The 57671-nt window shown below is 51.6% G+C and carries 58 protein-coding genes and 1 pseudogene (2 of these 59 cut by a window edge); 56 read left to right on the top strand and 3 right to left on the bottom strand.

Going from position 1 to position 57671, the window contains the following annotated elements; translation table 11 throughout:
* Positions 1 to 1552, top strand: the end of a protein-coding gene (locus AC0YN4_RS20995) for a carbohydrate binding domain-containing protein (RefSeq protein WP_475836672.1). Its footprint begins 4112 nt before the window's first position; only the last 1552 of its 5664 coding nucleotides appear in the window; its start codon lies beyond the left edge, outside the window; the stop codon is at positions 1550 to 1552.
* Positions 1553 to 2045: 493 nt separating this feature from the next.
* Here AC0YN4_RS20995 and AC0YN4_RS21000 read toward each other — a convergent pair whose 3' ends face one another.
* Positions 2046 to 3626 carry a methyl-accepting chemotaxis protein gene (locus AC0YN4_RS21000; protein ID WP_475836673.1) on the bottom strand — a complete coding sequence of 527 codons (1581 nt, stop codon included), beginning with the start codon at positions 3624 to 3626 and terminating at the stop codon, positions 2046 to 2048.
* Positions 3627 to 4021: 395 nt separating this feature from the next.
* Between AC0YN4_RS21000 and AC0YN4_RS21005 the strand changes: the two genes are divergently transcribed.
* The 5 genes and pseudogenes from AC0YN4_RS21005 to AC0YN4_RS21025 all read left to right on the top strand — a co-directional run bounded on the left by AC0YN4_RS21005 (position 4022) and on the right by AC0YN4_RS21025 (position 8046).
* The gene (locus tag AC0YN4_RS21005) at positions 4022 to 5296 is read left to right on the top strand and encodes an ABC transporter substrate-binding protein (RefSeq protein WP_475836674.1); all 1275 of its coding nucleotides are present in this window, start codon (positions 4022 to 4024) and stop codon (positions 5294 to 5296) included.
* Between the two features lie 4 nt (positions 5297 to 5300).
* On the top strand, positions 5301 to 6329 hold the full coding sequence (locus tag AC0YN4_RS21010; RefSeq protein WP_475784134.1) for a FecCD family ABC transporter permease: 1029 nt from the start codon (positions 5301 to 5303) through the stop codon (positions 6327 to 6329).
* On the top strand, positions 6326 to 7135 hold the full coding sequence (locus tag AC0YN4_RS21015; protein WP_475836675.1) for an ABC transporter ATP-binding protein: 810 nt from the start codon (positions 6326 to 6328) through the stop codon (positions 7133 to 7135). Before AC0YN4_RS21010 ends, AC0YN4_RS21015 begins: the two co-directional genes overlap by 4 nt.
* A gap of 29 nt (positions 7136 to 7164) precedes the next feature.
* Positions 7165 to 7551 (top strand): annotated as a pseudogene (locus AC0YN4_RS21020) (ankyrin repeat domain-containing protein); the annotation flags it as partial.
* Between the two features lie 30 nt (positions 7552 to 7581).
* On the top strand, positions 7582 to 8046 hold the full coding sequence (locus AC0YN4_RS21025) for an antibiotic biosynthesis monooxygenase (protein WP_475836708.1): 465 nt from the start codon (positions 7582 to 7584) through the stop codon (positions 8044 to 8046).
* A gap of 1058 nt (positions 8047 to 9104) precedes the next feature.
* Here the strand turns inward: AC0YN4_RS21025 and AC0YN4_RS21030 are convergent.
* Complete coding sequence (locus AC0YN4_RS21030) at positions 9105 to 10580, bottom strand: esterase-like activity of phytase family protein (protein WP_475836676.1); 1476 nt, start codon at positions 10578 to 10580, stop codon at positions 9105 to 9107.
* A 287-nt stretch (positions 10581 to 10867) separates the two neighbouring features.
* Between AC0YN4_RS21030 and AC0YN4_RS21035 the strand changes: the two genes are divergently transcribed.
* From AC0YN4_RS21035 to AC0YN4_RS21250, 44 genes are all read left to right on the top strand, one after another.
* Positions 10868 to 12040: a DUF4367 domain-containing protein gene (locus tag AC0YN4_RS21035; protein WP_475784137.1), complete on the top strand. Its 1173-nt coding sequence runs from the start codon at positions 10868 to 10870 to the stop codon at positions 12038 to 12040.
* Between the two features lie 170 nt (positions 12041 to 12210).
* Positions 12211 to 13386 carry an alanine racemase gene (gene alr / locus AC0YN4_RS21040; RefSeq protein ID WP_475784188.1) on the top strand — a complete coding sequence of 392 codons (1176 nt, stop codon included), beginning with the start codon at positions 12211 to 12213 and terminating at the stop codon, positions 13384 to 13386.
* A 237-nt stretch (positions 13387 to 13623) separates the two neighbouring features.
* Positions 13624 to 13905 (top strand): CopG family ribbon-helix-helix protein, encoded by a 282-nt coding sequence (locus tag AC0YN4_RS21045; RefSeq protein ID WP_090644307.1) that lies wholly within the window; start codon positions 13624 to 13626, stop codon positions 13903 to 13905.
* A 3-nt stretch (positions 13906 to 13908) separates the two neighbouring features.
* Entirely contained in the window at positions 13909 to 14259 is a 351-nt protein-coding gene (locus tag AC0YN4_RS21050; RefSeq protein ID WP_090581240.1) for a type II toxin-antitoxin system PemK/MazF family toxin, read from the top strand.
* A gap of 175 nt (positions 14260 to 14434) precedes the next feature.
* Entirely contained in the window at positions 14435 to 15127 is a 693-nt protein-coding gene (locus AC0YN4_RS21055) for a hypothetical protein (protein ID WP_475784138.1), read from the top strand.
* A 14-nt stretch (positions 15128 to 15141) separates the two neighbouring features.
* Entirely contained in the window at positions 15142 to 15819 is a 678-nt protein-coding gene (locus tag AC0YN4_RS21060) for a hypothetical protein (RefSeq protein ID WP_475836677.1), read from the top strand.
* Positions 15820 to 16004: 185 nt separating this feature from the next.
* Positions 16005 to 16727, top strand: a complete 723-nt coding sequence (locus tag AC0YN4_RS21065; protein WP_475784140.1) for a CpaB family protein — start codon at positions 16005 to 16007, stop codon at positions 16725 to 16727.
* The gene (locus AC0YN4_RS21070) at positions 16724 to 17596 is read left to right on the top strand and encodes a CpaE/TadZ family protein (RefSeq protein ID WP_475836678.1); all 873 of its coding nucleotides are present in this window, start codon (positions 16724 to 16726) and stop codon (positions 17594 to 17596) included. Before AC0YN4_RS21065 ends, AC0YN4_RS21070 begins: the two co-directional genes overlap by 4 nt.
* Positions 17596 to 19011, top strand: a complete 1416-nt coding sequence (locus tag AC0YN4_RS21075) for an ATPase, T2SS/T4P/T4SS family (RefSeq protein ID WP_475784142.1) — start codon at positions 17596 to 17598, stop codon at positions 19009 to 19011. Before AC0YN4_RS21070 ends, AC0YN4_RS21075 begins: the two co-directional genes overlap by 1 nt.
* On the top strand, positions 19008 to 19946 hold the full coding sequence (locus tag AC0YN4_RS21080; protein WP_475784143.1) for a type II secretion system F family protein: 939 nt from the start codon (positions 19008 to 19010) through the stop codon (positions 19944 to 19946). The genes AC0YN4_RS21075 and AC0YN4_RS21080 overlap by 4 nt, the downstream gene beginning before the upstream one ends.
* A 19-nt stretch (positions 19947 to 19965) precedes the next feature.
* Positions 19966 to 20856: a hypothetical protein gene (locus AC0YN4_RS21085; protein ID WP_475784144.1), complete on the top strand. Its 891-nt coding sequence runs from the start codon at positions 19966 to 19968 to the stop codon at positions 20854 to 20856.
* Positions 20857 to 20885: 29 nt separating this feature from the next.
* Positions 20886 to 21038, top strand: a complete 153-nt coding sequence (locus AC0YN4_RS21090) for a hypothetical protein (protein WP_475784145.1) — start codon at positions 20886 to 20888, stop codon at positions 21036 to 21038.
* 12 nt (positions 21039 to 21050) lie between these two features.
* Complete coding sequence (locus AC0YN4_RS21095) at positions 21051 to 21197, top strand: hypothetical protein (RefSeq protein WP_475784146.1); 147 nt, start codon at positions 21051 to 21053, stop codon at positions 21195 to 21197.
* Positions 21194 to 21619: a hypothetical protein gene (locus tag AC0YN4_RS21100; protein WP_475784147.1), complete on the top strand. Its 426-nt coding sequence runs from the start codon at positions 21194 to 21196 to the stop codon at positions 21617 to 21619. The genes AC0YN4_RS21095 and AC0YN4_RS21100 overlap by 4 nt, the downstream gene beginning before the upstream one ends.
* 26 nt (positions 21620 to 21645) lie before the next feature.
* Positions 21646 to 22134, top strand: coding sequence for a hypothetical protein (locus AC0YN4_RS21105; protein WP_475784148.1), 489 nt, complete (start codon positions 21646 to 21648; stop codon positions 22132 to 22134).
* A 162-nt stretch (positions 22135 to 22296) separates the two neighbouring features.
* Positions 22297 to 23268 (top strand): ABC transporter permease, encoded by a 972-nt coding sequence (locus AC0YN4_RS21110; protein WP_475784149.1) that lies wholly within the window; start codon positions 22297 to 22299, stop codon positions 23266 to 23268.
* A 36-nt stretch (positions 23269 to 23304) separates the two neighbouring features.
* Entirely contained in the window at positions 23305 to 24162 is an 858-nt protein-coding gene (locus tag AC0YN4_RS21115) for a carbohydrate ABC transporter permease (protein ID WP_475836679.1), read from the top strand.
* A 90-nt stretch (positions 24163 to 24252) separates the two neighbouring features.
* Complete coding sequence (locus AC0YN4_RS21120) at positions 24253 to 25968, top strand: type 2 periplasmic-binding domain-containing protein (protein WP_475836680.1); 1716 nt, start codon at positions 24253 to 24255, stop codon at positions 25966 to 25968.
* A gap of 74 nt (positions 25969 to 26042) precedes the next feature.
* Entirely contained in the window at positions 26043 to 27842 is a 1800-nt protein-coding gene (locus AC0YN4_RS21125) for a sensor histidine kinase (RefSeq protein WP_475836681.1), read from the top strand.
* Between the two features lie 42 nt (positions 27843 to 27884).
* Entirely contained in the window at positions 27885 to 29432 is a 1548-nt protein-coding gene (locus tag AC0YN4_RS21130) for a response regulator transcription factor (RefSeq protein ID WP_475836682.1), read from the top strand.
* Between the two features lie 129 nt (positions 29433 to 29561).
* Complete coding sequence (locus AC0YN4_RS21135; protein ID WP_475836683.1) at positions 29562 to 30809, top strand: M24 family metallopeptidase; 1248 nt, start codon at positions 29562 to 29564, stop codon at positions 30807 to 30809.
* Between the two features lie 230 nt (positions 30810 to 31039).
* Positions 31040 to 32086: a mannonate dehydratase gene (gene uxuA / locus AC0YN4_RS21140; protein ID WP_475836684.1), complete on the top strand. Its 1047-nt coding sequence runs from the start codon at positions 31040 to 31042 to the stop codon at positions 32084 to 32086.
* 14 nt (positions 32087 to 32100) lie between these two features.
* Complete coding sequence (locus AC0YN4_RS21145) at positions 32101 to 32973, top strand: sugar phosphate isomerase/epimerase family protein (RefSeq protein ID WP_475836709.1); 873 nt, start codon at positions 32101 to 32103, stop codon at positions 32971 to 32973.
* Positions 32970 to 34142: a Gfo/Idh/MocA family protein gene (locus tag AC0YN4_RS21150; RefSeq protein ID WP_475836685.1), complete on the top strand. Its 1173-nt coding sequence runs from the start codon at positions 32970 to 32972 to the stop codon at positions 34140 to 34142. The genes AC0YN4_RS21145 and AC0YN4_RS21150 overlap by 4 nt, the downstream gene beginning before the upstream one ends.
* Positions 34143 to 34179: 37 nt before the next feature.
* Positions 34180 to 34983 (top strand): sugar phosphate isomerase/epimerase family protein, encoded by an 804-nt coding sequence (locus AC0YN4_RS21155; protein WP_475784157.1) that lies wholly within the window; start codon positions 34180 to 34182, stop codon positions 34981 to 34983.
* Positions 34970 to 36055, top strand: a complete 1086-nt coding sequence (locus AC0YN4_RS21160) for a Gfo/Idh/MocA family protein (RefSeq protein ID WP_475784158.1) — start codon at positions 34970 to 34972, stop codon at positions 36053 to 36055. Before AC0YN4_RS21155 ends, AC0YN4_RS21160 begins: the two co-directional genes overlap by 14 nt.
* Positions 36056 to 36144: 89 nt before the next feature.
* Positions 36145 to 37014 (top strand): helix-turn-helix domain-containing protein, encoded by an 870-nt coding sequence (locus AC0YN4_RS21165; RefSeq protein ID WP_475784159.1) that lies wholly within the window; start codon positions 36145 to 36147, stop codon positions 37012 to 37014.
* A 39-nt stretch (positions 37015 to 37053) separates the two neighbouring features.
* Positions 37054 to 37830: an SDR family oxidoreductase gene (locus tag AC0YN4_RS21170; RefSeq protein ID WP_475784190.1), complete on the top strand. Its 777-nt coding sequence runs from the start codon at positions 37054 to 37056 to the stop codon at positions 37828 to 37830.
* Between the two features lie 93 nt (positions 37831 to 37923).
* Positions 37924 to 38850 (top strand): LysR family transcriptional regulator, encoded by a 927-nt coding sequence (locus AC0YN4_RS21175; RefSeq protein WP_475784160.1) that lies wholly within the window; start codon positions 37924 to 37926, stop codon positions 38848 to 38850.
* A 221-nt stretch (positions 38851 to 39071) separates the two neighbouring features.
* On the top strand, positions 39072 to 39938 hold the full coding sequence (locus AC0YN4_RS21180; protein WP_475836686.1) for a transporter substrate-binding domain-containing protein: 867 nt from the start codon (positions 39072 to 39074) through the stop codon (positions 39936 to 39938).
* Positions 39939 to 39968: 30 nt separating this feature from the next.
* Positions 39969 to 40751 (top strand): amino acid ABC transporter permease, encoded by a 783-nt coding sequence (locus tag AC0YN4_RS21185; RefSeq protein WP_475784162.1) that lies wholly within the window; start codon positions 39969 to 39971, stop codon positions 40749 to 40751.
* Positions 40748 to 41458, top strand: a complete 711-nt coding sequence (locus AC0YN4_RS21190) for an amino acid ABC transporter permease (RefSeq protein ID WP_475836687.1) — start codon at positions 40748 to 40750, stop codon at positions 41456 to 41458. The genes AC0YN4_RS21185 and AC0YN4_RS21190 overlap by 4 nt, the downstream gene beginning before the upstream one ends.
* Positions 41455 to 42207, top strand: a complete 753-nt coding sequence (locus AC0YN4_RS21195; protein WP_475836688.1) for an amino acid ABC transporter ATP-binding protein — start codon at positions 41455 to 41457, stop codon at positions 42205 to 42207. The genes AC0YN4_RS21190 and AC0YN4_RS21195 overlap by 4 nt, the downstream gene beginning before the upstream one ends.
* Before the next feature lie 21 nt (positions 42208 to 42228).
* Positions 42229 to 43242 carry an LLM class flavin-dependent oxidoreductase gene (locus tag AC0YN4_RS21200; RefSeq protein WP_475836689.1) on the top strand — a complete coding sequence of 338 codons (1014 nt, stop codon included), beginning with the start codon at positions 42229 to 42231 and terminating at the stop codon, positions 43240 to 43242.
* Positions 43239 to 44411: an amidohydrolase gene (locus tag AC0YN4_RS21205; protein ID WP_475836690.1), complete on the top strand. Its 1173-nt coding sequence runs from the start codon at positions 43239 to 43241 to the stop codon at positions 44409 to 44411. Before AC0YN4_RS21200 ends, AC0YN4_RS21205 begins: the two co-directional genes overlap by 4 nt.
* Complete coding sequence (locus AC0YN4_RS21210; RefSeq protein WP_475784167.1) at positions 44408 to 45418, top strand: GNAT family N-acetyltransferase; 1011 nt, start codon at positions 44408 to 44410, stop codon at positions 45416 to 45418. Before AC0YN4_RS21205 ends, AC0YN4_RS21210 begins: the two co-directional genes overlap by 4 nt.
* A 19-nt stretch (positions 45419 to 45437) precedes the next feature.
* Complete coding sequence (locus tag AC0YN4_RS21215) at positions 45438 to 46766, top strand: LLM class flavin-dependent oxidoreductase (RefSeq protein ID WP_475784168.1); 1329 nt, start codon at positions 45438 to 45440, stop codon at positions 46764 to 46766.
* Positions 46767 to 46875: 109 nt separating this feature from the next.
* On the top strand, positions 46876 to 47505 hold the full coding sequence (gene sigY / locus AC0YN4_RS21220) for an RNA polymerase sigma factor SigY (protein WP_475836691.1): 630 nt from the start codon (positions 46876 to 46878) through the stop codon (positions 47503 to 47505).
* Positions 47498 to 47857 carry a YxlC family protein gene (locus tag AC0YN4_RS21225; protein ID WP_475836692.1) on the top strand — a complete coding sequence of 120 codons (360 nt, stop codon included), beginning with the start codon at positions 47498 to 47500 and terminating at the stop codon, positions 47855 to 47857. The genes sigY and AC0YN4_RS21225 overlap by 8 nt, the downstream gene beginning before the upstream one ends.
* Positions 47857 to 48057 (top strand): sigmaY antisigma factor component, encoded by a 201-nt coding sequence (locus tag AC0YN4_RS21230; protein ID WP_475784171.1) that lies wholly within the window; start codon positions 47857 to 47859, stop codon positions 48055 to 48057. The genes AC0YN4_RS21225 and AC0YN4_RS21230 overlap by 1 nt, the downstream gene beginning before the upstream one ends.
* Positions 48058 to 48075: 18 nt before the next feature.
* Positions 48076 to 48282: a PLDc N-terminal domain-containing protein gene (locus AC0YN4_RS21235; protein ID WP_475784172.1), complete on the top strand. Its 207-nt coding sequence runs from the start codon at positions 48076 to 48078 to the stop codon at positions 48280 to 48282.
* Positions 48279 to 49226, top strand: coding sequence for an ABC transporter ATP-binding protein (locus tag AC0YN4_RS21240; RefSeq protein ID WP_475836693.1), 948 nt, complete (start codon positions 48279 to 48281; stop codon positions 49224 to 49226). The genes AC0YN4_RS21235 and AC0YN4_RS21240 overlap by 4 nt, the downstream gene beginning before the upstream one ends.
* A complete protein-coding gene (locus AC0YN4_RS21245) occupies positions 49223 to 50008 on the top strand; it encodes an ABC transporter permease subunit (protein ID WP_475836694.1) in 786 nt (261 codons plus the stop codon). The genes AC0YN4_RS21240 and AC0YN4_RS21245 overlap by 4 nt, the downstream gene beginning before the upstream one ends.
* A 101-nt stretch (positions 50009 to 50109) precedes the next feature.
* Positions 50110 to 50490, top strand: coding sequence for an ATPase (locus tag AC0YN4_RS21250; protein WP_475836695.1), 381 nt, complete (start codon positions 50110 to 50112; stop codon positions 50488 to 50490).
* A 494-nt stretch (positions 50491 to 50984) separates the two neighbouring features.
* On the opposite strand, the gene AC0YN4_RS21255 is transcribed toward AC0YN4_RS21250, so the two are convergent.
* Entirely contained in the window at positions 50985 to 51854 is an 870-nt protein-coding gene (locus AC0YN4_RS21255) for a hypothetical protein (RefSeq protein WP_475836696.1), read from the bottom strand.
* A 314-nt stretch (positions 51855 to 52168) separates the two neighbouring features.
* Between AC0YN4_RS21255 and AC0YN4_RS21260 the strand changes: the two genes are divergently transcribed.
* From AC0YN4_RS21260 to gatB, 6 genes are all read left to right on the top strand, one after another.
* On the top strand, positions 52169 to 52933 hold the full coding sequence (locus tag AC0YN4_RS21260) for an ABC transporter permease (protein WP_475836697.1): 765 nt from the start codon (positions 52169 to 52171) through the stop codon (positions 52931 to 52933).
* Between the two features lie 6 nt (positions 52934 to 52939).
* A complete protein-coding gene (locus AC0YN4_RS21265) occupies positions 52940 to 53755 on the top strand; it encodes an ABC transporter permease (protein WP_475784178.1) in 816 nt (271 codons plus the stop codon).
* A 37-nt stretch (positions 53756 to 53792) separates the two neighbouring features.
* Positions 53793 to 54779, top strand: a complete 987-nt coding sequence (locus AC0YN4_RS21270; RefSeq protein ID WP_475836698.1) for an ABC transporter ATP-binding protein — start codon at positions 53793 to 53795, stop codon at positions 54777 to 54779.
* 99 nt (positions 54780 to 54878) lie between these two features.
* On the top strand, positions 54879 to 55166 hold the full coding sequence (gatC, locus tag AC0YN4_RS21275) for an Asp-tRNA(Asn)/Glu-tRNA(Gln) amidotransferase subunit GatC (RefSeq protein WP_091223885.1): 288 nt from the start codon (positions 54879 to 54881) through the stop codon (positions 55164 to 55166).
* 36 nt (positions 55167 to 55202) lie between these two features.
* The gene (gene gatA, locus AC0YN4_RS21280) at positions 55203 to 56660 is read left to right on the top strand and encodes an Asp-tRNA(Asn)/Glu-tRNA(Gln) amidotransferase subunit GatA (RefSeq protein WP_475836699.1); all 1458 of its coding nucleotides are present in this window, start codon (positions 55203 to 55205) and stop codon (positions 56658 to 56660) included.
* Positions 56661 to 56694: 34 nt separating this feature from the next.
* Positions 56695 to 57671 carry the 5' portion of an Asp-tRNA(Asn)/Glu-tRNA(Gln) amidotransferase subunit GatB gene (gene gatB / locus AC0YN4_RS21285; RefSeq protein ID WP_090983214.1) on the top strand. 466 nt of this gene lie beyond the right edge of the window, so only the first 977 of its 1443 coding nucleotides appear in the window; its start codon is at positions 56695 to 56697; its stop codon lies off the right edge, out of view.

Raw genomic sequence — 57671 nt, forward strand, 5'->3', positions numbered from 1 at the left:
AGCTACGAACTTCGCAGGTATGACCAAGAACCTGAGTGGCATGTCATGGGCAGGCTATGATGGTGTCTCCTTCTGGCTGACACCGGATGGATCGGGCCGCAAGCTAACCATTCAATTTATTGAACCGGACGGCGAAGCGTGGGAGGCTTACCGCGTTCTATCCGGCACGGAGGCAGGTGTCCTGAAACTTCCGTTCTCCGAATTCCGGCATGCACCATGGAATACCAAGGGCAATGGCATTATTGATCTTGGTTCACTCGCAGAGTTCTCGCTGTACATTAATCAAGGGGATGGACCGGTAGGCGATGGTACGCTTTATGTGGATTCGATTGGCGTCTATCAAGGCGCGGTGGATCCAGAAGATCCGGATGACGGTGATGGGAGCGGATCGGGTTACGTTTATGTACCGGACCAGCTGCTGCAGAACCAGCAGAATATCAGTGAGGCTGATGTGAAGAGCGGCATCAAGGATGGCAAGGTTTCGGTTACGCTGCAAGGCGGTAAGAATGAATTGCTGATTCCAGCGGCCCTGGCGAGTACTATTGGGGACAACATCCTTGTTGTAGACGCTCAAGGAGTGAAGGCGGAAATCGCTCCGGAAGTGCTGCAAGCATTACTTGCGCTGGTTGAACCGAACGTACGGGGAGATGCGAAGATATCTCTTCAACTGGCTGCTAAGGAGAATCAGGGTACGGGAGAGGGAGCTCCCCTGCAAGCAGGGTACCAGCTAGAAGGTAAAGTCTATCAACTGGAGCTTGCTATCGTAACGAAGGACGGGAAGCAGCATAAGCTGACGAAGTTTGAGAAGCCTGTTATACTTACCATCCCGTTTGACGTTGGAGCAGCCGGACATCCGGAGCTCATGGGAATTTACTACTACAACCCTATATCTGGCGCTTGGGAGTATGTAGGCGGACAGGTCGATGAGCGAGCAGGCAGTATCTCTGCACCGCTCACTCATTTCAGCACTTATGCGGTTATGACGTATAAGAAGACGTTTAAAGATTTACCTTCAACACACTGGGCTTTTGCAGCAGTTACAGAGGCTTCGGCACATCATCTTGTGAAAGGTGTAAGCGACGACAGCTTCGCACCGACGCAAGCGAGCAGCCGTGCGGAATTCGTTCAGTTGATGGTGAATGCTCTGCAGCTTTCGGCAGGTGAAGATGCGAAACAGGTCTTCACAGATGTTGCTGCTGATAGCTGGTATGCGGATGCTGTAAAGGCTGCCTACGAGCATGGATTGATCCAAGGCAGAAGCGCCGCATTGTTTGCTCCACAAGCGACTATCAGCCGTCAGGAAATGGCGGTTCTGATGAACCGAATGCTGGCTTTCGGCGGCAAGAAACAAGCTGCTGGCACGCCTTCGGCAGCCGAAGCACAGCCATTCACGGACGTGGAGCAGATTGCTTCGTGGGCGAAGGAAGACGTGAATCAAGCTGTAGCTTCCGGCCTGATGAAAGGAACCGGAGCTCAGCAATTCTCACCGCTTAGCACCGCAACTCGCGCAGAAGCCGTGCAGGCGATTATCAATTTCATGCATCGCCATTAAATTAAGAAGGTCGGCTGCGAGATGCAGCCGGCCTCTTTACTATATTGCCGTGACTACGCGTAAATGTACTCTAGTAATGCTTCGAGAATAGCTGCCTAATTATTCTAACGAACCGTAGAGGCGCTATTGATGCGAAAATAGCTGCCTATTATTTCTAACGAACCGTAGGGGTCTTAATTTGGCAAACCGGCTCCAAATCACAACTAAATCGTGAAATAAGGCCTTCGCGGTTCGTTAGCGTTTTTTGGAGCTATTATGAGGCAAATAAGACCTCCACGGTTCGTTAGCGTTTCCCGCTTCCTCTGAGGGGTTCGTTAGATTTTGAAAAATTTATATTGGCACCAATAATAAGCCTATACGGTTTCAGTTCGTTTACGCGAAAATCCTGTTCGGCGATTGCTGGGCTGGCAACGGGAAACAGGCATGGATTCACAAAAAAGCGGTACGGCCAAGGGCTAGAACAAGCCCCGAACCGTACCGCTTCTTAATATGTTTAAACTTTGAAGAAATTGATGTTCTTGTTGAGTTCTTCCGACAGATGCGCAAGCGTCTGCGACGAGCTTGCTGTTTCTTCGGCTGCCGCAGCGGATTCTTCGCTTGCTGCTGCAATTGTTTCTACTGCGCGCATGACTTCTTCGGACTGCGCGGCTTGCTCTTCGCTTGCTGCTGCAATTTCAGTCACTTGGTCGGCAGTTTCGCTTACCATGCGTACGATGCTCTCGAAGGTTTGTCCGGTTTTGGAGGTTTGCAGGGTTGCATGCTCCATAGCTCTTAAGCTTTGATCGGTATTATGCTGCATGCCTTTGATGATCTCGGCGATTTGCTGTGTAGCTTCGCTGCTGCGCTCTGCCAGCTTGCGAACTTCATCGGCTACAACGGCAAACCCGCGTCCTTGGTCACCGGCACGTGCCGCTTCAATAGCTGCATTAAGGGCAAGCAAATTCGTTTGTTCGGAAATTTCGTCGATAACCTCAATAATTTGACCAATCTTCTGTGAGTCTTTCTCCAGCAATTGCATTTGAGAGGAGAGCTTCTCCATACTTTGCACCGATGCACTAACCGTATCGCTGCCATCCTCTGCACCGCGTTTTGTTTTATCCGACAGCTCGGCTACAACAGAGGCTTTATTCGCAACATCGTTAACGGCAATCGACATTTCACGTACAAGCTCGCTAATCACCTGAGCTGATTCTGCTTGCTCGGTGCTTCCTTTAGCTATCTCTTCCGTCGTAGCGGAGATTTCCTCGGATGCCGCGGCAACACTCTGTGCTGAAGTTACGGTGTGGCTGATAAGCTTGCGTAAATTATCCATCATATCGTTGAACGCAGTGGCAAGCGTGCCCAGCTCGTCCTTGCTCTTCGATACAGCTTGATCACGCAAATCTCCTTTCGCCGCTTTGGTTGCTACGTTCAGAATGGAGCGGATTGACTTCACCATCGACTCGGAAATCAGAAGTGCAAGCCCAATACCGACAGCTATGGCGAAAATACCAAAGCCAATGATCAGTGATTTGCCGACTTTATTCGTTTGCGCAGCACCGTCTACTTCCGCTTTAACGCCGTCATTATTGAACACAATCCAGCGGTTGAAGTCATCTTGTACCTTTTTACGCTGTGAAGACAAATCATTGAGAAGTGCATACCCTTGTTCAGGTTTATTTTCTTTTCTCGCTTGGATAACAGGAGCTAGCCCTTCTGAGTAAGCTTGCATATTAGCAAGAAGTGAATTGAAAATTTCCGTTTCCTCATCGGAGATAAGAAGATGCTCATACGCCTTAAGTTCTTGTAATGCTTTGCCCATGCTTTCGTTAATCGTTTGTTCAATAATCGCGATTTGGGCTGGATCGCTTTCCAAGTTGATTTTATTGACATTAACGCGTGCTTCCATGAAGTCATCCTTAATGACTCCGATATTATTTAAACTCGGCAACCAGTTGGTTTGAACGATGGAACTGGATTTCTGAAGCGATCCCATTTGTACAATAGCAAGTACCCCGATCCCGGTCAACAGTGCAAGAATGGCAAGAAAGCTAGACATTAGTTTTACGCGTATGGACAATTTCACATGGTTCACTCCTGTTTCATAGGATTAGGTTCTTCTTTGATACTAAAGATACATGGAAAGTGTTAAAACAAATGGGTAAAAACTATTTGATTTCTGTATGGAATTGGGTAGAAGCAGGTTCTTTTTACGTCCAAATGCTAGAAAAGTGCGAGGTAAAGTCGGACGGAGAAATATGGCTTGCTCGCAGGATAACATAGGTTCGAATGTTCCTCGTTCTGAAGCGAATCCATTGCAGTTTCTATGAAAATGCACCTTATAGTAGAAGGGGAAATACGAACTGCAGGCATCTTCTAGATTATAAATAACACATTAAAAATTATCATTGACAATGAGAATCATTATCGACTATCATTGTTTGTATTGATTGAGAGTGATTATCATTATTAATTATCGGGAGAGTGGTCATGTTGTTTTCCAAAGTTTTAACTCGTTCATTATTAGCTGCATCGGTGCTTGCAGCTCCTTTAGCTGCAGGGTCAGGTCAAGCAGCACAAGCAGCAAGTTCTTCTATTAGTGTTTCTCTTGATGGGAAATCCGTTTCGCTCGATGCCGCTCCTAAAGTGATTAACGGCAGAACGCTTGTACCATACAGCAGCCTCGTTAATGCGCTTGGCGGTCGTGCAACATGGGATGCGAAGAATAAAACAGTGTCCGCTGTACAAGGCGGCGTTACGGTTAAACTGACAGTTGGTTCTACCTCTGCATACATAAACGGTGACTTTAAAGCTCTGGAGTCGGCACCTGTGATTTCAGACGGTAAAACTTATGTTCCGCTTCGCCTGATCTCTGAGGCATTCGGCAAATGGGTTACATACAATAAGAACTTCAATTCCGTTGCGATCAACAGCACGATGACAGTGACGACAAGCACAGGTACGTTTACCCTGAAGAAGAAACCAAGCCGCATCGTAACGCTGTCTTCCTCCGATACCGAAATCATTTATGCGCTTGGCAGCAAAGTTGTCGGCCGTTCCACTGCAATCGGCAAAGTATTCCCTTCTGAAGCGACGTCCGTTCCGGAAGTGGGAAGCTCTCACGGTCTTAATTTCGAGATACTGGCGACATTGAAACCGGATCTCGTCATTGCAAGCCCTGCACTGAAGACACAACAAGCGACGATTGAGAAGCTTGGCGCACAAGTGATGTTCAACTCGCACAACTCCTTTACCGAAATTCAAGCTTCGATTAAACTCTATGGCCGCATTCTTGGTCAAGAAACGAAAGCCGCACAGTTGATTGCGAAGATGAACAGCGATGTTGCAGGTTTGAAGAAACCGGCTACAGCTCCGAAAACACTGATCGTTTACGGCGCACCGGGAAGTTTCGTTATTGCGCTTCCTACAAGCTACCCTGGCAACTTCTTGGAGCTTGCAGGCGGTAAGAACGTGGCTTCTTCGTTCAAAGGAATGGATGGCATGCCGCAATACGCGGAGCTGAGCCTTGAGCGGATCGTAGCTGCGAATCCGGACATTATTCTTTTCATTACGCATGGCGATGCTGCAGATGTCAAAGCAAGCTTCAAGAAAGAATTCGAATCCAATGCGGCTTGGAAGAGCTTGCCTGCCGTGAAGAATGACAAGTTTGAAGTGCTGCCATCTGATCTGTTCGCGGCAAACCCAGGCATCAGAGCGCCGCAAGCGATCGAAACCATCAACAAATTGCTTCTAACGGTGGATTAATCCGATGGCGACAATCGTAACCGGACAAAGAGCGCAAGAGGTGCGGACCTCGAGAAGTATTCGCAGAGGCAGTGTACTAATTATTAGTCTTGTCCTGCTGCTGCTTGCAGGGTTGTATGGCTTGATGTCAGGCTCAATTCCGATTCCGGCGCGCGAGGTGTGGAGCTCATTGCTTCACGCCTCCGACTCGGAATCGAGACAAATTGTTTGGAATCTCAGGCTTCCGCGTGTATTGACCGGCATGCTGGCAGGCATCTGCCTGGCGATCTCAGGCACCTTCTTGCAAGGTGTATTCCGTAATCCGCTTGCTGATCCCGGCATTATCGGCGTTTCCTCCGGCGGCGGGCTTGCGGCTGTTGTTATTATGATTTTGTTCCCCGAGAAGATCGCCTATTTGCCCATTGCGGCTTTCCTTGGTGCACTTGCTGCAGCAGCGGTTGTGTATGCCCTCTCGTGGAAAGGCGGCGCTTCTCCGCTTCGATTGATTTTGGCTGGAGTTGCGGTCAATTCGCTGCTCGGCGCGGCGATGACGGCGCTGATGATTTTGAATAGTGAGAAGGTTCAATCCGTTCTGCCATGGATGTCGGGCAGCTTGAACGGACGGAGCTGGCCGCACTTTCAAACGCTGCTGCCCTATGCCGTTATTGGCATCATCGCTTCGATCTTCTTGATTAAGACAGCTAACCTGCTTGTCCTTGGTGACGATGCCGCTAAGCTGCTCGGAAGCCGAGTGGAAATCGGAAGATTGCTTATTATTTTGCTATCTACCTTCCTGGCAGGCGCTTCGATCAGCATCGTTGGGATGGTCGGCTTCGTCGGTCTTGTTGTCCCGCATATCGTCCGGCTGTTAGTCGGCAATGATTATCGAATTCTGCTGCCTATTTCAGCAATGGGCGGGGGAACGTTAGTCATGGCTGCGGATACCGCTGCACGAAGCTGGTTTGATCCGATTGAGTTCCCAGTAGGTATTTTACTTGCGCTTCTCGGTGCGCCTTTCTTCCTCTATTTGCTTAGGAAAGGGGTCAAACGATGAATCCTGCAATAGCTGCCGATCAATTAAAGTATGGCTATGAGCGTTCTGCTCCGATCGTGAACGGCTTCAATCTTAAAGTCGCTGCCGGTGAATGGCTCGGTATCGTCGGTCCTAACGGCTCGGGCAAATCGACTGTTCTGCGCATGCTGGCAAGACTTGCTGCTCCTCAATTAGGTAAGATTGAACTGGAGGGCCGGGATCTTGCAGGCATGGATAACAAATCCGTTGCGAGAACGATGACGATGCTTGCGCAAACCCAGGAAGGTGCCTTAGATATTACGGTGCGTGACTTGGTTCGCAGAGGGCGTAATCCTCATTTGAAATGGTATGAAGAATGCAGAGGCTCACATGAGGAAGTGGTCGATTGGGCACTGCAGGTTACCAGCATGACGAGGCTGCAGCATCGTTCCCTGTTGGAATTATCAGGCGGAGAGCGTCAGCGTGCATGGCTTGCCATGTGTATGGCACAGACGCCGCGGGTGCTGCTGTTGGATGAACCGACGACGTATTTGGATATCGCGCATCAATTGGAATTGATGGAGCTGATCCGCAGCTTGAATCAGGATCAAGGCATCACGGTTGTGATGGTCCTGCATGATTTGAATCAAGCGGCTCGTTTCTGCGACCGGATTGTGGCGATGAAGAGCGGGTCGATCGTGAAGCAAGGGACGCCTGGCGAAGTATTCCGCGTGGAGTTCTTCCGCGAGGTGTTCGGCATCGAAGCAAAAGTTTATTACGATGATGGTGTTCCGGTTTATTTGCCAAGCGGTATTGTAAACAAACAGCCTCATGAAGCGACAGCATAAATTAGAGTTATAATGAGGAGGAGATTCGATTGGCTAAAGCAGCATTGAGCACCGAATTGGTACGGGAATTCGTAGGCGCAGCACACGCGGATTTGAATAAGGTTCAAACCCTGCTTGCGCAAGAGCCTGCTTTATTGCACGCATCCATGAACTGGGGCGGCGATGACTGGGAGACAGCGCTCGGAGCGGCATCTCATGTTGGACGCCGTGACATTGCAGAGTGGCTGTTGTCCAAAGGTGCACGAATCGACTTATTTGCTGCCGCTATGCTTGGTGACCTAGAAGTGATCCAATCGACACTTACCCGGTATCCGGAATCGATTCATGCGCGTGGACCGCACGGCATAACGCTGCTGCAGCATGCGATGATCGGCGGCGAGCAAGCGAAAGAGGTTGTCTCGTATTTGAAGTCGCTCTTGAATATCGATGAGAAGGGGACTAAGACGATGATTGTAGTAGAAAATCGAATTGAGGTTCGTGCCGGCTTTGCAGAGGCGGTATTGGAACGCTTCAAGACGCCTAAGAGCGTACATACATTCCCTGGATTTGTCCGGATGGATGTTCTGCATGCGGTCGTTTCGGAAGAAACAGAAGAGATTCGCGTATGCACAACTTGGGAGAAGGAAGAAGATTTCCAAGCTTGGGCGAACAGCGATTCTTTCCGTCATGCACATACACGCCGCGAGGGAGCGCAAGGTTCCCCTCATGGTCAAGGACAAGGACAAGGACACGGCGGTCAAGCACATGGTCACGGTCAAGCGCATGGTCAGAGTCAAGCGCATGGTCAAGGCCACGGCCAGCCGGCTGCGGAAGCAGCAGCAGGTCCAATCGTCGGCAACAAAGTGACCATCTATCAAGTCGTGGTCTCGCATTTGCCAGAGTCCGCGCCGGTTGAGTCCGCCGCTAACTAATGTGAAGATCCAGAGAAGAAGCCTCCATTATGGGGGCTTCTTTTTTGTCGAGAACCTGCCGAGAACCCCACCGAGAACCCCACTACCGAGAACCCTATTGAGCCCTCATCGAGCCACTACCGAGAAACCCATCGAGCCACTACCGAGCCCACTACCGAGCCCACTACCGAGAAACCCATTGAGCTCGCACCGAGCCACTACCGAGAAACCCATTGAGCCCTCATCGAGCCCATACCGAGAAACCCATTGAGCCCTCATCGAGCCCACTACCGAGAAACCCATTGAGCTCGCACCGAGCCACTACCCGAGAAACCCATGGGCCCGCACCGAGCCACTACCGAGAAACCCATCGAGGCCCACCGAGCCACTACCGAGAAACCCATCGAGAACCCTGCCAGCCTCCCGCTCAATTACCCCGCCTCCCGCCTCGGCGGGGCGAAAGATACAATCCCCCGCCGAGGCGGGGGGCGCTGAATTCTAACGGTTGAAATAGCGCTTATTTGGTCTTTTTTTGCTCTCTATTTTCTCTAACGGTTGCCAGAGGCCTTATTTGTCCTTTTTCAGCTGGAATCCATACCTAAATCGCGAAATAGCCTCTCTGGCAACCGTTAAAATTGTGGGACGCCGAAAAAGGGGAGATTAAGCGCTCGGGCAACCGTTAGACTTCGGGAGCGACTTTCGAAAACAGCCAGAAGCCTCTATTATGGAGGCTTTTTTGGTTGCACCATATTTTAACGTGAGTGAGAGTAGGAAAACCTGTCTCTCGGAGTCCAAACCGAGGCGAAAAAAGAAACTGAAAGTCGTGAAAACCGACTCTCAGCCATTGAACCGACCATATTGCCACGGATTACGATGGTGAGAGTAGGAAAACCCGTCTCTCGGAGTCCAAACCGAGGCGAAAAAAGAAACTGAAAGTCGTGAAAACCGATTCTCAGCCATTGAACCGACCATATTGCCACGGATGATGATGATAAGCCCTCGAAGCACGGCATTTCCATATCAAACTAAAACAAGGGCTGCCCTAGTCATCGAAAGATGACCGGGACAGCCCTTGCGTATTACCACATCTCTTTTACTTTAATTACCCACACTTGAGTTTGCTTGTCTGTTAACTTGAGAACGCCGTTAGCATCGTATTCGCCAACGCCGAAGTCGTTGTCATTGGCGATAACCAGCGTGTTCTTGTTCAGTACGGTCAAACCTTCGAATTTCTCGAACGGATAGTCAAGCGCCGTCAGATCCACAACCAGCTCTTTCGGCGCAGTTGTTACGTTCAGCGCTTTCCAATCCGATGTACCTTCAACGTTTCCGCTCACAGCGGCGTTGTTAAGGATGTTAGTGGCTTTCGCAAGGTCAATGCGGTACACGCGTTTGATTTGCGCTGCCGCGCCTTCGTTCTTATCCCGCTCATCAACGAGCAGGACATCGCTCGATAACGCTTGAAGATCGGAGATGACAACGTCCTTCTGCGAAACGTTCACGAATGATTTTGCATCCTCCGCCATATACACATATTCGCCTACAAGCTTCTTCGTCGCCAGATCCATCTTCAGAATGCGCAGATTGCGTGAGGCTTCACCTGTCGCTTTATCCGGCACAGCCATCGGGCTTTGAATGGAAGCGTAGAGGAATTTGCCATCAGGGCTGATCGTTACGCCTTCGAAACCGCGGTTAACTATGCGTTTGGCATAGACAGCCGGAATCGCTTCAACTACCGGAATTTGCGCGTTTGCAAGCTTCGCTTTATCGCCTACCGGAACATAACGGCTGATAATCGTACCGTCACGTTTCAATTGAATGAGCGAGGGGCGGTACTCATCGGACATCCAGAACGTGTCATCTGTCTTGTTGTATGCGATGCCTTCAAGATCCAGTCCATCCGGATCAAGCGGCAGCAAAGTCTTGCCCGTATTGTCGTATGATTTCTCGTCGGACGCGATGTTGCTAAGACCAGTCGTGAAACGACTTCCCGAAACGACGCCCTTTGTACCTTCCGGAAGAAGCAGCTTGTTCGTCTCAAGGATGTTCACGGAGCTGCCCTCTAGCTTGATTTTATAGAAACGAGGCACATAATCCTGCACCGGGAATGTGCGGTTAACCGTCTTGTCGATCGTAATTTGTCCGTTTGGTCCACGATCAGCAAGCGTATAGAAGACATTGTCCGGATCGCCCGGCAAATGAGTCAGACCGGAGAAGCCGCCTTCCTTCAAACCGAGTCCAAGGCTCGGAGGAGTTGTCCACGTGTACTTGCCGGCAACATAAGGATACGCGCGCAAAGTCACTTTCTTGCTTGTGCTGTCCCAAGCCACTTCTTGTCCAAGTGCCTCGCCCATCGCTCTCACCGGCACATATAAGCTGCCATTGATCGTGACTGCATCTTTATCCAACTTCACTTCGGAATCGCCTGCAAATAGCTTGATTTGAACGGCAAGTGCTTTGAGTGCGGTGTCGGCAGCTTGTACAATTTGCGTACTGCCCATCACGATGCAAGCAGCGCCTGCTACGGCAACCCATTTCTTTGTTACAGCTTTCATTCCCATCTCTCCTCTATTATACATACTGGCATGGCCATATCTCTGAACAGCATAGAAGAGAATTATTAAGCTAATATGATAGCGGCTTGTAGAAATTGTAAAACGGAACAGGTGGAGCCTATCCGGGCTCTTCTTTTCTTATGTCGAGATCGATCCTGCAAGCTTGTCATGCTAGTCTGCATAATTGTCCAAGTCCTCTCATAGACATAGTACAAGTCAAGCGTAAACGGCTTTTTGTCAAGCGCAACTCCGGATACGTTTAAAAATTGTGATGAGGGGTGGATCTCATGCGTCGTCGATTCAGTTTAATCGCAGCTATTTTGCTTTGCCTTACGGCGGTGCTCGCAGGCTGCGGGACTAAGGACGCGGAATCGGTTGTCAAGGAATTGGACAAAACACTTACTAACTTGGGCAGCTATCATGGCAAAGGCACGATGACGCTGTTTACGGGCCAGCAGCCGCTGGAGTATCAGGTGGATGTTTCTTATCAGAAGCCGCAATACTATCGCATCGCTTTGACGAACGCGAAGAAGGACATCACGCAAATCGTGTTGCGCAACGATGAGGGCGTTTTTGTCTTGACGCCGCGCCTGAATAAAGTGTTCCGTTTCCAAAGCGATTGGCCGGCTAACCAAGGGCAAGTGTACCTGTATCAAACGCTGGTCCAAAGCATTCTGCTCGACAACTCGCGCCAATTTGCAGTGGACAATGATGCTTATGTATTTGATGTCATGGCTAATTATCAGAACGGATCGCTTGCACGGCAGAAAATCTGGCTGAACAAATCCGACTATGCCCCTAACAAAGTGGAAGTCAGCGATGCCAATGCAGCGGTGATGGTTTCCGTTAAGTTCGATTCGTTCGAATTCGGTTCGAAGCTCGAGAAGAGTGTATTCGATACTCAGACGAACATGGGCGCAGCAGCCGACAAACCGACAACAGCTGAGCCGGATTCCGATCAAAGCAATACGAATGTAAATGCTGAAACCGACGCGAATACAGATGCAAATACGAACAATTCGGTCGATTCCGATGCAGCAGCGAATCCGGACAATAACGGAACAAGCAACGAAGAGTCCGATGACGGCTCACAAGGTACGCTCGGACCGATCAATCATGCATTCACAGCGATGGAGCCGTCTTATCTCCCAGATGGTGTATCGGAGAAAGACCAGCAGGATATCGTGTTCGGCGGCAATGCGGGCATCCTGATCCGTTACGCAGGCAGCTTCGACTACACCTTGATTCAAACGCAGCCGAAGGATGTCGCGGTATCCGCAATGAAAGGTGATCTGATCGATCTGGGCTTCACGTACGGCTCCATAAGCGGCACCGAAGACGAACAGCGTACGCTGACATGGACATACGACGGCACAGAATTCAGAATCACAACCGGTAATCTGCCGCAAAATGAAATGATCAAAGTCGCGCAATCCGTACAAGGCGAGATGAGTAAATAGTGTGTACAATAAACATTTTCCAGCCGGAATCGAGCCTGTTAAACCTTCCAATTCATTGACATCAGGAAGCAAAAACGTTTAACATATAGGTTACGGGTTAATAAGATAAACGCCTGCCCTCACCAAGGCGGGCGTTTACTTTTTGGAAATGAAGGTGGAGCAAGTTGGATGTGAACGCTTATTATCGCCCCACTCGGGCAGAGATATCTTTAGATGCGCTTTCTCATAATTTGCAGACTTTTCGGAAGGCAATGCCTGAAGGCATGCTGCTTATGGCATCGGTGAAAGCGAATGCTTACGGCCATGGTGCCGTCGAAACGGCTCGGGAAGCCGAACGCTGCGGCGTTGATTTTCTCGGTGTCGCTTTTCTTGATGAAGCTCTCCAGCTCCGGCAGGCCGGTATTAAGACGAACATTCTGGTGCTTGGCTATGTACCGCCGCAAGGCTTAGCTGCTGCGCGGGATGCGGATATCGCTATTGCGCTTTTTAGTGATGAAATATTGAAAGCTGCGGCAGACTTGCCGGCAACCGACAAGAAACTCTCTGTTCATGTGAAGATCGATACGGGTATGGGCCGATTAGGCCTGCTTGCAAGTGATGATGCATTGGCGTTTATTTCGCGCGCGATGGAGCAGCCAGGCATTGAGGTTGAAGGCTTGTTCACTCATTATGCGCAAGCGGATGAAGCGGATAAAGGCTATACGCAGCTGCAATATGAGCGGTTTTCTACGTTCGTCAAACAGCTTAAGGCAGCAGATCTTCATATTCCGATCATTCATGCTGCTAACAGTGCAGCCGGAATTGATACTCCGGAGATGGGCTGCGGCATGCTGCGCCTTGGTATTAGCATGTACGGTCTTTATCCATCGGCATATGTGAATAAGCAGCGGATTGCTCTTGAACCTGTCATGACACTCAAGACGGCTGTCGTCATGGTCAAGGATGTGCCGGAGGGCTGGGGGATCAGCTACGGCTCTCGTTATGTGACAAAAGGCGACGAGAGAATCGGAACGCTCCCGGTTGGTTATGCGGATGGTTTTAGCCGCATGCTGACAGGTAAGGCAGAAGTGCTGCTTCGTGGTCAGCGTGTGCCGGTACTCGGCACGATTTGTATGGACCAATGCATGATCGCGCTGGATGGTGCTGAAGCCGCTCAAGGTCCGGTTCAGGTCGGTGAGGAAGTCGTGCTCATTGGCAGGCAGGGCGACGAGTTAATCTCTGTCGAGGAACTGGAAGAGAAGCTCGGTACGATTAATTATGAAGTCATCTGTATGGTCGCAGCGCGTGTACCGCGCGTATATATGCGAGGGCAGCAAGTTGTTGCTGTGACGAATCCCCTCCTGTAAACGGAATGCAGGAGGAATGAATTACCTGCTAAGGATTTTCAATGGATTTAAAGGATTTTATCGTCTTATCTCGAATAATGTTGTTAAGATGTTCTTTGTTGTCGGTCTAAAGCGTTTATCTTCGCGTGCAGCATACTTGATATACGGTCTGCATACATATGAAGGTGTATAATACGGACCAAACAATGACATACTGTTACTGTTTTTTGCTGGAAATGTTTTGGGGGTGCGAGTTCGGTGGCCAATTTGCAAAATACCAAAAGGATTATGATCAGTTTACCGGATCATTTGCTGGAGGAAGTCGACGGAATCGTCGCCAAAGAAAACTCGAACCGAAGCGAATTCATTCGTCAGGCTATGAAATTGTATTTGATCGAGCGGAAGAAACGACAGATTCGCGATTCGATGCAGCGAGGCTATCTGGAAATGGCAAAAATCAACCTAGTGATGGCGTCGGAAGCTTTTCAAGCGGAGGAAGATGCCGGCGATACGCTCGGCCGACTCGTAAGCGGGGTGTAAAGCTTGATCGTTAAACGCGGCGATGTGTTTTTTGCGGACTTGTCACCTGTTGTCGGTTCTGAACAGGGGGGCGTTCGTCCTGTTCTGGTAATTCAAAATGATATTGGCAATCGCTTCAGTCCAACCGTCATTGTTGCAGCCATTACAGCCCAGATCCAGAAGGCTAAGCTGCCGACACATGTGGAGATTGATGCGGCGTTGCATGGATTTGACCGTGATTCCGTTCTGCTTCTGGAGCAGATCCGCACGATTGATAAGCAGCGTCTGACCGACAAGATCACTCATCTGGATGATGAGACGATGCGTAAGGTAGACGAGGCGCTTCAAATCAGTGTCGGTCTAATCGATTTTTGAACTGAAGAGCAATACACGACAGCAGGGCCGGATGGCTCTGTTTTTTTTGTCTATTAACATAGAAATGATATCAGTCTTCGGACGTAGCTCATGTTCCATCCTGCGCCGCTGTTTGGAAGCGTCGTTTCAATCCATAATGAAAGTAACATATGGAATGGATGGAGGGGTCATGAGAATGACGACAATGAATCGACCGGATTTTGCAATTGCAGGCGTGGGTACGACTGGCGGAGGGGACTTTCACCGCGTTGAGCTCGAAGGTGTCAGCAAAGTAGACGGAAGCTTGGACTGCTACTCCTTTAAGATGAACGGCTTGGCTAAGGTGAAGGGCAGCATTCGTGTAGAAGAGAGCTTCGAAGCGTCCGGCAAGTTGACCGTGGATGGCTCGGTGAAGGCGGTTATGACTAAGATCGAGGGTCAGGCTACGATTCGCGGTCATGTGGATAGCGAGTACTTGCAAGCGAATGGTTTTGTGAAAATTCAAGGCGATTGCAGGACACATGGATGCGATGTAAGAGGTGCGTTGACCGTGGACGGGGTGCTGGATGCGGACCGTCTGCATATTTACATGGATGGCCCGGTACGAGCGGAAGTCATTCGCGCCAAGCAAATCAGCGTGATGATTACAAGCAGCGGGACACTTAAACGACTGATGCAATCGATTCTACCGGCAACTTGGCAAACTCAACTTCGTGCAAATCGCATTGAAGGCGATGACATCCATTTGGTCGAAACTACGGCAGCACTAGTGCGCGGTCGCCAAGTGAAGATTGGTGCAGGTTGTGTTATTGACCGCGTCGAGTTCGAGTCGGAGCTCATTGTCCATCCGGATGCGGTTGTTCGCTCGCGAGAGCGGATTTTCGGATAAGGGGCGAGGTGGAGATGCAGATGATGACGGGGACCAGAAGAAAAGTACGGATTACCGGAACAGGCTCAACCTCCGGCGGTTATTATGAGAGTATACGCGTGCTCGGTGAAGGGCAAGTGCTCGGTTCGATAGAGAGTGAATCCCTTCATAGCATGGGGAACTTGACCGTATCAGGCGATTTGAAAGTCGGACTTTATCGCCAGGTGGGGGAAACGACCGTTCGAGGCGATGTTTATGGCGCTCAGATGCATGTGCTTGGCGAGATGGATACGACAGGCAGCATTCGCAGCAAGTCGCTGAAGGTTCGGGGACAGCTGGCCGTTCATGGGGAATGCGAGGCTGAATATTTTGACGTTCGAGGCGGGTTCCATATTCACGGCTTATTAAATGCGAATGTGGTGGAGATTCGTCCATGGGGTCCTTGTCATGCCAAGGAAATTGGCGGCGGACGGATCAATGTTCGGCAGAGCAAGTGGGGCGGAATGAAGCAGTGGTTTTTAAAGCCGCATTCGATGGAACTTAACAGTGAGCTGATCGAAGGCGAGAATATTTACTTGGAGCATACGACTGCCGATGTTGTAAGGGGAACCAACGTGGTCATCGGACCAGGGTGCAGAATTGGGCTGATCGAGTATCGTAAATCGCTGAAGGTAAATAAGGCATCGGTTGTGATTGAGAAAATTAAAAGATAACAATTTTTGAGAAAATGACAATTTATGCTAGACAGTGATTATTGGGTCTGTTATTATAAGTTCAATATTATAGTAGCAGAATATTTAGCGACCGCTATGCGAAGAACGCAAGCTTGGGCTCCATGCCCCTGCTTGCGTTCTTTTTTTGTTTCTCGCTATTTTAAGAGCTGCGGAAAGGAATCGCCATGAATCGAAAGCGTCATATAGGGGTTACCGTTTCGGCAGCCCTCTTGTCAGGTTTACTTGTCTACGGAGTATATGTTCTGCAGCTGCGTCAGGTGAAATTTCAAGAGACGGTGAATGTCATCGTGCCGGTTCGCTTCGTAGATGCCGGTGAGCGGCTGACAACGGAGATGCTGGGCGTGAAGCAGATTGCCAAAGCATCCTATGTTCCGGAGATGTTCCTGCGTGAGGAAGAGATGGACGGCATGGAGGTGATTGTACCTCTGGGAGCTAATGAGCCTTTGCTTAGCTGGAAGGTGGACAAGTTTCGGTTGCTGCCAAGTCGAGAGCAAGCCACCTTTCAAATCCCGCGCGACTACGTCCTCTCCGTCTCGAATGGCATTCGCGCCGGAGACAAAGTGATGCTTTATTTATCGGGAGAGTCTGTGGCATCTGCCAGGTTGTTTGCTGAATCGGTGACGGTTGCCTCGGTGAAAACATCGGGTAATCTCGAAATTGACAGTACAAGCAATTCGAACTTGATGTCGTTAGCCAACTCGGACAAAGAAGGCATGTATGCGGCCAGACGTGATGCGAACGGCATGATTGATGCCGTCAATCTGAATCTGACGGAGGCGCAGTGGCTAAAGCTCGATTCGATCTGTAAAGGCGGCAAGAGCAAAGTGGTTATTGCGTACTCGTCCGAATCGCTGGCTATTGCGGCAGCCGAAGGTGGATTGCGATGAATGATTTTGCCGTAGCCGTAGCCGGTGCCGCGACATCCAATCCGATCATCACCTTTCTCGGTACGACACCTAATATCGGTACTACTGCTGCTGCTTTCGCTTCGGCCTGCCGAATTGCAGAGGAGTGCGGGAGGTCCGTTGGGTATCTATGCCTGAATCTCAAGAGTGCGAAAGCGCATCGTTTCCTAGGTGTAGATAAGCCTAGTGCAACACTGGATTCGTTACGACCTGAGCTGCTTACCGGTTCTTTGCAGCCTGATAAACTGCTTCGTTCCATGCATCGCTGCCGAGGAGCAGCTGATCTGCATGTGCTGTTCGGCAACATTATGCGAGATCAGGCTGAGTTTTTTACCATCGAAGAAGTAGAGCATTTGCTCGCTGTCGCAGAACAGACTTTCAGCATCGTGATTGCGGATGTCGGTGCGTATTGGGATAATGCAGCAACGCTATGTGCGCTTCGTAAGGCACATAAACGGATTATCGTAACGACAAGTGCGTTGTCTCACTTTCAGGAGGACGGACAGCGCTGGATCAAGCAGCTTTCCGCTATGTACGGCGTTGCTCCTCACGATTATGAAGCGATTATAATACATCAGCCCTGGGGCAGAGGAGGATTTCATGTGAAGGATATTTGTAAAGAGCTCGGAGTTGCTTTTCTAGGTGAGCTGACGTTATCGGAGCCGCTGTTATCACAGCTTGATAGCGGAACACTCGACGAGTGGCTGCTTAATGACGAGAGAGGGAAGGCGGTCATGAAGGAGCCTTCAAGTAAACTCATTGAGCATTACGGCTTGAAACGGCAAATGAGGATGACGGTACAGCCTTGGTATAAGAAGCTGCTAACCCATCGCGGCGGAGTCAGCTCCTAATGAAAGGCGACGGACGCTTCTCGCCATCGGCCTTCTCGGCGAAGCTGCTGGCGGTTGAGTCGGTAGCTGATGCTGCTGTCCCGGTAACGGAGCATGATGCGCAGCGGGACTTTAACCGGTTATCGGAAGACGTGCGTGCCTACTTGGCGTTGCCACGCGGCGAGACAGAGGAAGAGCGGCGTGAATACAACGAGAGCTTGAATCGAGCGGTGCTTGGCTATACGAACGATCGGGAGCGAATCCTCGCGGTTATTGCAGATCGTCTGCTTCGGCAGCGGATTCATGAGCTGCCCGGGTATCAGCATCCGTATTCGACGCTTGCAGAGGCGCTGTTCGCCGAAGTGATCGGGATGAGTGTGCTGGAGCTGGTGCTGCAGAAACGGGAAGGACTGGAGGAAATTCAGGTCGTGGGTACGAGGATATTCGAAGTGCGAGACGGACGGAGTACGCCGTCCCACTATGCCTTTGATTCGCTTCGCGAGGTTGAGCGGATTCAGCAGAACTTAGTGCTCTACAATAATGATCGCATCAATCCGCGCAAGAGATGGGCTGAAGTGATGCTTCGAGACGGTACAAGGGTCACGATGACCGGCCATGGGTTCACGGCGCAGCCTACCCTGACATTGCGATTCTATACCGTCAGACGATTTCAACTGGAACAGCTTGGGCGAGAGGAATTAGGAACGATTAATGAGCGGCTTCGACTGATGCTGCTGGCCATTCTGGAAGCAAGATTCAACCTTGTTGTCATTGGCCCAACGAACTCCGGCAAGACGAATCTCATCAAGGCGCTGATCGGTGAGTTGCCGGACGAGGAGAGGATTGTAACCATTGAGGGCAGGCACGAGCTGATGCTGATGCGGGATTTCCCAACGAAGAATGTGATTGAATATGAAGCAGATGAGGAAGATGCGATGCATCGCTCCTCGCAGGCCTTCAAGCTGGCTCTGCGTCAGTCGCCACAGCGGATTATCCATGCCGAAATTCGGGATGAGGATGCCAACATCTATGTGCGAGCGTGTACGAGAGGACATGCAGGCAGCATGACGACGCTTCATGCCAATATGCTGGAGGATGTGCCCGAAGCGATTGCGGATATGTGTATGCTTGATGGCCGGGGGATGAACCCGGAGCGGCTGACGAAACGGATTGCTGAGTATGTGACTCAGATCGGAATTGAAATGCGTATTGCTGCAGGACGACGCCGGCTGGTCCGATTGGCGGAAATGGGATGGGCTGACGGAGTAGTGTTTGTCAGAGATTGGGCTGTATTCGATGAGAATCTTGGCGATTGGCGGTACCCTCAGGGCCCGTCTGCGGCGGCGCAGGTTAGGTTGACGTCGGCGTCTGTGGAGCATTGGGGCTCCGTATGGCTGCCGGATTTCAGGCGCATGGCGGGAGCTGAGCCCAAATGATCGTCAAGCTGGGGCTGCTTACATTCCTCTTTGCGCTCTTCGGTGCTGTATTTGTTGCTGTTCGAGGATTAATTGGCATATGGCTGCATCGGCAGCAAGTCATCGGTCGCCTGAATTATCGACGCGATCGTGGTGTTCATGAACGGTTTATACGTTTTCTGCAGCGCTTCGATCGTTCGTATCGCCATCTATCTGAGCTGCTTGAATCCTTGCAGCTGAGCTGGCGTCCTGTCTCATTTACCGTGACAAGCTTACTTCTTCTGTTGATCGGTATATCCTTCGGGGCACTGTTTTTCCAAAGCGCCAAAGGAGCATCCATGCTTGGCGGTGTGATGGTCACGGCACCGTATATGCTGCTTCGGACGATGCTGGTACACCGCCAGATGAAGACGCGAATCGACTTCCTGCCGGCAGTGGAGCTGTTCTACCAGTGCTGCCTTGTCAGCGGGGGACGGCAGATTAAAGCGGCGCTTCAGCGAACGGTTGAAGAGAAGCGGCTTCTTGGGCCTATGCAGGCCGTATTCGAGCAGCTGTACAGGAATGTATCCGTCCGAGGCGATGATGAAGCCAGTTTGCGAATTTTTGCGGCATCGCTTGGACATGTGTGGGCTGATTATTTTGTGAATATCGTCCGTGCAGGGCTGGCAGAGGGACATCCGATCGCTGCCAACTTAAAGGACTTGATTACCGATATGCGCAAGGCGCGCAGAGCCAACCAGCAGGAGCGCAATAAGCTGCTCGAGATTCGTATCGCGAACTTCTCGCCGATCTTGTTTCTCCTTCTCTTCATCGGTATCAACTTTCATTATAATCCTGAGAATGCATACCAATATTATATTGTCGATCCGGCAGGACGAGATTTATTGCTGAATGCAGGGATGATGATATTTGGCTCATTCGTCATGGGGTTATGGTTATCTCGCAAGAAAATGTAAAGGAGGTTCATAGTCAACTATGAGTGACTCTATTGCGAAAGTGGTCATGTGGGCAGCGCTTGGCGGACAATATGCAGCATTATTCCTGCTCTTCGCCTCACTAATGAAGCTTCTGACGTTTAAGAAGCCGCGTTATGTGCATGTATTCATGCAGCATTGGCGGAAGAAGACGGTCAGCGATCAATGGCTTTCATTTGCGAGAATCAGTCGCGAAAGCAGCTTATTCAAGGAGCGAGAACGACTACTCGCCGGATGCGGCTATACAGGTGATGCGGCGCTGTATGTGCTGCTTCGCCGTCTCTTCTTTCTGCTTATCCCGATCTGGTCGGCTGCAGCGTACGGTTTCACATATGTGGAATGGAATGCTTTGCCGCGTATAAGCGCGCCGCTACTTCTGTCTATCGTGATCGTGTTCTTGCTCTGGGATATTCCTTGGCTGGAAGCGATTCGGAAGACGAGAGCAGAGCGGATGACCAAGGAGATTTATGTCGTCAGCAATCAATTGCTTTATCTGGCAGGTTCATCGCTTCATATTCATACGAAGCTGATGCGCTGTTTGCCTTACACGCGCACCATGCGAAGCGAGCTGCAGATGCTGCTTGGCGAGTGGTATCACGATGCAGAAGGGGCATTAAGGCGGCTTAAGCTGAAACTTGGAACCGAGGAGGGGCTGAGCTTCGTTGAGACGATCGATTCCCTGCGGCTCCATGAGAGCGACCAGTATTATGAGCTGCTGCGAGAGCGAATCCAAGATTACAAGGAGAAGCTGGAATTGGCTAAGGACAGTCGCAAGGAATCGACATCCTACTTGTTATTTGCCATAGCAGGGCTTCCGATCATGTATACCTTTCAGATTTTTATATACCCATGGGTCCGAGAAGGGCAGAAGCTGTTTAGCTCCCTAAATTAACAAATTGAGGCTATAAAGGAGGTGAGGGCATGCGGAATATTCTGATAACCGTCATGATGCTGATTGTTGTTGTCCTGTTGTTTAATGCGATTGTAGGCAAAGATACAACCGGAACGAAGGATCAAATCGAAACACAAGGCAATGCGGCAAATACGAAAATCAGTACGATTCCCCTTCCTTAAGGAGGTTGTGGCATGCGCTCGTTATTGATGACGCTGCTGCTCATCATCGTTGCAGTCATGCTTTACAATGGCGTAACGGGTGGTGAACAAGGGACAAAGTCTCAACTGGAGCGGTCTGGGAGACATATGAGTGATGGTATTCGGAGGATGAGCCCGTGAAAAGTTTGCTTGTATTTATCCTCCTGTCAGCTATGATGTGTTGGTTTATGTTTTCTCCGATTTATAAGCATGTGCTGATTGTCCGGCAGGCCGTTCTTCAGCAGGAAGTCGATTACATGTTGGAAATTGGCGCTAACGGCGACCATGGCTACATTGATGCCGCCATGCTGCAGGCCTCCAAACTTCGACTAGCCAGATATGGGCTCCTCCCCAGTTCAGTCGAATTCGTGGTCAGCTCAGGGAGCGGCGCCTCAGCGACCGACGCCGCCCAGCCGCTGCTAAGGGGAACATCCTTGTCACTGACAGCGAGCTATCCCATCGAAGGTTTGCTTGCCATCGACCGGCTAATTGGGCTGGCACCGCCACCGGCAAATACGAAGCTGCGAGCCTCTGGGATGAAGATGAGTGAATATGTCCCATAACCATTCCGGGGAGAGGAAGCTGCCGTATGTATAAGCTGGTGCTTGTCATGCTGATGATGGTCGTATGGATGCTGCTGCACGCGCTTCAAACCGATGAGGAGCTGGCGATTACAGCGCTGTTTCAGGGCAAACATGCGATTAATCGCGCCGCACATGCAGCGGCACAGCAGGTGGATGAAGCTGCGCTGGCAGAGGGCAGGCTGCATATTGATGAGCTTGAGGCAAGCAAGGCTGCCGGAATTTATTTGCAGCGCAATCTGCAGCTGGATGAGAGCGGGCAGCCTTTGCCCGGCTCCTATTTGAAGGAGCGAGTGGAGGTCGTTGATTTCCAGGTAATCAACTGGGACTCTGCGGCGTTCCCATATACGTATCGCAATGATACCTACGACTATGAGGTAACACTGCACCGCCCCGGCGTCATTCTGATCGCCAAGATTGTATATCCCCGCGTATTTACGGTAATGGAACCAATAGAGTGGATGATCAAAGGAGCAGCGGAGCTGACGTCAAGTTGACGGGGCCGCTGTTCTTTTTGTGTTGTGCGGCAAACGCAGTCGAAAACTCAGTGGATTTGTGCACCTTTTCAGTTTCACAGTGTACCTTTCTGTTGTAAGCGTTTGCTATACTGTGTTTATCAAACCGGCAACGCTTCGGAAAGTGAGAAGGAGGAAGCAAAATTGGCAAAACCAGGCCTTAAGTCAGTCGCAGCTACGCATCCCGGCAGGGCTCAGGCTCCTTCGAAACGCGGCCTATGGCAACGGATTGTGGATCATCGCGCGCTCTATCTGATGTTTCTGCCCGTCATCGCGTATTACGTTATTTTCAGGTATTGGCCCATAGTGCTGGCATGGATCGTTGCGTTCAAGGATCTTCAGCTGGGTACGGGCGTCTTCAGCAGCGAATGGGTCGGTTTCGATAATTTTCGCATTATGTTCGAGGATCCCGAAATCGTCAATGTGCTGCGGAATACGGTCGAAATCAGCTTGCTCCGCATCTTGGTCGGCTTCTTCCCGCCTATTATTCTGGCCATCATGTTCCATGATCTCGCCTCGAACAGGATGAAGAAATGGCTGCAAAGCGCAGTGTACATCCCGCATTTCTTCTCGTGGGTTATCGTTTATGGGATCGTGTTTGCATTCTTCTCCACGGGCTCCGGCTTCGTTAACAATGTACTGGCATGGATGGGCTATACCAGATTCGAGTTCTTTCTATCGGAAACTTGGTTCCGTCCGCTGCTGCTCGGTTCCGCACTGTGGAAGGAAATCGGCTGGAGCACGATCATTTATCTAGCGGCACTGACGACTGTCGATCCACAGCTGTATGAGGCGGCCACGATTGATGGCGCTGGACCGATCAAACGAATCACGGCGATTACGCTGCCGAGCATTCTGCCTGTGATCACCTTTGTACTTTGCATCAGCCTCGGCAATATCCTGTTTGCGGGCGGTGAGCAGATTTTGCTCTTCTATAATAAGGCCGTGCTCGATTCCGCAGATGTCATCGAGACCTGGGTGTATCGTGAAGGACTTAATCGGCTTCAATTCAGTATCGGAACGGCTGTCGGCGTCTTCCAGTCCATCATTGGCATGGTCTTCATTATTTCGAGCAACTTCATCGCCAAAAAATATACCGGCCGAGGCATCTGGTAGAATGGGGGCCTTATGATCTATAAATCGCGAAGTGACATGATATATCAGATAATCATTCATAGTATCGTTATTCTGGTGGCGATCACCGCAATCTTCCCGCTGGTCTACGTCCTCGGGATGTCGTTCACGACCAAAGCGGAAATGATTCAACGCAATTATTTCGTCATTATTCCGAAGGAACCTACGCTTGAGGCCTACAAGCGGATAATGGCTTCCTCCGTTGTGTGGCATTCGTTCCTGATTTCCGTCTTCCGCAGCACGGTCGGGCCGCTGCTTTCATTGGCGTTGACGACAATCGGGGCATACGTCTTGGCGCAGCGGACGCTGCCTGGCAGGAAGCTGTTTCTATTCTTTGTTTTGGCTACTATTCTACTGAATGGCGGCATGATTCCAACCTATCTCGTCATCAAACAGCTGGGGCTCATCAACTCGCTTTGGTCGATGGTTCTGCCGCTTATGGTAGACAGTTTCGGGCTGCTTGTCATCAAGATCTTCATTGAGAACCTGCCCGATGGGCTCATCGAATCCGCCAAAATCGACGGAGCGGGGGAATGGAACACATTGACGCGAATCGTGCTCCCGCTTGCGGCACCGGCGCTGGCTGCCATTGGGCTGTTTAATCTCGTGGCGCATTGGAATAGCTGGTTTGACGCACTGCTTTATTTGAATGACAAGTCGCTCTATCCGCTGCAGATGGTGCTTAAGAACATGCTGACCGTGGACTCCATCAGCGGCGACAACATGAACGGGATGCTGAAATCTACACAGGCTGTCAGCACCGAAACGATCAAGATGGCGACGGTTGTCATCGGACTCGTACCGATTCTATGCGTCTATCCTTTCCTGCAAAAGCATTTTGTCAAAGGCATGTACATGGGGGCTGTCAAAGGGTAAGGAAAGTTGAGCATTACCAGAGGTGTCGAGAAGCCATCCGGAGGCGCTTCTTCACATATATCATTGGTTTCAGAGAGGGGATCAATAGCCATGAGAAAGAAAATGACCTATTCAGTACTGGCCGTACTTTTGGCTTCCGTTACCATGTTGAGCGCTTGCTCAGACAATTCGACGAACAACGGCGCCGCCAATAACAATGCAGCTGCGACGGATAATGGAGGCGGCGATAACGCGGCGGCGGATAATGGCAGCGGAGATGCCAACAATGGCAAGGCGGAGCCGCCGCTCCCAGAGCTCAATTTCCCAGACGCGTTCCCGAAAGTGCCGAAAGCTGTAGATAAATCCAACTACTCGTACGACGATATGAGCAAATCCTACGACCTAGATATCATGGTATCCGGCTCCTTCAACCAGTCGGTGCCTGAAGATAAGGTGAAGGAATTCTTGGAGAAGCAATTCAACGTGAAGCTGAGATTCACGAGCATGAACGCGGATGATCTGAAAAACTCCGTTAGCGTGCGCTTTGCTTCCGGGGATGAACCGGATATGGTTATGATGCCGGTCAAGGATGTCGCATTATCGCTCTATAATGCCGGCCAACTGCTCGACGGCAAGGACGTTCTGCCATACATGCCGCAGGCGATGGAATATGTCACGAAGGAATACAAGAACTGGGCGACCACGAAGGATGATCAATTAATCGGGGTGCCGCGTTACAGCGTTTTCCCGGACAACTGGGCCTATTTCATCCGCCAGGATTGGCTGAAGGAATTTGGCATGAGCATGCCGACGAATGAAGACGAGCTGTTCGCTTATGCGAAAGCAGTCGTCGAGAAGGATCCTAACAAGAATGGCAAAGCCGATACCTGGCTGATGGGCGCTGCCGGCGCCGGCAACGGATGGACAATGATGGACGCGCTGAAGACGATGTACGGCCATCCAAGCTGGAATGATCAGGACGGCAAGATCAATCATCCGATGCTCGACGGCACGACTAAGCAGTTCCTACAATTTGTGAAGAAGTTGTACGACAACAAGCTGCTCGCGCCGGATTGGTATACGATTGGTTGGGAGCCGTTCAAAGCTTACAGCTTGAACGATCAGATCGGTCTCGTCTGGTACCCGGGCTGGAATATCGTGCAGGAGCAGTACGATGCGAAGAAGAAGGATGCAGTGGCAGCTACGCTGTGGGAACCGCTCAATCCACTGAAATCGAACGATGGTAAAGGCGGCATGTACGGACCGGGAGGCAATCCGGGAGGCATGTTCATTTTCTCCAAGAAGCTGCAGGATGATCAAGGCAAATTGATGCGCCTTGCCCATATGCTTGATACGATGATTTACCCGAACGAGAATTATTGGGCGGTATCGCAGGGCGGCGGGCCGGAGATCTTCCCGGATGACTCCACCGTAAAGCTGAACGACGACGGCACGAACGTCTTCTTCATCAAGGATTCGCATCTCTCGAAGGCGAAACCGGAATATCAATCGCTCGCAGATTGGCAGTTCTTCGGTTACACGCTGATCTGGCAAGTCTATGACGATGAGCCGGTTGGCGTGACCGGAAGCAAATGGAATCAGCAGGTTATCGCCATGCCGCGCTACAAGAACTTTGATATGAACCTGACGCTCGACGGTCCAACGAGCCAGAAGCTGACTGACTTCCAGAACAAGAACGAAATTTCCTTCGTGCTCGGCAAACGTTCCTTTGACGATTGGGACGCTTATGTGGAAGAATGGAAGAAAGCAGGCGGACAGAAGCTCATCGACGATGCTGCCACGCAGCTAGGCGTAGAGAAACAATAAGGTTCTATAGGTATTCGGTATACTCATGAATGCGCATCCGTGCATTCGTGAGTATACTTGTCTATTCACGGATCATGCCGCCATGGAAGGGTGCATCGAGATTGAATCCTCGCTTCGCGCTTGGTTCGCGCGCCAAATTAATTGTACTCTTGTTCATACCAAGCACGTTGTTCGTGTTCTTCGTCGTTCAAATCGCCAAGGACTATACGCTCGGGTTCCTCAGGGAAACGCAGAACGAAGCACTTGCCGGCATGTCCAGTCAGGTCACGCACCTAATCTCCATCTATAACAGTGAAATTACCTATAACATGCTGGAAATGGAGCAGACGATTAAACAGGAGGGCGGCTCGGGCGATAATCTAAGCAGTTCCATGCATACGGCCGCGCAAATCCGCTCCGATTTTGTACGAGGCATTGTTTATCTACGCAATGACGGGGTTATTACGGGGTATCCGCAAAATTTCTGGGGAAATTTCTCGGAGAAGGAAGAGCAGCTTGTGCGGAAGCAGGCGGAAGAGAGTCGAGGCGTGTTCGAATGGTCGGATACGATTCGTTCCGATATCGGCCGAACAGGCGCATACGGCCCGACGAGCCTTGTGACAAAGACGGTATTCGATGAAGAGGGCCATACTTCCGGCTATCTGGCGTTTCTCGTGGACTTGTCTGCTTTTCTGGATCGGAGCGCGGCCTTCGCCGGCAGCTACGATACGCAGACACTGCTCTATGGCAGCGACAATCAATTGATCGACTACATCTGGGCAAGCCCATCGACGCAGGGAAGAAGAAAGCTTGTCGAGGAGAAGAACGTGGAGACGCTGCCTCAGGCGCTCCGTTATTTCAAGGAAGCCGGCGTCTATCATTCCGTCTCGTATATGAATACGAACCTAAAGTGGAAAGTCATCGTCGTCGGCGACGTCAATAAACTGGAGAACCGATTCAAGCCGCTCGGGCAGATCGCTTGGTCGCTGCTGTTGTTCGGGCTAATCGGTTTTCTGGGCATATATATTACCGTCTCTTGGTGGTTTACGAGGCCGATTCTCGCACTGACCAAAGGAATTCGCAAGGTTGCCAGAGGCGACCTGGAAGCGAAAGTGCAGGTGAAGCAGCGAGATGAGCTGGGTGAGCTGGCGAATCAGTTCAATCAGATGACCGGCAAAATATCCGATCTTGTTATCGGGCTGCAGCGAACGGAGGAAGCAAAGCGCCAATCTGACATGCAAGTGCTGCTATCGCAGATCAATCCGCATTTCCTGTACAATACGCTGAATACGATAGACATCATGATTGACGTCAGCCCTAAGCGAGAGCTGCACGAAATGATGGCCGTGCTCTGTCGATTGCTCCAATATAGCTTAGAGGACAACAAACAACCGCCGTTGGAAGAAGAACTGCTCTATGCGCGCGATTATTTACATATCCTATCCGTCCGCTACGGTAACCGCTTCCAGTTTCGGATTGGGTCGGCGCCGCCGGAGATTGCAAGGATGCCGGTCATGAAGCTCGTGTTGCAGCCAATCGTAGAAAACGCGGTCTTCCATGGACTGCATGCATTGGAAGGGCGGCAAGGTGAGCTTGACGTTTCAGTTCATGTCGAGGAACGAGCAGTCGCGATTTATGTGCGCGACAATGGCGTCGGCATTCCGGAGGAACGACTGGAATGGCTGCGTCAGGCACTGCGGGAAGACGTGGATCCGGGCAGCGAGCGCGGCATCGGGGTGCTGAATGTTCATCGGCGGATTCGGCTTCATTTCGGAGAGCGCTATGGGTTATCCATCCGCAGCGAATACGGTGAAGGAACGACTGTCGTTATTCTATTGCCACGGCTGGAAGATGAGAGAACTCCCAAAGCTGCGGGAGAACTCCTAAAGCTGTGAGAGTTTGACTCCGTCAAACTCCCTATTACAGGAGGTTAGCGAATGAATGAATCTACGTTTCGCCTGCTTATCGTCGATGACGAACCGTTAGCCAGGATGCGCATTCGTTCATTCGATTTGGCAGCCCGCGGTTATGCTATTGCCGGGGAAGCGGAGAACGGCGAACAGGCTTGGCGCATGATTGAGAAACTGCAGCCTGATATCGTAATTGCGGATATTGGCATGCCGATCCTTGATGGACTTGGCTTATTGAAGCGGATCAGCGGCATGACGTCGCCGCCGGCAGTCATCCTGTTGACGTGCTTCGAGGACTTCGAGAAAGTGCAAAGCGCCATGAGGAACGGTGCGGTTGATTACTTGACGAAGCTGCTGCTAAGCGAGACAGAATTCATCGCCTGTCTGGATAGGGCGGTCGAGGATATTCGCAAAACGCGCATGCAGAAGCATTGGACACTTAGGCAGCTGCTGCAGGACCGGCTGCTCTCCGGAGGTGCATCGGCATCCTTGGAGACTATGGAATACGAATTGTCGGTCTATAAACAATTCAGGCTCTGCCTGCTGCGGTTTCCCAGCAATGTCAAGTATGATGCGGCGCAGCTGATAGACGCCTATGAGAAAGATGAGGCACCTTACACGTCATTCGTCATTCGTCTGGCAGAGCCGCTCTGGGCAGTGCTGTTCACTTCAAGCGATACGAATCATTGCGCAGATTTCAATGCTTGGGCCATGCATACTTTGAAGCAGGGCTATGAAGAATGCACGATTCGTGGCATACAGCCGCTCCAATCGCTAACGGACCCCAAGTTTAAATTGGCACAACTGCCGGATGCGCTGGTAACCTGCCGCAAGCTGCTCGATCAGGCTTTCTATGAACCGAAAGGGACTGTCATCCTTAATGAAAGCAGCCCGGGCGAGGAGACGTCAGCATCTAGTGCTAGACTGAAGATGCTCTATGAGGGCATAAAGAAGGCGACGGTAGACAGCGATTCGGCTTCCATCGGAGCGCTGCTGGATTCGTGGCTGGATGAAATTTCCGTTTATTCGAAGCCGGGTATTGAACAGCTGAAGCATGCCGGCTTCGAGCTTAGCGGCTGCTTTAGAGAGGACGTCGTTGTGGAGACGGAAGAAGGGACGGTCAATGTTCGCGAATGGATTCTTGCTGCCATCGAGCACTGCGAGCATGTCACCGGCCTCTCTATAATCGTCAAGCAGCTAATTGAAAGCTTAAATCGCAGGACGTTGCCTATTCATCGCGGCCGCCAAGAAATCCGCGATGCGATCACGTATATCCGCAGCAACTATCAGGAGGACATCGATCTGGTCACCGTTGCCCGCCAGGTTAACTTGAGCCCCAGTTGGTTCGGGACGCTGTTTCGCAACGAAACGGGACATAGCTTCTTAGATTTCCTTCAGGACTACAGACTAGAGCAGGCAAAGGCAATGATGGCACAGTCGGACCTTAAAATTTACGAAATCTCCACCATGGTCGGGATTGCGAACCCGAGATATTTCTCGCGGCTGTTCAGTGATAAATACCGGATCAGTCCACAGGATTACCGAAGCAAGGCAAGGAGTAAGCTGCTCGGATGATCGGATGGCATGGCCAATTATTAATCGAATGGACAATCAGGAGAGCAGCGGAGCTGACGTCAAGTTGACGGAGCCGCTGTTCTTTTGTTGTAATGGAGGAAATAAGCTTGGAGCAAGGAGCGGTTGCGTATGCAGGTGAATAGAGGAAGGGTAGAAACGATGCAAGTACAGCAGAACGAAATCGCCGAGCGTATCAATAGGCTGCAGCAGCTAATGGCCGCAGCAGGTATACATGCTTTTCTGGTCACGCAGCATGTGGATCTCTATTATTTTACCGGCTCGATGCAGGCCGGGTATGCCTTTATTCCAGCTGAAGGCGCGGCGGTGTTCTATGTGAGACGCAGTGTGGAACGGGCGTTGCAGGAGTCGGCGGTGCAAGTGCAGGCGTTGAACTCGCTGCGTCAATTCCGCGCGCAGTTAGAGCAGGATCATCCATCCGTGTTTGGCAGCGGCGGCGCACAAGTAGTGACAATTGCAACGGAAATGGATGTCCTGCCGGCAGCTACATTCGCCAAGTTAGCCGAAGTACTGGCAGGGAGCGGCAACGATTGCTCCTTAGTAGACGGATCGACTCTCGTGCGGCGTGTTCGGATGGTGAAATCAACATGGGAAGTCGGCCGTATCGAGTCAGCCGCACAGGTTGTCGCAGAAGCGCTGGAAGCTGCTGTCGGCATCATCAAGGAAGGCCTTACCGAGCTTGAGCTGATGGCTCGAATCGAATATGAAATTCGCATTCGCGGTCATATCGGACTGATGCGTACGCGAAGCTACAACATGGAAATTACGACCGGCATGCTCGGCTCAGGCGCAGCGGCTGCCGTTCCAAGCGCGTTCGATGGTCCGGCAGGGGGCCTCGGCCTTGGACCTGCTTTTCCGCAAAGCACGAGTCGCAAGTCGATCATGCGGGGGGAGCCGATTCTGATCGATATCGGCTGCTGTATCGATGGCTACATTATCGATCAGACGCGAACGGCTGTAATCGGCAGTCTGACTGATGACCTAGCGGAGGCGTATGCGCAAGCAGAGCTCATCATTCGTCAATCGGAAGCGCTGATGCGACCTGGAACATCCAGCGAGTCCATCTATGCGGCTGCGTTGAAGCAAGCTGCTGACGCAGGACTTGCTGATCATTTTATGGGCTATGGCATCAATCAGGTCAAATTCCTTGGTCATGGGATCGGGCTTGAGGTCGATGAGTGGCCTGTGTTGGCGAAGGGATTCCGCGATCCGCTCGAAGCGGGCATTACGCTTGCGGTAGAACCGAAGTTCACCTTCCCGGGACGCGGTGTCGTCGGAATCGAGAACAGCTACCTCATTACCGACACCGGCTGCCGGCCTCTCACAAGATCGCCTGAAGGGTTAATTCTTATACCATAGAAGATGAAGCTGTTTGCGAGTTAACGTTAAGTTGCTCGCAGGCAGCTTCTTTGCGTTTCCGGTTGTCGCCAGCTTGACTCAGATGCGGTACTTCTCTCTTAGATTTAACTGTGGTTAAGGTAATCGGTAAAGCCGATTTCTATTGGACCTTGCTGTGCTACAATAATGCTGAATCGATATGTCAATAAACGGAAAACGACGAATCTACCGAATCCAAGAGGTGCTATACGATGAAAATGACGTTTAGATGGTTTGGCAATGACGACCCTGTCACCTTGCAGAATATCCGCCAAATTCCTGGGATTTACGGGATTGTAACGGCACTTTACGATGTGCCGGTCGGTGAAGCCTGGCCGGTGGAATCCATCCTTCGGCTCAAAGAAACGATCGAAGCCGCAGGGCTGCGGCTGGCGGTAATCGAGAGCGTTCCCATACATGAAGACATCAAGCTGGGACGACCTTCTCGTGACCGACTTATTGAAAATTACAGTCAAACGATTCGCCGTCTTGGCGAAGCAGGGGTTCCGGTCATCTGCTACAACTTTATGCCCGTTTTCGACTGGACACGCTCCCAATTAGCCTATACGCTGCCGGATGGGTCCACGACATTGACGTTCGAGGACGAAACCATTTCCCGCATGGATCCTGTCAACGGCGACTTATCCTTGCCGGGCTGGGATCAAAGCTACACCAAGGAAGAGATGGGACAGCTCATCGACGCTTACGCCGAAGTAACGGAGGACGTACTTTGGGGCAATCTCGCTTATTTCTTGGAGCGCATTATTCCCGTCGCCGAAGAGGCAGGCGTAGTCATGGCCATTCATCCGGATGATCCGCCATGGCCAATCTTTGGACTCCCGCGCATCGTCAGCAATTTCAATCAACTGAAACGTCTGACCGAGCATGTCGACAGTCCATCAAACGGCATTACCTTCTGTTCCGGCTCCCTGGGTGCGAACGAAGACAACGATTTAACGGCGATCATTCGCCATTTTGGCTCACAAAGAAAACTGCATTTTGCCCATACAAGAAACATCCTGCGTACGGGTCCGCGCTCCTTCCAGGAATCGTCGCACCGCTCGTCGGACGGCTCCATCGATATGGTGCGGATTCTGGGAGCACTGCACGAAACCGGATTTACCGGTCCGCTTCGTCCGGATCACGGCCGCATGATTTGGGGCGAGCAAGGACGTCCCGGCTATGGACTCTATGATCGTGCGCTTGGCGCAACGTATTTGAACGGGATTTGGGAAGCGATTTCAACGACAAGGAGCTGACCGCAAGCCATATGTTGAAACTATCTGTATTCACGGTTGCGACACCGGACCTTACGCCGGAAGAGCTATGCGAAGCAGCATCAGCTGCCGGAATCAGCGGCATCGAATGGCGCTGCAAAGACACGCCGGCAGAGCTTCGCAAGGAGGCGCCTTCCTTCTGGGGAAACAATATCTGCACACTTTCGCAGCATGCAGATGAGGAAGAGATTAGTCGTTTCGAACAGGCGGCGAACCGATCGGGCATGAAGACCATCTCCATAACGCCGTATATCCAATGCGGCGACATTGAAAGCACAGAGCATGTCATGCGGCTTGCTAAGCGTTTTGGGGCATCCATGATTCGCGTCGGCGTGCCCGGTTACAACCGCACGCGCAATTATAACGAGCTCTACGAGGAAGCGACCGCGTACCTCAAGGTAGTAGAGCAGCTGTCCCGCCACTATGGTGTCAAAGCGCTGGTGGAAGCTCATCATGTAACGATTGCGCCAAGTGCTTCGCTCGCGCACCGTCTCGTATCGCCTTTTGATCCGGATTGCATTGGTGTGCTCTATGATCCCGGCAATATGGTCTATGAAGGGTTCGAGAATTATCGGATGGGCATGGAGCTGCTTGGCCCATATTTAGCGCATGTTCATGTTAAGAATGCAGGCTGGCAGCCACCACGCGAGGAATTATCAGACCCGCTGCAATCGCAAGAATGGTCTTGCAACTGGAGCGCTATCGCCAACGGTCAAGTACCGTGGAAGCAAGTGCTCCGCGACCTGAAGGCTGTCGGATACGACGGCTGGTTTGGCGTGGAGGATTTCAGCAACACCTTCGATACACGAACCATGCTTCAGACGTACGCCAATCAGATGAAAACTTGGATGGAGGAGATCAACGAATGAAGCAGCTTCGCTACGGTATTATCGGAATCGGAAACATGGGCTCAGGCCACGCAAACATTTTGACATCAGGCACAATCAAAGGTGCAGTGCTCACGGCGGTCTGCGACGGTTTCGCAAGCAAACGGGACTGGGCAAGAGAGAAATTCGGCGATAAAATCGCTGTGTTTGAGAGTGCCGAGTCGATGATCGAATCCGGCCTTATTGACGCCGTCGTCGTGGCTACACCGCATTACGATCATCCTACGGAAGCGATCCAAGCTTTCAACAAAGGCATGCATGTGTTGATCGAGAAGCCAGCAGGCGTCTATGCCAAGCAGGTGCGGGAGATGAACGAAGCGGCTGCGGCAAGCGGCAAAACCTTCGGAATCGTCTACAACCAGCGGATGAATCCGCTCTATCAGAAGCTGCGCGAAATGATTCAATCCGGCGAGATCGGCGAAGTCCGTCGCATCAACTGGATCATTACCAACTGGTACCGGACGCAGGCTTACTATGACTCCGGCACTTGGCGTGCTACATGGGGCGGCGAAGGCGGCGGCGTTCTGATCAACCAATGCCCGCATAACCTCGATCTGTGGCAGTGGACGACTGGCATGATGCCAACCCGGATGCGCGCATTCTGTCAATTCGGCAAGAATCGGAATATTGAAGTCGAGAACGACGTGACGGCTTACGCCGAGTACGAGAACGGAGCAACGGCGGTATTTATCACATCCACTTCGGATGCGCCGGGCACGAATCGTCTTGAAGTATCCGGAAGCCGCGGCAAAATCGTAATCGAGAACGATAAAATGACGTTCTGGCGTCTGCGCGAAGAAGAAGCGGCTTTCAACGCCCGCAACACGGAACCATTCGCTTCGCCGGAATGCTGGAAAATCGATATCCCAAGCTCGGGACCGAGCCCGGAGCATGCAGGTATTCTGCAAAACTTCACGGATGCCGTCCTGCTGGGAACGCCGCTCGTTGCTCCGGGTGAAGAAGGAATTAAGGGCTTAACGCTCTCCAATGCGATGCATTTGTCCACTTGGCTGGACGGATGGGTGGATCTGCCGCTGGACGAAGCGCTGCATGAGGCGGAGCTGAATAAACGAATCGCAAGCTCGACGTTTCAGAAGCCTGAGGCGGCTGCAGCAGAAACCAAACCGGCTGATCTTACGGGCACGTTCTAACCAATCCAATTCATCCAAATAAGGGAGAGTGGCCTCATTGTATAAGAAGCAAATCGCCGCACAGCTCTATACGCTTCGTGACTACTGCAAGACAGCCGAGGATCTGGACGCCGCGCTGAAACGGGTCAAAGCGATCGGCTACGATGCTGTGCAAGTATCCGGCATTGGTCCAATCGCACCGGATGAAGTGAAACGCATATGCGACAGCCATGGCTTGGCCATCTGCGCCACTCACGTACCGACTCACCGTCTGCTGAACGACCTTGACGCGCTTATTGCGGAGCACCAAGCATGGGGCTGCAAATATGTCGGCATCGGCTCTATTCCGCCGGAATACCGGAATGACAAAGCGGGCTACACGGCCTTTGCGGACATCATGAACGAGATCGGCGATAAGCTGGCGGAAGCCGGCCTGGAGCTCATCTATCACAATCATAAATTCGAATTCGAGAAGTTCGAAGGCAAGACCGGCATGGATTGGCTGCTTGATGCCAAAGACAGCCCAAGCGGTGCATTCAGCTTCGAGCTGGATACGTACTGGGTGCAAGCCGGCGGAGCCGACCCTGTCAGCTGGATCATGAAGGTTGCCGACATGAAGGTTGTCCATCTCAAGGATATGGCGATCGTGGGCGACCAGCAGGTATTCGCCGAAATCGGCGAAGGCAACCTGAACTGGCCGGCGATTATCGAAGCTTGCCGCGAAACGGGCGTTGAATGGTATGTCGTCGAGCAGGATGTTTGCCCGGGCGATCCGTTCGAGAGCCTGGAGATTAGCTACCGCGCGCTGCAGCAGCTCGCCTATCAAACGGAAGAGGAGCTGAAGCGCGATGTCAGGGTTTAACCGCAGCGACGGCATGAACTATGCGCCGGTAGCGATCAAGAAACCGGAACCGGTCGTCGGCGTCGGCGAGTTCGTATTCGCCGCCATGGGTCTTGATCACGGCCATATCTACGGTCAGACGAACGGTCTTCTCGAAGCAGGTGCAACGCTCAAATGGGTATACGACCGCGATCCGGCGAAGGTCGAGCAGTTTCTGAAGGTCTACCCGCAAGCGACGGCTGCCGCCTCGCCGGAGGTTATCCTCGAAGACCCGCAGGTCAAGTTGGTCGCGTCTGCCACCATTCCATCTGATCGTGGTCCGCTTGGCGTCACGGTCATGAAGCACGGCAAGGATTATTTTACCGACAAAACCCCGTTCACCACGCTGGAGCAGCTCGCGAAAGCACGGGAAGTAGCGGCGGCGACGGGACGCAAGTACATGGTCTACTACAGCGAACGGCTGCACAACGAAAGTGCGATCTATGCCGGCAAGTTGCTGGAGGAAGGCGCCATCGGCCGTGTCGTGCAGGTGATCGGAACCGGCCCGCACCGGCTGAACAAGCCGTCCCGTCCGGATTGGTTCTTCCGCAAGGAACAATACGGCGGCATTCTATGCGATATTGGTAGCCATCAGATCGAGCAGTTCCTGCACTTTGCAGGCTGCAAGGACGCGACTGTTGCGAGCAGTAAAGTCGCCAACTATAGCAATCCGGACTATCCGGAGCTTGAGGACTTTGGCGATGCAACGCTTATTGGGGACAACGGGGCGACGAATTATTTTCGCGTGGACTGGTTAACTCCGAACGGGCTTGGCACTTGGGGCGACGGACGGACGATTATTCTCGGCACTGACGGGTATATCGAGCTGCGCAAATATATCGATGTGGCGCGCGACAAGAGCGGCGATCATGTCTTTCTGGTCAACCACGAAGGGGAACATCATCTCTCGGTTGGCGGCCAGGTCGGATTCCCATACTTCGGCGAGTTGATTCTGGACTGCCTGAACCGGACGGAGAATGCGATGACGCAGGCCCATGCTTTTAAGGCGGCGGAGCTCTGTATGCTCGCGCAAAATAAAGCCGTCCGTTTGTAAAGGAATCTATACAATGGTGATGTGCGACATGGTAAAATCATTTCATTAGGATGCGCCCTGATAAGGTGCCTCAAATGGAGGGGAACTGTGTGCCGCTCACGATGCAATGGCAGCAGCCGATCGAGCTGATGTACCGGAACGATGAACCGTATCCGGGCGCTCAATTTCATTCGCATGCCTTTTATGAAATGTATTATTTTCAAGAGGGCGAATGCAACTATTTGATCGGCGACAAGCTGATTACGCTTCAACCCGGTGATTTGATCCTGATGCACGGAATGACGCTTCATTGTCCGAACCCGGCACCGCATAAACCTTACATTCGCACGATTATACATATGGATCCGGCTTACATCCATAAAGTGCTTCAAGCGGATACGGCGGCGATGCTGCTGAAGCCGTTCGATGAGCTGCGCAATATTCGCATTTCCCTCAGTCCCCAGGATCAAGCAGAGCTTGAAACGCTGCTGGCTGAGATGGATCAGCTGTATAAGCGGACGAACGAGGCAGGAGTGCGAACGGCTTATAATCGGTTTGTCATGCGGGTCATCGAGCTGCTGCATCTTATTCGGGATTGGTGCAGCGAGCCGGTTAACGAGCGGGAGCATCGTTCCCAGAAAGAGCAGCATGTTCAGCGTGTCATCTCTTACTTGGAGGATCATTATCTCGAGGAAGTGACGCTCGATCATATCGCCAGTGCGCTTCATTTGACGAAACCTTACCTGTCCAACCTCTTCAAAGACGTTACCGGTACAACGGTATTCAAATACTTATATAATCGGCGGATCAATCAGGCCAAAATGATGTTTCGGCTCGAGCCCAGGCAGTCCGTTTCGGAGGTGTGCCGCGCTGTCGGGTTTCACCATCTGCCGCATTTCAGCAGGCTGTTCAAAACCACGGTCGGTGCAAGTCCGGAGACATACCGGAAGCGGATGCTCCAGCTCGTTGCCGAAAGCTAAAGCCTAGCGTGCGCCGCCGCACATACGGAGGCGTTCTATATCGGAAGCTCATTGTTTGATTTAACGGGCCGTACGGCGGTCATTATTGGCGGCACAAGCACGCTCGGCAGCGTCATGGCCGAAGCGATGCTTGACCATGGTGCGCATGTGGCACTTGTCGTCCGCAGCAAGGAGAGAGCGGAAGAGAAGCTTGCACCTCTGCTGGAAACCGGGCGAGCGACGCTGTTTGAGGCGGATGCAGCGGTGAAGACGGATCTTGAGCGCGTGCTCGGTGAGATTACCGACTGGTCGCCAAAAGGTCGAACGGATATCTTGCTGCATGCGGCAGGCACGAACAGCGCGACGCCATTCTTCGATATTACGGAAGAAGAATGGGACCGGATCATGGACGTCAACGCGAAGAGTGTGATGCTGGCCTGCCAGGTGTTCGGCCGATCAATGATCGACGCCGGTCACGGCGGAAGCATCATTACGATCAGCTCCGTCTCCTCGGGACCGCCGCTCTCCCGCGTGTTTACGTATTCGGCTTCGAAGCATGCCGTGAACAGCATGACGCAATTTCTGGCGCGTGAATTCGCCCCGCATGGCGTTCGTGTCAACGGTATCGTACCGGGGTTCTTCCCGGCGGAGCAGAACCGCGCCATTCTATCGCCGGAGCGGGTGGAAAGCATTATGAGCCACACGCCGATGAAGCGCTTTGGCGATCCGAAGGAGCTGCAAGGCGCAGTCGTTTGGCTGGCCTCTGAGGCGGCATCCGGTTATGTCACCGGCTCGCTGATTCGCGTAGACGGCGGCTTTGGCGCGATGACGATATAACGATCCATACGGCTAGTTCCGCATCATATGTGGAACGGCCGTATTTTTTTACGAAAATTCCACTTTACAATTACTTAATTCCGAGTTATCTTATTGGTTAAATATGTATTGGTCAGCAGTGTCGATTCGGAGGTGGTTACCGTCAACATAGAAAATATCGAAGCGTTTGTGTACGTCATCCACTGCGGAAGCTTTAATAAAGCCGCCGAAGCCTTATTCTTATCCCAACCCTCCGTTACGGCACGCATACAATCGCTCGAGCGGGAGCTCGATTGCAAGCTGTTCGATCGGAACGGCAAGCAGGTGCAAATTACGGAAGAGGGAAAACGGTTCCTGCCGTATGCGCAGCAGCTGTTGCTGACTTACCAGAAGGGCAAGCTGAACGTGAGCCGAAAGAAAATGCCCGAGGAATTCAGGATCGGCTGCACGGTTTCCGTATCCAACTACATCATCCCGCAGCTGATGCCGAGGCTTCAGCGCAAATTCCCGAATATCTACTATAAATTCGTGACCGGCACCACGGACGATATTGTCTCCAAAATACTCAATAAGGAAGTCGACGTCGGCTTCGTCCGCAAAGTTAATCATCCCTCCCTTCATTCTGTCAAATTTTACGAGGATCCAATCTCCCTATATGCCTATGAGGATCATCCTTTCATCGGTAGAACAAACTTATCCGTCGAAGAGATCGCGCTGCAGCCGCTCGTCTTCTTCGAATGCGGAGCGCTCGACTGGCTGCGCATTCACCGCGTATTCGAACATCTGGAGCAGCCGCCTAACATTCGGATCCAGACAGATAACTCGGAGATGGCTAAGCGGCTAGTCATAGGAAAGACGGGGATCTCATTCCTTCCCGGCCTAAGCGTACGGGGAGAAGTAGCCCAAGGAAAGCTGATTCCGCTTCGAGTTGCGGAGACGGAAGGGATCTCTTTGCAGACGAACGTCATCTCCTGCCTTGGCGAGCATACGCAATTATTTACGGAGATCATGGATATTGGTAAACACCTATTCGAAGAGTAGGAACAAGGGCTGAACTTGATGTCGCAAGACAGGGGTCAGCCCTTTCGATTACCTATAAACTAAGTAAATTTGTAGGAATTATCGGAATTTTTAATCTGCATATTGAAAATCTCTATTAGACGATGGGTGAAGGCGGTGATATCGTTAATCTCAACATTAATTCTTACTTAACCACTAGGAATTATAAGTTTAAAGGTTCCACTAAAAACGGAGGGGTTAACATGAAGAAATCGATCGTATTGGCAGCAAGTTTTATCCTGATTCTTACCTTGTCGGCTTGCGGTACCAAGGATAATAACACAAGCAACGCAGGCACAACCAATGTCTCGTCCGACACTACGGCAGCAACGAACACAGAAGCACCGCAAGAAGTGAAGAAGATCGTCGTCGGAACAGGCAATCAGTTCCCTAAGGTTGCATTCATCGACGAAAGCGGCAAGCTGACCGGCTATGACGTGGAATTGATCAGAGAAATCGATAAGCGCCTGCCTGAATACGAGTTCGACATTCAGGTACTGGAATTCAAAAATATTCTACTCAGCCTGGAAACGAAGAAAATCGATTTGGCCGCTCATGAATTCGAGAAAAACCCGGAGCGCGAAGCGAAATACTTATTTAACAAAGAGTCTTATGCGCACTGGAAAAATAAAATCATCGTTTCCAAAGACAACAATGATCCGATTGAATCGCTCGACGATTTGAAAGGCAAGAAAATATTTACGACGGCCACCAGTGCCGAGGCGACGATTCTGGAGAATTACAACAAGGAGCACGATAATGCGCTGAACATTGTATATTCCAGCGGTGCGGCTAATGACGCCTTAACCCAAATTACTTCCGGTCGCGTGGAAGCTACCGTAGGCGCGGATTTCGTGCTACCGATTATCGATCCGGAAGGCAAGCTGAAAACCGTCGGCAAAGAGCTCAGCGAAGCGGATATTCTGTTCTTGTTCCGCAAGGACGATGCGGAGCAGCAGACGCTTGCAGATGCAGTAGACCGAGCGATTCTAGAAATCAAGGCAGACGGTACGTTATCCAAAATCAGCAACGAATGGCTTGGATTCGATGCAACTGTATCTGAGAAATAGACATTATTCAAGAAAGGGTGAGGTCGGTCTATGGGTGCTCCATTCGATATCGCCTATGTTGTCGAGTATTTCTGGAAGCTGCTTCCGTTTATACGGATTTCGCTCATTATCGTAGCGAGCTCCATCTTGGTCGGGCTGGGCGTCGGTTTTCTCGTCGCCCTTCCCCGGCTTTACAGGGTGCCGCTGCTGCAGCGGATTTCCCAGCTCTATGCCTCTTTTTTTCGAGGAACGCCGATTATCATTCAGCTGTTCTTGATCTATTACGGATTGCCGGAATTACTGAAAGCCGTACATGTAGACGTAAGCAAGGTGTCGGCATTGTACTTCGTCATTCTGGCTTACGGGCTGCATAGCGGAGCCTACATTTCAGAAGGAATCCGAGCTGCGGTGTCCGCCGTGGATCGGGGACAAGTCGAAGCGGCTTATGCGGTTGGGATGACCGGTTATCAGGCGTTCACTCGAATCGTCTTCCCTCAAGCGCTGGCCATCTCGATTCCGATTCTGGCTAACTTGGTTATCGCAACGTTGAAGGACACATCGCTCGCTTTTACACTCGGCGTTATGGAGCTTACGGGGAGATCGCAGACGCTGCCCACGATGTCCAGGCATTTGTTTGAAAGCTATATTGCTTTGGCCATTATCTATTTCATTATCAGCTTCTTCTTGGAGAAATTGTTTTATTTCACGGAGCGCAGGCTGCTTAAGCATGAAACGGCCATAACGAACACCAGCAAACTCCCTATGGGCAAAAAAGGGCTGAATCGGTTATTGGATGCGAAAGTAGCATGGGGCAAAGGAGGCACAGGCTTATGACATTGGATTTCGGGTTCATCTGGCAAGCCTTTCTGCTGCTGCTTCCGGCTATTCCGAACACGATTTATATTACTGTCGTCTCCGTCGGTTGCGGATTTATCATTGGACTGATTGTTGCGCTGTCCCGCATCTTCGCCATTCCTGTGCTGAGCCAGATCGGTACGGCTTACGTTACGTTTATTCGGGGGACGCCGATGCTGACTCACTTGCTCCTGATTTACGTCGGATTGCCCATGATCGTCGACAGCTTAGCCGAGCAGTACCATTGGTCGTTCAACTCGGTTTCGATTCCGATGATTGGTTTCGCGTATCTCTCATTCTCTATCACCGCAGGCGCTTATTTATCCGAAGTCATTCGTTCCGGCATTCTCGCAGTAAATAAAGGTCAAATGGAGGCGGCTCATTCGATCGGGATGACCACTTTCCAGGCGCTGCGCCGAATCGTATTGCCACAAGCCTTCGCGGCTGCGCTCCCCAATTTGTCGAACAGCTTGATCGGCATGCTGCATGGCTCCACGCTCGCTTTTACCGTATCGGTTGTGGAAGTGAACGCCAAGGCAGATATTATCGCAACGACGAATTGGAAGTTTTTCGAGGCGTATCTTGCAGCGGCGCTTATTTTCTGGGGGCTTACCATTCTGATTGAGCAGGCAACTGCGCTGCTGGAGAAGCGCATTAATGCTTATAACCGCGGAGGTGTAGCATGATTAAACTTACGAATATTTCGAAATCCTTCGGCCGCAACGAAGTGCTGAAAGGAATCGATCTGACCGTTCAGACAGGTCAAGTCGTTGCTATTCTCGGTCCCAGCGGCTCGGGCAAGACGACGCTTCTCAGATGTATTAATTATTTGGAGAAGCCGAGCGACGGGGAGATTTCGATCGACGACTTTAAGGTGAATTGCTGGAAACCTTTGAAGAAGGATATCCATACCTTGCGTGGGAAAACCGCCATGGTGTTTCAGAATTATAATCTTTTTCGGCATAAGACTGCCCTTGAGAACGTAATGGAGGGGCTCGTGATCGTAAAGAACATGTCTCGAGAGGAAGCACGCCTAAGAAGCATAGAACTGCTGGAGAAGGTAGGACTTAGGGGCAAGCTGGATTCGTATCCGAGCCAATTGTCCGGAGGACAGCAGCAGCGCGTTGGCATTGCCAGGGCGCTTGCCTTGAATCCAGACGTGATTCTGTTCGATGAACCGACCTCTGCGCTTGATCCCGAGCTGGTTGGCGAAGTGCTTGCCGTCATCCGCAAAATTGCCAAGGAAGGGATTACGATGATCATCGTTACTCATGAGATGGGCTTCGCCCAAGATGTCGCGAATCACGTCGTGTTTATGGACGAAGGCGTTATTGTCGAGGAAGGTCCCCCCAAGCTCATCTTTCAGTCGCCTAAGGAAGCGCGGACGAAACAATTTCTGGCCAGAATTACGCCGGAGAGCGCCTATTCAATTTAATCGAATGGAGTTGGAAGATACATGGCTTTGAAATTCGGCATTTTGGACCAAAGCATCGTTTTCCCCGGACAGACGCCGGCGGAAGCGCTGGGCAATACGATCAAGCTGGCTCAATTGGCGGAGAAGCTGGGTTATGAACGTTTCTGGGTGTCGGAGCATCATGATTCCCCGCAGATGGCTGGCGCATCACCGGAAGTATTGATCTCACATTTGCTCGCTCGAACGAGCAAGATTCGGGTCGGATCAGGCGGAGTCATGCTGCAGCATTATAGTCCATACAAAGTCGCCGAGAATTTTAATGTATTAGCCTCGTTGGCGCCGGGACGGGTCGATCTTGGCATCGGACGCGCGCCGGGCGGCTTGCCTCGTTCCACCAAGGCGCTGCAGAAAGGCTTAAGCGAACCGGAAACACTCGAAAGTAAGCTGACAGAGCTGGAACAATTGCTCCATGGCTCGTTTGGAGATGACCATCCACTTGCCGGGTTGCAAGCTAACCCGTTGCCGGCCCGGCCCGCTGACATCTATTTGCTCGGCACGAGTATTTCAAGCGCAAAACTGGCTGCGGAGAGAGGGTATCCCTACGCTTTCGCGTTATTCATCAACAACGATCCGGAAACGGCTCGACTTGCCTTCGAGAGCTACCGGACGCATTTCAATCGAGATAAAGGAGGCGAACCCTATGCCATCCTTGCCTTGTCGGTCATCGTGTCGGATTCCGAAGAAGAGGCTGCTGAGCTCGCCGGTCACTTCAAGAACGTTCGCGTTACGCTGGCAAGCGGCAAGGTCGTAAATGTCGGTTCGCTTGAGCAGGCGGAGGAATTTGCTAAGCAAGCCGGCGAGGCGTATACGGCCGAAATCCGCGAAGCGGATATTACGCGAGGAACGAAGGAGTCGGTTAGAAAACGGTTGTCGGAGCTTCGTGATACGTACGATGCGGATGAGCTGATCTTCACGACGATCATACCTGACTTCACCAAGCGAGTAAGAAATTTCGAGCTGCTGCAGGAAGCTTTCGAGGAGAGTATACGAAGATGAGCATCTCGTTAGCCGACAAGCTCCAAGAGCGCTTGGTTGCTTATAGACGTCATTTACATGAGAATCCCGAGATCTCTCATGAAGAGTTCGCTACGACGGCGACCCTTCGTACATGGCTTTCGGAGTCGGACATCCGCATCGCGGATTATCCGCTGAGAACCGGTCTTGTCGCTGAGGTAGGCGGTTACCGTGGAGGGCCGATTATCGCCATCCGCGCGGATATCGATGCATTGCCGATTCAAGAAGAAACGGGATTGCCCTTCGCTTCTAAAGTTCCCGGTGTCATGCATGCCTGCGGCCATGATTGCCATACCGCGATCGTACTGGGAACTGCGCTCTTGTTGAAGCAGCGAGAACAGGAGCTGGAAGGGACAGTGAGGCTGATATTCCAGCCGGCGGAGGAGAAGGCCAAAGGCGCTTCGCAGGTCATCGCGAGCGGGGTGCTTGAAGGTGTGAGTGCGGTGTTTGGCTTGCACAACAAGCCGAATTTACCGGTAGGCACAATCGGCATTAAAGCCGGACCGATCATGGCAGCGGCGGACGGGTTCGTCGTCGAGGTTGAAGGTCGCGGATCCCATGCCGCCGTACCGGAAGCGGGACTCGATCCCATCGTAGCCTCCGCCCATATTATTACGGCGCTGCAGTCTATTGTCAGCCGAAACGTAAGTGCGCTTGATAGCGCAGTTATCAGCGTGACTCGTCTGAACAGCGGAACGGCTTGGAACGTTATCGCGGACAAAGCCGTGTTCGACGGAACGCTGCGCACGTTCGATGAGCGAGTGCGGGATCGCGTGCGAGAGCGATTCGAGCAAGTCGTCGTCGGAGTTGGAGCAGCATTCGATACGAAAGCGACGGTCAAATGGATTACCGGCCCGCCTGCTGTCGTGAACGATTCCATATGGGCTGAACGTGCCGCCGAGATTGCCGAATCGCTTGGTTTGACGGTCGTGGAGCCTGCGCCGTCGCCGGCCGGGGAAGACTTTGCTTTTTACTTGCGGGAGGTGCCGGGTATTTTCTTCTTCTTAGGCACATCAGGCCCGCAAGAGTGGCATCATCCGGCTTTTGATGTGGATGAAAGGGCACTGTCAATCGGAGCTTTGTTTTTCGAGGCGTTAGCGGTAAAAGCCCTTAGCTCAATAGGTGTACTTAAAGGAGGAGAGCTACGATGAGTCAAAGTAAACTGCAAGATCTCATTCAAATTGACCACTACCTGCATACGTACGAACAACTGCAGCAAGCGATCGAAGGGCTGTCCGATGAGCAATTGCGCTGGAAGGCGGCAGAAGCTAAATGGAGCATTACCGAAGTTCTTGGCCATCTGGCTGACCACAATATCGTGGTTTCGTTTCGTGTTCGCGAAATTTTGTCCGATTCGTCGGTGCAATTGCCAGCGTTCAGTCAGGACCGCTGGGTAGCTGGGCAGAAGACGAACGAGGGGAATGCCGCGGATATCTTGACGTTCTATAACCACCTTCTGAACTACAACCGATTGTTGTTTGACCGTTTGACGATCGAAGATTGGAACAAGACGGGGGTTAATTTCAAAGGAGAAAGCGTAACGCTTGCTGCCATTGTTCAGTCTTTCATTACTCATGTACAGGGCCATCTGAAGCAGATTGCAAGAATTAAACAGGAAGAAATAGACGCGCAAAATAAAGTTATCATTCGACAGGCGAGGTCTTCCGATCGCGATGCGGTAGTTCAAGTGCTGCTGGATGCCTATCAGCAATATGAAATTACGCTTGATAGCGCACGCTGGGAGCAATATAAAGAAAATATTTTGCAGGCAATCGATGCGCCGACGACGAAGTCGCGGCTTGTTGCGGAGTTGGATGGACAAATCATGGGAAGTGTGTTCATTTATGAGTCGTCGGAGACCGCATATGGAGCGCCGGGATTAGAAATTCATAGTCCGATCATTCGGTTGTTAGGCGTATCGCGGCAAGCTCGCAAACGCGGTATCGCAACGGAGCTCATCCGCGAAAGCGCTAAGCTTTCTCTGGATTGGGGCGCTGACACACTCTACCTGCATACATCAGACATTATGGATTCCGCGGTTCGGTTGTACGAACGGTTGGGATTCGAGCGAGCATTCGATAAAGAGTTTCGGAACGGAGATATCTTAGTCAAGAGCTACCGGCTTCGGCTGAAGGAATCAGCTTTATTGCAATCCTAAACTTAGGGAGGAATCCGTTATGGCTAATCATAAAAAGTTGAAGCTAGGCGCAATCATTCACGGAGTTGGCGGCAATGTATCCGCTTGGCGGCATCCGGAGGTACCCGTGGACGCAAGCGTGAACTTTGAATTTTACCGAAAACAAGCTCAAACAGCCGAAGAGGGGAAATTCGATCTTGTCTTCATCGCCGATGGTCTCTATATTAACGAGAAGTCGATCCCCCACTTCCTAAACCGATTCGAGCCGATTACGATACTATCTGCGCTTGCAGCGGTCACTTCCAAGATAGGCCTTGTCGGTACATTATCAACCTCATACAGTGAACCATTTACCGTTTCCCGTCAGTTCGGATCCCTCGATCATCTGAGTGCAGGCCGCGCGGGCTGGAACGTGGTCACTTCCCCGCTTGAAGGGTCGGCCAAAAACTACGGGAAACCCGAGCATCCGACGCATGATGAACGGTATAAGATTGCCGAAGAATTTTTGCAGGTGTCACGCGGCTTGTGGGATTCATGGGAAGACGATGCGTTCGTCCGGGATAAGGCATCCGGAGTGTTTTTCGACCCGTCCAAAATGCATCGTCTCGATCATAAAGGCGATTATTTCTCCGTGCAAGGACCGCTTAATATCGCGCGTTCCAAGCAGGGACATCCGGTGATCTTCCAAGCGGGTTCGTCCGAGAGCGGCAGGAAATTGGCTGCGAGCAGCGCTGATGCCGTATTCACCGGACATGAGAACATTGACGAAGCGAAGGCGTTCTATAAGGATGTAAAAGATCGCGCAGTTGCGCTGGGCCGTTCGCGTGATGATATCGTGATTCTGCCTGGCGTCGGACCGATCATCGGAGCGACGGAAGAAGAAGCCGAGCGCAAGTATTTGGAATACGCGAACTTGGTGACGATTGATAAGGCGCTTGAATATCTTGGAAGGTTCTTCGAGCACCATGACTTCTCCCAATATCCGCTCGACGAGCAGTTCCCTGAGCTAGGGGAACTCGGCAAGAACAGTTTCCGCAGCGGAACGGATAAAATCAAGCAATTGGCCCGAGAGCAGAAATTGACGCTGCGCGAAGTGGCGATTCGTACGGCGACGCCTCGCAGTGAGTTTATCGGGACGCCTGAGAAAGTCGCGAATTTGCTTCAACGCTGGCATGAGGAGGAAGCGGCGGACGGCTTTATCCTATATGCACCTACACCGGACGCTCTGCGCGATTTCGTGGAGTCGGTCGTGCCGCTTCTACAGGAACGCGGCATCTATCGGACGGAATATGAGTCAGATACCTTACGCGGTAATCTCGGTTTGCCAGTGCCGGTGAATCGGTATACTGCTGCGGCTAAAGTGAATTAATCAGGGTATGACAATACAGGAAAGGCCATCCAAGCGGGTGGCCTTTCCTGCGTCGTGATACCATATCCATATGTAGCGGAAGGAAACCGGAAGTTTTTTTGCAAGGCAAGTGAACAATCGAGCAACCTTGATCGTCATATTGGCGAGAATGAAGGAAAGAGGCTTATTTCAAGCAGCGGGTGGGGAGAACACGATGATCGGGATGGAACAGCTCGGGGATGAAGCGCAGCTAGTGAAACGTGCAGTTCGCGGCGATGACCTTGCGCTGTCGACCCTGCTGCGCAGCCATTACACCTTGTTGTATCGATACATGTTGAAGGTAACGATGAACAAGGCGATGGCCGAGGATTTGGTACAGGATACGATGCTGAAGGCGATTGAGAAGATCGGCACGTTTCGGAAGCAAAGTAAATTTTCAACATGGCTGATTTCCATTGCAACCCGGCGTTATATCGACGAGATGCGCAAGCAGCAGAGAGAACAGAAGTGGCAAACGCAGGAGCAGGCGCTGCAATCCATCCGGTTTCATGCCGCGATGCAGCAGCAGGAATGGCCGCATGCGCTCGATGCGCTTGGCGCGTTATCTTACGAGATCCGGGTGCCGATATTGCTCAAATATTATTACGGCTATGCCTACGAGGAAATCGCTTCATGGCTCGACATTCCTGTCGGTACGGTGAAGTCGAGGCTGCATAACGGACTCAAACAGCTAAGGAAGGAGCTTGACGAGAATGAATAAAGACAGTAAACGCGGCAAGCAAAGTGACAACGATGATCTTCAAGATGAGCAGCATTTTCAACAGCTGCTCGGGGGTCATCTGGAAGAATGGGACCGCTCCATACAGCCGGACATTCCATCTGTCGACTCGATAGCGGTGCTGGTTCGTGAGCATAAGAAAGAGCTGGGTCGTCGTTATATGCGGGAGCTGCTCTTATTCTGGCTGGTCAGCGCTTGTGTACTAAGCGGTTTGCTGCTGCTATGGGTGAGCAGCATCGTGATATTCGTAGCTGTGCAAATCTTGGCGTTTACGGCTGCGGCCATATTCGTGTTGCTGTTCATGGTCAAAGGCAGAGAAGGGCGGCGTCCTTAATGGTCGGATGGAAAATAGCTGTCATAATTGGCGCCGTCGTTATTTTACTATGCCAATCGTCCTGGCTGTTTAAGGATGCGAAGAAACGGAGTCGTTATCCTTGGTTTTGGGGGATATGGGGGCTGATTCAGTGTCCGATGCCGCTGATATTCTATCTGCTGATCGTTAGGGTGAACTGGTCGAAGCGAAGAAATACTTAAGGAAGAGGAGGTACAAACATGGATCATTTTTCGAATTCGATGATGCTTTCCCTTATATTGCCGCTAATCATTGTGCAGCTAATCTTGATGATAACGGCACTTGTTGTTTGCGCTCGCGCTGACGAGACGAGAGGGCCGAAGTGGATGTGGGTGCTCATTATTATTTTCATTAATATCATAGGAGCAGTGTTGTTCTTCCTCTTCGGAAGGAAGCAATCGTCATGATGGGGCTTGTTACGGTCGAAGGACTAAGCAAGACATTCAGCGGAGCAACATCCGCGCTGCTGGACATTCGTTTCACGCTTGGGGAAGGTCGCTGCACGGCACTGCTTGGTCCTAACGGAGCGGGCAAAACAACCACGATCCGCATTCTCAGCGGGCTGCTGCAGCCATCTTCTGGAAGCATCCGCTTCCGAGATCTTAAGCCGGGCGATGATCATCGCCTGCTTATTGGCTACTTGCCGCAAACACCGGCGTTTCACGGCTGGATGACCGCCGACGAATTTCTTCGCTACGCTGCGGGCTTGTGCGGCCTGACGAAACGGGAAGCAGCTGCCCGCAGCGCGGAATTGCTGGAGCGGGTTGGCATTGCCGATGCCGGCAAGCGGCGAATCGCCGGCTATTCCGGCGGGATGAAGCAGCGCCTTGGCTTAGCGCAGGCGCTCATTCACCGGCCGAAGCTGCTTATTCTGGACGAGCCGGTATCTGCTCTTGACCCGATTGGGCGCCGTGAGGTGATGGAGCTGCTTGCGGAGTTAAAGCATGAGACGACGATTCTGTTCTCCACGCATGTGCTCCATGACGCCGAAGAGCTGTGTGACGACGTGCTTATTATGAAGAGCGGGCGCATTGTTATCAGCGGGGCAATCGATGATATACGCGCTGCGTATCGAGAGCCGGTTATGCTGGTTGAAGTCGAAAATACGGAGGAAGCGCGGACGGCATTGTCGCAGTTGGTTTCGGAGGTATCGTCGTCGCAGCTTTATCATTCTGTGGGGCTTCAACCTGGCGGAAACGCTGCTAAGCTGCATGTACAACAAAATCAAATCGACGAAGCCAGAAGGATCGTTCTACAGCAGTTGCTGGATCGAGGAATACCCGTGACCAAGCTGGAATTCGGATCGACGACACTGGAGGATTTATTTATGAAGGCGGTGCAGCACGTATGAACCGGTGGCTGGTGCTTTTCGTTAAAGAATGGACAGAGCTGATCCGCAGCTACAAGCTTGTTTGGGTACCGCTTGTCTATATCTTATTTGGTGCGATGCAGCCCCTCTCCACCTATTTCCTACCGGACATACTTGCGCACGCCGGTAACCTGCCGGAAGGAGCGGTCATTTCAATACCGCAGCCTTCGGCGAATGAAGTAATGGCCGCGACACTGCAGCAGTTCAACACGATGGGACTGCTGGTGCTTGCCTTATCGGTTATGGGCAGTATTTCCGCGGAACGCACGAGCGGTTTGACCGCGATGATTCTAGTAAAGCCGATCTCGTATCTCTCGTTCGTCTCGGCCAAATGGGCTGCCATGCTGGTGCTCGTCTCACTCGCATTCGCAGGCGGCTTCAGCGCCGCCTCGTATTACACAGCGGCCCTGTTCGAACCCGTAGATTGGCGGAGCAGCCTTTATGCCTATCTGCTGTTCTTGCTGTGGCTAAGCTTCGCAGGCTCGCTCACGCTGCTATTTAGCGCATTGCTGCGCAGCGGGGCAGCTGCGGCCGCGTGCGCGCTCGGCACTGCGGCCGTGCTCGCGCTGACGGCCTCAGTGTTCCCGCACGCGCTCGCGGCAAGCCCGGGCATGCTGCCGAAGCTTGCCTACGCGCAGTTCACGGCTTCGCCAAGCGGGCAGGGAAGCCTATGGTCGGCTGTCTGCATCGCGATTGGCGTTATGGTTGCCATAATGGCAATCGCAGCTTGGTCACTGCGTCGTCGTCCATCACTGGAAATGTAATAATCAATAACCATTCTCATCTATTGGACTTCCTTTCTGAATTTTAGTAGGATAGAGTAGAGTCATAGAGTATGGTTATTGGTGACAGGAGTGAGACGCTAATGTATAAGCTTGGCCAACGTATCATTATTATATCGGACTTATTTGAACAGACCCTCCCGGTCGGGGAGTATGGTTATATAATCGCCTATGATCGCAATGCGGATAACGCGTTCGATTATGTGATCCGAGTTCCCAAAGCGAACCGGAATTTCTACGTGCCTGCCGCAGACATCGAGCTGGAGGAAGTGCTGATTAAGCAAGAGGTCGACCGTTTGGAGCGCGAAGCGCTGATCGACTTTGCGCTGGCGACTCATAATGCGGATCTGTTTCATCGCATCATGAACGGCGAGGAAGAATCACTGCAAGAAGAAGATGTCGAAGGCGAACCGCAAACTCGCGAAGAGTTTATTCGTCAAGTCCATCTGAAGGCTTGGATCTAACGCGAACCAAGCTATTCATCAGAGAAAGCCTCCATCCGAGTCATCGGAAGGAGGCTTTTTCAAATTTTCACGGACACCTGTTTGGGAGACTGCTGCCACCGCTATTCAACCGCCGAACTAACTAATTTCTATGCTGATAGCGGTATATCCGCTATCGAGGCTCCAAACTAGCTAATTCCTACTCTATAAGCGGTATATCCGCTTATGTGGTAACGAACTTTCTTGGTTTTTGAGTTGAGCGTTCGATTTTGGACCTCTCAGTTTCGACCTCACCTATTTCGAGGTTGAGAGTTCACTTATGCGACTCTCCCGATACAGCGAGAGGGATATTCAGCTAGTTTAGTCACTGAGCGTTCGATTACGGAACTTTCAGCTCTATCTCTTCATCACGCGTCTCGCGCCACCCGCGCCTAGCGTCCCGCGCCACCTGCGCCAAAACAAACAAAATGGCACAGGGGTAAACCCTGTGCCATCCCAATACCACCATATTACCCCTAAGCGTCCGTATCAGCAGCTGACGCAGCCGCCGATGTACCCGTATTTGCCTTGGTGTCAGCATCCTGCTTCACACCATTACGGTCGATTTTGATGGTATGTGGTTTTCTGTCCATTTTTCCATTCACGATCCGTGTTGCAATATCTGCCGCATTGGCAATTTCTTTATCAGCCTCAGCCTGTGTAAGTTTGCCGGCTTTCACAGCGGCATTCAAATTGTCCACAATGACTTGCTTCTGCGCATCAATCAGCTTCTGAACGTCGATGCCTTTCTCTTGGGCCAGATCAGCAAGGGACTTACCGCCGCTCAGTGCAGTCTTCAATTCCTCATCACTGAGACCAAGCACCTTGGCAGATGCACTGAAGTCAGCTATCTCGGCGCGAATGCCTTTCTTGAACTCCATCTTGAAGTTACCGCCTCGTTCACCGCCTCTTCCGAAGCCGATGTTATCTTTCATCGTGGAATCAAGCGATTTATCGAGATTGTCGGTGAACGCCTTTTTCTCTTCAGCTTGCTGTTTCTCGTATGCCGTTGTCATTGTTGCCTTCAACTGATCCCGTGTTACTCCTTGTTCCTCTGCAATTTGAGCCAATGTTTTACCGGCTTCGATTTTCTCTTTCAACGCCTTCATATCCAGCTTGAGCAAATCCAAAACCTCTTGGCTGTAGAAGCCGCCTGGACGAACCTTAATTCCTTCGCCTTTCAGACCAAACGGCCCTTGTCCGACGACTGCCGTACTGGTAGCCGTTGTAGTCGACTTTGCACTGTCAGTAGTTGTAGTCGTAGCGCTTGTTGCGGCATAGGCACTAAGTGGAATCATCACCGCAATAGCGGCCGTTAAACCGAGAGCTTTCATTGTTTTGTTCATTATTTCTTCCTCCTTGAATGTAGTTGTACTTGGTTACATTCCCCAGTATGGACAGCTAACCTTAAAGAAAGCTGAAGGCAACGTAAAAGCTCCCTTAGCCCAGGATGAAGTTTCTCTTCATATTTAGTCTTCATATTTAGTCTCCATATTTAGTCTCCATATTTTCTCTCCATATTTCCTCTCGATAATCTCTCTTCATAATTTACTTATTGCCCAAATCGCAATGGCAACGTTATCATATAACAAAAACATCCAATTATTGGACGGGGTTGGAAAGGGGGGCTTGCATGTCTGCTTATTACTACTTTTTCAAAATGAGAATTTTAACGACGATCGCCTATCGATTCGAAGTGTTCACCGGTATGGCCTCTAATGCTGTCATGCTGCTTGCATCCGTATTCCTTTGGAAGGCGGCATATCGGGGCTTGGGTTCCATACAAGACGTGAGTCAGGATCAAATGATCGTCTATGCCATCTTAGCCGTTGTGATGGGGGCGGTTCTATCCGTTAATGTTCAGAACGACATGTACTATCGGGTCCGGGAAGGGCATATCGCGACCGATTTCATTAAGCCCATTCATCTGCTTGGCATGTTCCTGGCCGAGGATCTCGGCACCACGGTAAGCGCGCTCGTCAACCAAGCCATCCCGCTTATTCTGCTGGCTTCGATTCTGTTTACCCCGCCGCTGCCGGTAAGCATGACAGCATTTCTACTCTTTATCCCAAGCCTTATGCTGAGCTTTCTGCTGCTTTGGCTCATGGGTGCTATCGTCGGCATGATCTCCTTCTGGGTCATGGAGCTAGGTAACCTCGGCAACGTGAAGGATGCAATCGTGCGTATTCTGTCAGGCAGCCTGATTCCGATTTGGTTCTTCCCCGGCTGGATGGCGACCGTGTCGAGTTATCTTCCGTTCCAGTACATGTACCAAACCCCGCTTTCCATTTATATTGGCAAAATCTCATACGCACAGGCAGGAACAGCGCTTGTTATTCAAGCGGTTTGGATTGCGGTGCTCGCTTTTATCGCGTACGCCGTGTGGCAGCGTGCCCAGCGTGTCACGCTCATTCAAGGAGGTTAATCCGTCATGGTTACCGCGATTCGTTATCATGCATCCGTAGCTTATTTCTTTGCAAAATTAGCCGTTCAACGTCAATTGGAATATCCGCTGTTTTTGGTCAGCTGGTTTCTTATGATCCCCTTACAGTACATCAGCGGAGTATGGGTGCTGAAGCTGATGGTGGAGCAGTTTCAAGCGCTGGCAGGTTGGACCTTCCCGCAGCTCGCATTTCTGTACGGATTAGGACTGCTGAGCCACGGCCTGTCCGTTATTTTCTTCATTCAAACCTGGCATATCGATAATATGGTGATCCGGGGTGATTTCGACCGGATGCTGCTTCGCCCAATGAACGTCTTTTTTCAATTTGTCATCAACTACGTGAATTTTATCGGACTCATCGATCTCATTCCCGGCTTCCTTATTTTCTTCTACGGCTGTGCTCAGATCGGCTTCGACTGGAATGTCATCAACGTGCTCAAGCTGCTTGGCGTCGTCATCGGCGGGATGTTCATCCGTGCCTCGATTTGTACGATCATGGGTTCGGCGGCGTTCTGGACCAAGCGCAGCGGATCGCTCGTTTCACTGACCTTGGCTACGATGGAACGGACGACCATGTACCCGCTTTCCTTATATCCGAGACTGATTCAGCTGGCTCTGACCTTCATTTTGCCGATCGGGTTTATCAGCTTCTATCCTGCAGCGGATTTCATCGGCCAAGAAGACGGGTTCACACTCCCTGTCGGACTGGCGATTTGGACGCCGGTTGTCGGACTTCTTATTTTTACGTTAAGCCATTTCGTTTTCCAAAGTGGATTGAAGAGATATGAAAGTGCCGGCTCGTAGCGGGTCGCAGCAGCAGAGAGAGAGAGGATGCGTGCGTATGATTGAACTTACGAATGTCGTCAAAGAATACACCGTCATTAAGAAGAAAAGCGGTCTAAGCGGCTCCATTCAGAGCTTGTTCCGGCCGGAGAAAACGATCGTGCGCGGCGTGGATGGCATCAGCTTCCGAATTGAGCCAGGTGAGATGGTTGGTTATTTGGGGCCGAACGGAGCGGGCAAGTCGACGACCATTAAGATGCTGACAGGCATTCTTCATCCTACCTCAGGCTCGGTGAGAATAGGCGGCATTTCGCCGCAGGAAAGCCGGAAGTCCGTCGTCAAACAACTGGGCGTCGTCTTCGGGCAGCGTACGCAGCTTTACTGGGATTTGCGGCTTGGCGAGACCTTCGAGCTGCTTAAACGCATTTACCGCATAGATGAAGATACCTATAAGGCGAATTTGGCGATGATGCATGATGTACTCGGCATCGATCAATTGATTAATACACCTGTAAGGCAGCTGTCGCTCGGACAGCGCATGAAAGGCGACTTGGCGGCGGCGATGCTGCATTCGCCATCCGTTCTGTTTCTCGACGAACCGACCATTGGGCTCGATGTCGAAGCGAAGCAGAACATCAGAACGTTTATCAAAGAGATGAATATGAAACGCGGCACGACGATTATTTTGACGACACATGATTTGGACGATGTAGAACAGCTATGCAAGCGTCTGATTGTCATCAATCACGGAAAAGTAGTCGAAGACGGTCCGTTGTCGGAGCTGATTCTGCGTATGGCGCCATATCGGCTGCTCGTACTCGATCTTAGCCAGCTTCCTGAGCCTTCGGCCTTGCAGCATCCAGGTGCGGAGTTGATCAAACAAGAGGGTCTTAAGCTGACGTATCGGTTCCACAAAAGCGATATCTCCGCGTCCGAGCTGATCAGCGGTTTATCGGCCAAGCTTTCGGTTGTCGATCTCAGCGTCAAGGAGCCAGACATCGAAGATATGATTCGGGAAATGTACCGCAGCTCCACACCGGCTTAGGCACATCCGCATTCGCATTCTCATTGAGTTTAAATGCAGGCTTACGTTATAATAGGTAGAATGTGTGCAAAATGGATGGAAAGGACGGGACCATAGACAATGAGCATAACCATCAAAGATGTCGAGCATGTGGCCAATTTGGCCCGACTGGAGCTTTCTGAGCAAGAGAAGGAGCAGTTTACCGGTCAGCTGAATGCGATTCTTAAATACGCTGAGAAGCTGGACGAGCTGCAAACAGACGGCGTGGAACCAACCAGCCATGTGCTGCCGGTTCACAATGTCATGCGTGACGACGTGATTCGCGAGTCGGTTACGAACGAGACTGCACTGCGTAATGCGCCGGATGATGAAGACGGCCAGTTCAAAGTGCCGGCTGTTCTTGAATAATAGTGTGAGGGTTTATACCGAAGGGAGGAACGGCTGTTGGCACTCTTTGACTTACGCCTACAGGAAGTACATAACCAATTAAAGAAGAAAGAGCTGTCGGTTGGCGATTTGGTGGATGCGTCGTATTCACGAATTGCAGCTACCGATGCTTCCATACAAGCGTTCTTGACGCTGAATGAAGAAGGCGCGCGCGCTGCGGCAGCTGAGCTTGACGGTGCTTTGGCGGCTGGGGGAGAGCAGGGATTGCTGTTCGGATTGCCGGCTGGCATTAAGGATAACATCGTGACGGAAGGCTTGCTAACGACTTGTGCGAGCCAGTTTCTGCGCAACTACGATCCGATTTATAACGCGACAGTAATGAAGAAACTGAACGCGGCCCAATCGGTTACGATCGGTAAGCTGAATATGGACGAGTTCGCAATGGGCGGGTCCAACGAGAATTCGAGCTTCCATCCGACACGTAATCCGTGGAATACGGAGTATGTACCGGGCGGTTCAAGCGGCGGCTCTGCGGCTTCCGTTGCGGCAGGACAAGTTTATTTCGCACTTGGCTCTGATACCGGCGGTTCGATCCGTCAACCGGCGGCGTACTGCGGTATTGTCGGTTTGAAGCCGACTTACGGCCTGGTTTCACGTTTCGGTCTTGTGGCCTTCGCTTCTTCACTCGATCAGATCGGTCCACTTACGAAGAATGTTGAAGATTCAGCCTATGTGCTGCAAGCAATTGCAGGCTACGATGCAGGCGATTCCACATCAGCTAACGTGGAAATTCCCGACTATGTCGGTGCGCTAAGCGGCGATGTCAAAGGACTTCGTATTGGCGTTCCGAAGGAATACCTCGGACAAGGTATCGATCCGAAGGTCAAAGAAGCGGTTCTGGCTGCGCTGAAACAATTCGAGAGCCTAGGCGCGACATGGGAAGAAGTGTCCTTGCCGCACACGGAATACGCAGTAGCGACTTACTATCTGCTCGCTTCGTCGGAAGCTTCCTCGAACTTGGCACGCTTTGACGGCGTTCGTTATGGCGTTCGCGCAGAGAATCCGGATAATTTGATTGAGCTGTATCGCAAATCCCGCAGCCAAGGCTTCGGGCCGGAAGTGAAGCGCCGTATTATGCTCGGGACCTATGCACTCAGCTCCGGCTATTATGATGCGTATTATTTGAAGGCACAGAAAGTCCGCACGCTGATCAAACAAGATTTTGACAACGTGTTCCAGAACTTTGACCTGATCATCGGGCCGACTGCGCCTACTCCTGCTTTCCGTATCGGCGAGCAAGTGGGCGACCCGCTCACCATGTACTTGAACGATATTTGCACCATTCCGGTCAGTCTTGCTGGTATTCCGGCAATCAGCGTACCTTGCGGTTTCGCAGATGGCCTGCCTGTTGGTTTGCAAATTATCGGCAAAGCGTTCGATGAGCGCACGGTGCTTCGCGCCGCGCACGCTTTCGAGCAGCATACTGAGCATCATAAACAGCGTCCGCAGCTATAATTCTCGGATGCCAATAAAGCAGGAGGGCTAAACGATGTTTGAACCGAACACTTACGAAACGGTAGTCGGGCTGGAAGTGCATGTTGAGCTCCATACGAAGAGTAAAATCTTCTGCGGCTGCTCCACCTCCTTCGGCGCCCCGCCGAATACTCATACATGTCCGATCTGTCTCGGACACCCTGGTGTGCTGCCGGTACTGAACCGTCAGGCACTGGAATTCGCGATGAAAGCAGCGATGGCACTCAACTGCCAAATTGCCGACATCAGCAAATTTGACCGTAAAAACTATTTCTACCCGGATTCTCCGAAAGCGTACCAAATCTCGCAATTTGACAAGCCTGTCGGCGAGCATGGCTGGATCGACATTGAAGTGAACGGCAAAACCAAACGCATCGGCATTACGCGCCTTCACTTGGAGGAAGATGCAGGCAAGCTGACGCACGTCGAAGGCGGTTTTGGATCGCTGGTCGATTTTAACCGTGTCGGTACGCCGCTTGTCGAGATCGTTTCCGAGCCGGACCTTCGGTCGCCGGAAGAAGCGAAAGCTTACCTCGAGAAATTGAAAGCAATCATGCTCTATTGTGATGTATCCGATGTGAAGATGGAGGAAGGCTCGCTTCGCTGCGATGCCAATGTCAGTCTGCGTCCTTACGATCAGGAGCAGTTTGGCACACGTGCCGAACTTAAGAACATGAACTCCTTCCGTGGTGTACAACGCGGTCTTGAGTATGAGCAAATGCGCCAAGCGGATATTCTCGACAGCGGCGGCAAAGTTGTTCAGGAAACACGCCGCTGGGACGAAGCGCAAGGCAAGACGTTCTCGATGCGCAGCAAAGAAGAAGCACATGACTACCGCTACTTCCCGGATCCTGACCTTGTGCAGATCCATATCGACGAAGAGTGGAAGGCGCGTGTCTTGGCATCCATTCCGGAGCTGCCGGATGCACGCCAAGCTCGTTACACAACTGAATTCGGTCTCCCTTCCTACGATGCAGGTGTCATTACGGCTTC

The organism is Paenibacillus sp. J22R3, from assembly GCF_056269305.1.

What these genes read in the sequence shown, in the direction of transcription:
- AC0YN4_RS21105 (WP_475784148.1), top strand. Translation starts at nt 21,646, where the DNA reads ATGTATAAGCTGGTGCTTGTCATGCTGATGATGGTCGTATGGATGCTG.
- AC0YN4_RS21005 (WP_475836674.1), top strand. Translation starts at nt 4,022, where the DNA reads ATGTTGTTTTCCAAAGTTTTAACTCGTTCATTATTAGCTGCATCGGTG.
- AC0YN4_RS21235 (WP_475784172.1), top strand. Translation starts at nt 48,076, where the DNA reads ATGGATCATTTTTCGAATTCGATGATGCTTTCCCTTATATTGCCGCTA.
- gatC (WP_091223885.1), top strand. Translation starts at nt 54,879, where the DNA reads ATGAGCATAACCATCAAAGATGTCGAGCATGTGGCCAATTTGGCCCGA.
- AC0YN4_RS21015 (WP_475836675.1), top strand. Translation starts at nt 6,326, where the DNA reads ATGAATCCTGCAATAGCTGCCGATCAATTAAAGTATGGCTATGAGCGT.
- AC0YN4_RS21210 (WP_475784167.1), top strand. Translation starts at nt 44,408, where the DNA reads ATGAGTCAAAGTAAACTGCAAGATCTCATTCAAATTGACCACTACCTG.
- AC0YN4_RS21230 (WP_475784171.1), top strand. Translation starts at nt 47,857, where the DNA reads ATGGTCGGATGGAAAATAGCTGTCATAATTGGCGCCGTCGTTATTTTA.
- AC0YN4_RS21035 (WP_475784137.1), top strand. Translation starts at nt 10,868, where the DNA reads ATGCGTCGTCGATTCAGTTTAATCGCAGCTATTTTGCTTTGCCTTACG.
- AC0YN4_RS21025 (WP_475836708.1), top strand. Translation starts at nt 7,582, where the DNA reads ATGATTGTAGTAGAAAATCGAATTGAGGTTCGTGCCGGCTTTGCAGAG.
- AC0YN4_RS21205 (WP_475836690.1), top strand. Translation starts at nt 43,239, where the DNA reads ATGAGCATCTCGTTAGCCGACAAGCTCCAAGAGCGCTTGGTTGCTTAT.
- AC0YN4_RS21260 (WP_475836697.1), top strand. Translation starts at nt 52,169, where the DNA reads ATGAGAATTTTAACGACGATCGCCTATCGATTCGAAGTGTTCACCGGT.
- AC0YN4_RS21245 (WP_475836694.1), top strand. Translation starts at nt 49,223, where the DNA reads ATGAACCGGTGGCTGGTGCTTTTCGTTAAAGAATGGACAGAGCTGATC.
- AC0YN4_RS21240 (WP_475836693.1), top strand. Translation starts at nt 48,279, where the DNA reads ATGATGGGGCTTGTTACGGTCGAAGGACTAAGCAAGACATTCAGCGGA.
- AC0YN4_RS21135 (WP_475836683.1), top strand. Translation starts at nt 29,562, where the DNA reads ATGCAGGTGAATAGAGGAAGGGTAGAAACGATGCAAGTACAGCAGAAC.
- AC0YN4_RS21130 (WP_475836682.1), top strand. Translation starts at nt 27,885, where the DNA reads ATGAATGAATCTACGTTTCGCCTGCTTATCGTCGATGACGAACCGTTA.
- AC0YN4_RS21215 (WP_475784168.1), top strand. Translation starts at nt 45,438, where the DNA reads ATGGCTAATCATAAAAAGTTGAAGCTAGGCGCAATCATTCACGGAGTT.
- AC0YN4_RS21180 (WP_475836686.1), top strand. Translation starts at nt 39,072, where the DNA reads ATGAAGAAATCGATCGTATTGGCAGCAAGTTTTATCCTGATTCTTACC.
- AC0YN4_RS21055 (WP_475784138.1), top strand. Translation starts at nt 14,435, where the DNA reads ATGACGACAATGAATCGACCGGATTTTGCAATTGCAGGCGTGGGTACG.
- AC0YN4_RS21070 (WP_475836678.1), top strand. Translation starts at nt 16,724, where the DNA reads ATGAATGATTTTGCCGTAGCCGTAGCCGGTGCCGCGACATCCAATCCG.
- AC0YN4_RS21195 (WP_475836688.1), top strand. Translation starts at nt 41,455, where the DNA reads ATGATTAAACTTACGAATATTTCGAAATCCTTCGGCCGCAACGAAGTG.
- AC0YN4_RS21125 (WP_475836681.1), top strand. Translation starts at nt 26,043, where the DNA reads ATGCCGCCATGGAAGGGTGCATCGAGATTGAATCCTCGCTTCGCGCTT.
- AC0YN4_RS21010 (WP_475784134.1), top strand. Translation starts at nt 5,301, where the DNA reads ATGGCGACAATCGTAACCGGACAAAGAGCGCAAGAGGTGCGGACCTCG.
- AC0YN4_RS21265 (WP_475784178.1), top strand. Translation starts at nt 52,940, where the DNA reads ATGGTTACCGCGATTCGTTATCATGCATCCGTAGCTTATTTCTTTGCA.
- AC0YN4_RS21060 (WP_475836677.1), top strand. Translation starts at nt 15,142, where the DNA reads ATGCAGATGATGACGGGGACCAGAAGAAAAGTACGGATTACCGGAACA.
- AC0YN4_RS21185 (WP_475784162.1), top strand. Translation starts at nt 39,969, where the DNA reads ATGGGTGCTCCATTCGATATCGCCTATGTTGTCGAGTATTTCTGGAAG.
- AC0YN4_RS21115 (WP_475836679.1), top strand. Translation starts at nt 23,305, where the DNA reads ATGATATATCAGATAATCATTCATAGTATCGTTATTCTGGTGGCGATC.
- uxuA (WP_475836684.1), top strand. Translation starts at nt 31,040, where the DNA reads ATGAAAATGACGTTTAGATGGTTTGGCAATGACGACCCTGTCACCTTG.
- AC0YN4_RS21075 (WP_475784142.1), top strand. Translation starts at nt 17,596, where the DNA reads ATGAAAGGCGACGGACGCTTCTCGCCATCGGCCTTCTCGGCGAAGCTG.
- AC0YN4_RS21255 (WP_475836696.1), bottom strand. Translation starts at nt 51,854, where the DNA reads ATGAACAAAACAATGAAAGCTCTCGGTTTAACGGCCGCTATTGCGGTG.
- AC0YN4_RS21090 (WP_475784145.1), top strand. Translation starts at nt 20,886, where the DNA reads ATGCGGAATATTCTGATAACCGTCATGATGCTGATTGTTGTTGTCCTG.
- AC0YN4_RS21160 (WP_475784158.1), top strand. Translation starts at nt 34,970, where the DNA reads ATGTCAGGGTTTAACCGCAGCGACGGCATGAACTATGCGCCGGTAGCG.
- AC0YN4_RS21030 (WP_475836676.1), bottom strand. Translation starts at nt 10,580, where the DNA reads ATGAAAGCTGTAACAAAGAAATGGGTTGCCGTAGCAGGCGCTGCTTGC.
- AC0YN4_RS21190 (WP_475836687.1), top strand. Translation starts at nt 40,748, where the DNA reads ATGACATTGGATTTCGGGTTCATCTGGCAAGCCTTTCTGCTGCTGCTT.
- AC0YN4_RS21065 (WP_475784140.1), top strand. Translation starts at nt 16,005, where the DNA reads ATGAATCGAAAGCGTCATATAGGGGTTACCGTTTCGGCAGCCCTCTTG.
- AC0YN4_RS21250 (WP_475836695.1), top strand. Translation starts at nt 50,110, where the DNA reads ATGTATAAGCTTGGCCAACGTATCATTATTATATCGGACTTATTTGAA.
- AC0YN4_RS21120 (WP_475836680.1), top strand. Translation starts at nt 24,253, where the DNA reads ATGAGAAAGAAAATGACCTATTCAGTACTGGCCGTACTTTTGGCTTCC.
- AC0YN4_RS21085 (WP_475784144.1), top strand. Translation starts at nt 19,966, where the DNA reads ATGAGTGACTCTATTGCGAAAGTGGTCATGTGGGCAGCGCTTGGCGGA.
- AC0YN4_RS21095 (WP_475784146.1), top strand. Translation starts at nt 21,051, where the DNA reads ATGCGCTCGTTATTGATGACGCTGCTGCTCATCATCGTTGCAGTCATG.
- AC0YN4_RS21270 (WP_475836698.1), top strand. Translation starts at nt 53,793, where the DNA reads ATGATTGAACTTACGAATGTCGTCAAAGAATACACCGTCATTAAGAAG.
- AC0YN4_RS21200 (WP_475836689.1), top strand. Translation starts at nt 42,229, where the DNA reads ATGGCTTTGAAATTCGGCATTTTGGACCAAAGCATCGTTTTCCCCGGA.
- AC0YN4_RS21080 (WP_475784143.1), top strand. Translation starts at nt 19,008, where the DNA reads ATGATCGTCAAGCTGGGGCTGCTTACATTCCTCTTTGCGCTCTTCGGT.
- AC0YN4_RS21150 (WP_475836685.1), top strand. Translation starts at nt 32,970, where the DNA reads ATGAAGCAGCTTCGCTACGGTATTATCGGAATCGGAAACATGGGCTCA.
- AC0YN4_RS21225 (WP_475836692.1), top strand. Translation starts at nt 47,498, where the DNA reads ATGAATAAAGACAGTAAACGCGGCAAGCAAAGTGACAACGATGATCTT.